Raw genomic sequence first — 53,395 nt, forward strand, 5'->3', positions numbered from 1 at the left:
CAGCACGTCGGTCACGGCACGGCTGGCCGTGATCGCCTTCGTGCTCGGGTCGTAGTCCGCCGCGACGACCATCGAGAAGGGCGCCGTGCCTGCCTGCTTGTAGAGGCCGGCGATGTTCTCGGCGAGGAAGTGGGCCACTCCCAGCGAGCCGACCGCGTGCACACCCGCCACGAGCAGGAACGTCCCCTGGCCGTCCGGCCGCGGCAACCTTCCGAGGTACGCGATGTCCGTCGGCGTGGGCGCCTCGGGACTGTCCGTGGGAGAGGTGTGTACGGTGCCGCCGTCCCGCTCGGTCAGGGCCCAGCGCCCGTCGGGCAGGGTGTCGAAGGACAGCCGCGGGTCCTTGCTCAGTGCCTCGGCGGTGACCGGCGACGACTTCGGACCGCAGACGACCAGGAGATCCTCGCGGTTGAGGTCGATCTCGCCGGAGGTCGGGATGTAGCCGAGGTCGCCCTCCAGCTGGAGCCGGTGCGCCAGGGCCAGGAGCTTCTGGCCGGTGGAGCTGTCCTCCAGGGCCACGAAGTCCCGCTCGCCCGCCCGCATGGGTACGAGCACCTGGGCGTGCTCGGTGCCGAGGAACGCGCGCTCCGGCGGGGGGCCGGCGTCCCGGAGCTGAGCCACGCGCGCTCGGCTGACGCCCATCATCTTGGCCACGTCCGCCATGGAGTGCCCGTGGTCACGCAGCCACGCGATGCTCTCCTTGCGCATGCGCGAGGTTTCCACCACGGCCGCCTGGAGGTCGTTCATCAGCTCCACAGCTGCCTTCACGCGGAGCGCGTGATCTTGCATCGCGGCGACCCGCCGCACCTCTTCAATCACGGCGAACACCTCGCGGAACCGGACAGTGGGCTGACTTCATAGCCACATGCTAAGGGGGGCTTGACACCTCGCACCAGTCGCGTGCATCTTGGGTGCTAAGCCCCCCTTAACAAGGCGGGCTCACAACAGCCGGGCTGTTAAGCCCCCCTTACCGGGAGAGTGGAATGCCGTCCTTCAAGATCGACCTTTCGACCGCCGTCGTGTTCGTCGCGACCGCTCCCACCCCGAAGCTCGTCAGCAAGCAGACCGGCGAGCGCGCCGTGGACCGCGAGACCGGCGCCGGACTCTCCACCATCGGCCTGCTGATCTCGGACGAGGGCGAGGGCAACCTCTACCAGGTGACCATCCCCGAGACCGGCCTCCCCGACGGGCTCACCCCCGGCATGCCGGTCTCGGTCATCGGCCTCAAGGCCCGCGACTGGGAGAACACGTTCAACGGCCAGACCCGCCACGGCATCTCGTTCCGCGCGGTCGCCGTCACGCCGCTGGGTGCCTGACCATGACCGACCTGTCGACGTTATGCGAGGTCGGCCTCCCGCTGGCCGGTGCGGCGGGTGGCCTCGGCTACGCCAAGCTGCGTGCGCCCCGCGCGTACTGGTCGCTGATCGGACTGCCGCTGACGCAGGCACGCATCGCCGTGACGTACCGCTCGACGATGGACGTGTGCGGGCTGACGGTGCAGCCGTCCCGCCTGCGGGCGTTCATGGTCCGTAGCATCGCCCGCGGTGACGTCCGGCCCGTGCCGCCGAAGATCCGCCGCGTGCGCTGGTCCTCGACCGGCCTGCGGGTCACGCTCCGCCTCGCGGCCGGTCTGGAGCCCGCCGACGTGATGGCGGCCTCCGAGCGGCTGCGCCACGCCTGGGGCGTCCACTCCGTCAACGTGGTGGAGATCAAGCCGGGGTACGTCGAGCTGCGGATGACCGGCTACGACGTGCTGCGGCGGGTAAGGATGCCGCGCCATGTGCCCGCCGAGCCGATGACGGTCGCGGTCGCGCTGAGGGAGGACGGCACTCCCTATGTACGGGACTACCGCAAGGTCCCGCACGCGCTGACGCTCGGCGCGAACCAGTCGGGCAAGTCCATGTACCAGCGAAACCTGGTCGCGGGCCTGGCACGGCTACCGGTCGCCCTGGTCGGGATCGACTGCAAGCGGGGCGTCGAGCAGCGCGGGTACGCGCCCCGGCTGTCCGCCTTCGCCATCACGCCTGAGGAAGCGGACGGCCTTCTCGATGGGCTGGTCGAGGAGATGGAGGAACGCTTCGACCTGCTCAGCGCCCATGGCGTCGCCGACATCTGGGCCCTGCCCGAAGAGGTCCGGCCAGTGCCGGTCGTCGTCCTGGTGGACGAGGTCGCGGAGCTGTTCCTCGTCGCGACCAGGAAGGACGAGGAACGCCGGGACCGGATGGTCACGCAGCTCATCCGCCTCGGCCAGATGGCCCGTGCGGCGGGCATCTTCCTGGAAGTCTGCGGCCAGCGCTTCGGCTCCGACCTCGGCAAGGGCGCCACCGCGCTCCGCGCCCAGCTCACCGGCCGGGTCGTCCATCGCGTCAACGACAAACAGACCGCCGAGATGGGCCTCGGGGACGTCGCCCCGGACGCGGTCGTGTCCGTCATGACGATTGCGCCCGACAGGCCCGGTGTGGCCGTGGCCGGAGACTCCTCCGGCGGCTGGTCCCGCATCCGTACGCCCGAGCTGACCGCGGCGAAAGTGGCCGCGATCTGTGCCGAGCACGCCCACCTCGCGCCGGACATTCCTCGGCTCGCGCCGTACCGGCCGACCGTCCGCGTGGAGACCGCTCCGGTCGAGTCCGTGCCTCTGCTGAAGCCGCTTCCGGCGACCGACTGACCCATCCTTCCCACCGGTTGGCGTGACCGTCTCACGCCAGGTCCCTACCCCACCCATGCCCGAAAGGGGGTGACCACGTGTTCCGCACCCCCCGCCTCGACGCCGTGCTCGTCCAGGCCGTCATCGCCGGGGCCCTGTCCTTCGCCCACCTGCACGACCTGGCAGCCGCGGCCGGTCAGGACGGATGGAAGGCGTGGGCCTACCCGGTCAGCGTCGACCTGCTGCTCGTCGCCGCGTGGCGCCGGATGCGTACGGACGCGGGCAACCGCGACGCCTGGCTGTGGTTCGCCATTGCCCTCACCGCCTCGCTCGGCGCCAACGTCGCCACCGCCGGACTCCTCGACATGAGCGACGTCCCGGACTGGCTGCGCATCCTCGTCGCCGGATGGCCCGCCCTCGCCTTCCTCGGCGGCACGCTCCTCGCCCACGCACCCGCTCCCGCGCGGGAGCCGGAGCCGGTTCCGGAACCAGTTCCCGAGCCTGTACCGGTCGACGAAACCCGTCCGGACCCCGTACCCGAGCTGGTCGTCGAGCGTGCTCCGGAACCCGCTCCCGAGCTGCCGCCGGCAGTCCAGGAGCCCGACGAACCGGCGCCCGAGGAACCCGAGGAAGTGGCCCCGCCGCCCGCCGCGCCCGCCGCGCCCGCTCAGCCCGTGCCCGTCCCGCCCGCCCTCCTCACGCACGCCCGCAAGGTCGCGGACGCCCACCACGCCCAGACCGGCCACCCGATCGACGCCGACACCCTGCGCGCCCGGCTCGGGGTCCCGGCCGCCCTGGCCGACTCGCTCGCACTGCAACTCGCCTGATCCGGAAGGACACAGACCCGTGCGCCCGAACCGCTTCTACGACATCGCCCGCATCGGCCCGGTGCAGGTCGGCACCCACCACGACGGCCGGGGCCGCACCAAGCACACCGCCGTGTGCACGGCCCCCGGCTGCGACTTCTCCGCCGACTACAACACCCGCGCCGCCGCCGAACTCGCCGCCCGTACCCACCGCTGCAACCCCCGCTGACCGCAAGGAGTTCCGCGTCATGGACGTCCCGCTCTGGCTCGCCCTGATCGTCGTCGGCGGCCTCGGCATCAAGCTCATCCGCCCGCCCTGGTGGCTCGTCGCCGTGATCCTCCTCGGCGGCTACCTCCTCGCCGACAGCGTCCTCGCCCCGCTCATCGACCACGCCATCCAGTAGGGAGCCCCGCCATGTTCCGACCGCGCGTCCCGGTCAACCCGCTTCCGACCGGCCTCGTCACCCCGCTCGTCCCGCCCGCCACGACGTCTGACGTCGTCCCCCTGCCCACGGCCCAGGCCGAGGCCCCGACGCCGGTCCCGGCCACGGCCTCGGTCCCGGCCGCGCCCCGCGCCCAGCTCCCGGCCGTCCGCCTCACCCCGACCGGCCTCGTTGCCGTCGCCGCCGGCGGTGCGGGTGTCGTCCTGGTCGTCGGCGCGGTCCTCGTCTCCATGCTCCTGGCCGTCGCCGTCACCGGCGCCTCGATCGCTGTCGTGGCCGTCGTCCTGCGGCTGCTGATCCGCGACATGCAGAAGGGCCGGTGACCGTCGTGGACACGCAGACGATCGCCGCCGCGGGCTTACCGGTCCTCGGCTGGGCCCTGCACGGCGGACTGCTCCAGTGGCGCCTGGCGGGCGCCCGCCGTGACCCCCTGACCGGCCTGCACACCCGTGCCGGATGGACCACCCGCGCCGAGCGCCTGATGGCCAAGCACCCGAACGCCCTCGTGCTCCTGGTCGACCTCGACGACTTCAAGGCCGTCAACGACACCCACGGCCACGCCGCCGGGGACGCGGTCCTCACCGCCACCGCCGAGCGGCTCGCCACCTGGTGCGGGCGCCACGGTCTCGCCGCCCGGCTCGGCGGGGACGAGTTCGCCGCCATCGTCACCGACCTCGGCGCCGTCAACCTCTTCGACCTCTGGACCGCGCTGGACCAGCCGGTCACGCACAACGGACACGTCCTGCCGGTCTCCGCGTCGGTCGGCTGCTGCCTCCGCGATCAGTTGCCGGTCCCGACCCTCACCGACGCCCTGTCCGCCGCCGACGCGGCGATGTACGCGGCCAAGGGCCACGGCAGGCGCAACCACACACGCTGAACGGGCCCCCGGAGCGGCCTCGGTCGCCAAACTTCCGCCGCCCCGGGCGCCTCGACCTCCTCCAGATCCAACGGACCCGAAAGGGACAGCTCATGATGCCCGAAACCACCCCCGCCCGGCGCGTGTGCCGGGACTGCGACGGCTTCGCCACCGCCACCGTCACCACCGGCCTCCCCACCGCCGACGGCACCCGGGACACCGCCCGCGTCCACTGCCCCACCTGCCGGGGCCTTGGCCACACCGTCGTGACCCCCGCCGTCCGCGCCGGGAAGTGACCTTGAACGACACCGCCCTCACCGCGGCGGGCCTGGACCCGGCCACCCTGAGCGACCTGCTCCGGGTGGCCGGGTCCCCCGGCTTCGACCGCCTCACCGACCAGATCCACCGGACCGGGGGATGCGCCGCCCCGATCCGCCTCTCCGGCGGCACCAAACTCCTCGACCCCGCCACCACGACCGTGCTCCACACCTACACGACCGACACCGAGCCGGGTGGCGTCCTGCGGGTCGCCTGCGGCAACCGGCGGGCCTCCCGCTGCCCCGCCTGTGCCTGGACCTACGCCGGGGACACGTACCACCTCATCCGCGCCGGACTCGTCGGCGCGCCGGACAAGGGCACCCCGGAGACCATCCGCGACCACCCCCGCGTCTTCGCGACCCTGACCGCCCCGTCCTTCGGCCCAGTCCACAACCGCCCCGGCACCCGCCCGTGCCACTGCGGGGAGAAGCACCAGGAGGACGCTCCCGAACTCGGGACCCCGCTCGACCCGGACACCTACGACTACGCCGCCTGCGTCCTCTGGAACAACCACGCCTCCGAGCTGTGGCGGTACTTCACCATCTACCTGCGCCGCGAGATCGCCCGCCGTGCCGGTCTCACGCAGAAGGCCGCCCGCGAGCAGTCCCGCGTCTCGTTCGGCAAGGTCGCCGAGTACCAGAAGCGCGGCGCCGTCCACTTCCACGCCGTGATCCGCTTCGACGGCCCCGCCGGTCCCGACACCCCGCCCCCGGCCTGGGCCACCCTCGACCTGCTCACCGACGCCATCCGGGCCGCCACCGCCCGCGTCCGCGTCGTCGTCCCCGCCGCCCCGGACCACGGCGTCGGCCAGGACCTCGTCCTCACCTGGGGCACCCAACTCGACGTCCAGCCCATCGGCGCCTTCGGCCAGGGCGAGGACCTCACCGAGCAGGCCGTCGCCGCCTACGTCGCCAAGTACGCCACCAAGGCCGCCGAGACCACCGGCACGGTCGACCACCCCGTCGGCAACAAGGAGGCGCTGATCCTCCTCGACGTCCCGGACCACCCGCGGCGCCTCATGGAAGCCTGCATGGACCTGGACCGCGCCTACCCGGACCGCCGCCTCCGCGCCTGGGCCCACATGCTCGGCTTCCGCGGCCACTTCTCCACCAAGTCCCGCCGCTACTCCACCACCCTCGGCGCCCTTCGCCAGGTCCGCGCCGACTACCGCGCCGCCCAGCAGCGCGCTGCCCTCGGCCTGCCCGACCCCGACGACCACCCGGAGTCCACCCTCCTCGTCGTCGCCCACTGGACGTACGCCGGACACGGCGCCACCCCCGGCGAGTCCTGGCTCGCCGCCAACGTCCGCCGCGACCTCCAGCACAACCGTGAACACGCCCGCGAACTCCGCGCCCAGCTCGAAGCACCCGCAGAAGAGGAGTGGTGACCATGCCCGCCCGCCTGCTCACCGTCGCCCAGGTCGCCGAACTCCTCGGCACCTCCGTCCGCTTCCCCCGGCGGCTGATCGAGGAACGACGCATCACCTTCGTCAAGGTCGGCCGCCACGTCCGCATCCCGGAGCCCGCCGTCACCGCGTACATCGAGACCCACACCGTCCGGCCCGTCGAGCGCCGCTACGGAAAGGCGGCCTGATGGCGAACCGCAAAGGCCAGCGCCGGCGCTTCGGCACCGTCCGCCAGCTCGCGTCCCGCCGCTGGCAGGCCCGCTACCGCGACCCCCTGTCGGGCGAGATGAAGTCCGCGCCGCACACCTTCGACACCAAGACCGACGCCGACGTCTGGCTGACCACGATCGAGGCGGAGATCATCCGTGGCACCTACCAAGCCCCCGACGCGGGCAAGGTCGTCTTCGGACCGTACGCCGACGAGTGGCTGAGGCACCGCAAGCTCGAAGACCGCACCCGGGAACGCAGTGAGAGCGTGCTCCGGCTGCACATCAAGCCGACCTTCGGCGCCGGGTCCCTCGCCGCGATCAGCACTGCCCGGGTCCGGGCCTGGCGTACCGCGCTGCTGGAAGCGGGCGTCGGCGAGCCGACCGTCGTCAAGGCGTACCAGCTCCTCCGCGCGATCCTGAACACGGCGGTCGACGACGAACTGATCCGCCGCAATCCCTGCCGCATCAAGGGCGCCGACCGCTACGACGTGCCGGAGCGGCCCGTCCTCACCGTCGCCGAGGTGTACGCCGTCGCCGACGCCATCCAGCAGCGCTACCGGTCGCTCGTGCTGCTCGCGGCCTTCACCACGCTCCGCTTCGGCGAGCTGGCCTCGCTCCGCCGCCGAGACCTCGACCTCACCCGGTGTGTGGTTCAGGTCCGCCGCGCCCAGGCCGAGCTGCAGAACGGCACGCTCGCCGACAAGGCGCCCAAGTCGGCCGCGGGCGTCCGCACCGTCGCCTTCCCGGCCGAACTCAGCCCCGAGCTCGCTCACCACCTGGAGCACTTCGCCGGAGCCGGACAGGACGGCCACCTCTTCCAGGGCCCCCGCGGCGGCTTGCTTCGGCGGAGCAACTTCCGCGACGACTGGACGACCGCACGCGCGGAGGCCGGCGTCTCCGAGCACGTCCACTTCCACGACCTCCGGCACACCGGGAACACCCTCGCCTCCAGCGCCGGGGCCAGCACCCGCGAGCTGATGACGCGGATGGGGCACAGCACCACCCGGGCCGCGCTGATCTACCAGCACATGACGAGCGACCGTGATCAGCACATCGCGGGGAAGCTCGGCGAGATGATCCGCCAGGCCCGTAGGGACGGGCCTTCTGGCACGTAAGTGGCACGGCCGTGATCATGCGAAAGGGCCAGCGCCGGGGAATCATGCCCCGGCGCTGGCCCTTTGCCATGAGCCCCCTGTCGGGTTCGAACCGACGACCCCCGCTTTACAAGAGCGGTGCTCTGGCCAGCTGAGCTAAGGAGGCAGCGAGTGCAGTGTAACCAACGACCCACCGGCGACGGTCGGAAATCTCACTGCCGGTGGGGTGCTGACAGATCCCGTCCCGCGGGGTAGCGTCACGGGGAGTTCACCCTGGTGGACTAGACCTGAATCCTTCCTTTACTCGGATCGTCCGGCACGTTCCTGCCGGTGAAGGGACACATCACCATGGCTTCCGTCACTTTCGACAAGGCCACCCGGGTCTACCCGGGCGCCACCAAGCCCTCCGTCGACCAGCTCGACATCGAGATCGCCGACGGCGAGTTCCTCGTCCTCGTCGGGCCCTCCGGCTGCGGCAAGTCGACCTCGCTGCGCATGCTCGCCGGTCTGGAGGACGTCAACGGCGGCTCCATCCGCATCGGTGACCGCGACGTCACCCACCTGCCGCCGAAGGACCGGGACATCGCCATGGTGTTCCAGAACTACGCGCTGTACCCGCACATGACCGTCGCCGACAACATGGGCTTCGCGCTCAAGATCGCCGGCGTCAACAAGGCCGAGATCCGCGCGAAGGTCGAGGAGGCCGCGAAGATCCTCGACCTCACCGAGTACCTGGACCGGAAGCCGAAGGCGCTCTCCGGTGGTCAGCGCCAGCGTGTCGCCATGGGTCGCGCCATCGTGCGCGAGCCGCAGGTGTTCCTCATGGACGAGCCCCTGTCGAACCTCGACGCGAAGCTGCGCGTCTCGACGCGTACGCAGATCGCGAGCCTCCAGCGCCGTCTGGGCATCACCACGGTGTACGTCACCCACGACCAGACCGAGGCCCTCACCATGGGCGACCGCGTCGCCGTGCTGAAGGACGGCCTGCTCCAGCAGGTCGACTCCCCGCGCAACATGTACGACCGGCCCGCCAACCTCTTCGTCGCCGGCTTCATCGGCTCCCCGGCCATGAACCTGGTCGAGGTCCCGATCACCGACGGCGGCGTGAAGTTCGGCAACAGCATCGTCCCCGTCTCCCGCGAGGCCATCGCCGCCGCGTCCGCCAAGGGCGACACCACGGTGACGGTCGGCGTCCGCCCCGAGCACTTCGACGTCTCGGGCGCGACGAGCAAGGACGGCCTGGCCGTGACGGTCAACGTCGTCGAGGAGCTCGGCTCGGACGGCTTCGTGTACGGCTCCACCCGCGTCGGCGGCGAGGACAAGGACCTGGTGGTCCGCGTCGGCGGCCGTGACGTGCCCGCGAAGGGCTCCACGCTGCACGTCGTCCCGCGCGCCGGCGAGCTGCACGTCTTCTCGACCTCCACGGGCGAGCGCCTCAGCGACTGACGCCCCGGAGCCGGAACCACGGCCCAGGCGCCCAGGCACCCGAAACGGTGGCCGAACGGCCCCGCATCCACGCCGGATGCGGGGCCGTTCGCCGTAGCGGCGCCGTACTCGTGGTTTACCCCGCGAAACCCCGGCATTCCGGGCCCGCCGCGCCCACCCGCGTCAACACGGGATTCGAAAAGCCGCCTCGAACCATCCCCCGCGAGAGTGACTAAATGTCGCCATATCACTACCGCCCGCTACGCTCGCCTGCGTGACGCACACTGCCCGCCGTATCGGCCGCTCTCTCGCCCTCGTCCTGCCCGTCGTCCTGGTGCTCTCGGGAACGCTCGCGGTGTCCGCCGTTCCGTGGGCCGGCCAGGACCCCACGACCCAGATGCTGACGGCTTCCTCCGCGGAGGTCTCGACGCCGGCCAAGTCCCGTGCCCCGCAGGACATTCTCCGCGACCAGCTCCTCGCAGAGCTTCAGGAGAAGGACCCCGGTGTCGCCCTCACCCACCTCCAGCGCGAGGTGGAGAACCGGCCGTCGCTCGCCAAGCACTGCATGTCGATCGCCCGCGCCCTCGGCCGCGCCGCCGTCGAGCACTACGGCCCCTCCCGCGCCCAGTCCTTCTCCCGCCCGGTCTGCGACACCTCGTACGCGACCGGCGTCATGCGCGCGAGCTGAACGCCGACCCGCAGGCGGGGAGCCTATGGTTCCCCGTATGCACTCCACTCCGACGCAGGCCGTGGTCCTGGCGGGCGGCCAGGGCTCCCGGCTGCGCCCCTACACCGATGACCGCCCCAAGCCGATGGTCGAGATCCCGGGTACCGGGACCCCGATCATCGGCCATCAGCTTTCCTGGCTGGCCGCCGAGGGCGTCACGGACGCCGTCGTCTCCTGCGGCCATCTCGCCGAGGTCCTCCAGGAGTGGCTGGCCGACGCCGATCTCCCGCTGAAGGTGACGACGGTCGTCGAGTCGGAGCCGCTGGGCCGTGGCGGCGGCCTCAAGTACGCCGCCGCGCACCTGCCCGCGCCCGACCAGCCCTGGTACGCGACGAACGGCGACATCTGGACCCGGTTCTCGCTGCGCGAGATGGCCGCCTTCCACGCCGAGCGGGACGCCACCGCCACCCTCGCCCTGGCCCGGCCGCGCATCCCGTGGGGCGCCGTCGAGACCGACACCTTCGGGCACATCACCGACTTCGTCGAGGCGCCGCCGTCGCCGTTCCTCATCAACGCCGGCGTGTACGTCTTCTCCGCCGCCTTCACCGAGCTGCTTCCGGACCTCGGCGACCACGAGCGGACCACCTTCCCCCGCCTCGCCCGCGAGCGCCGCCTGGCGGGCTTCCCGCTGCCCCAGGGGGCGTACTGGCGGGCCATCGACACCGCCAAGGACCTGACCGAGGCCGCGAAGGAGCTGTCCACCCAGGGCGGCTGAGCCCTCCCCGTACGCGTACGGGAAGGCCGTACACGTACGAGAAGGCCGTACGCGTACGAGGAGGGGCGGCACCCGATCCGCGGGTGCCGCCCCTCCTCGTCCTGCCGTCAGCCGAGCAGGCCGCCGATCGGGTTCCGGGCGCCGCCCGTGGTCGAGCTCTCCGTCGGGGTCTCCTCGCCCGTCGAGCCGGTGGAGCCGGTCGAACCGCCGCCGCCGGAGCCGCCGCTCGTCGAGCTCGGGGAGTCGCTGGTGGTCGGCGGGGGCGCCGGCCGGGACTCGGTGGGGGTACGGCTGCTGGTGCCGCCCGTGCTGCTGTCGGTCGAGGTGGGGCGCCGCTCCTCGGTGCGGGTGGCCTCCCGGGTCGTCTCGGACGGCTCGGTCGTCGTCTCCTCGGTCTCCGTGCGCTCCTCGGGGGCGTCCTCCGGGGTCGCGGAGGGCGTCGGCCGGGTGGTGGGCGTGGTGGACGGGGTGCCGCGCCGCGGCTCGGTGGGGAGCGGGCGGCCGGGCAGGTGGTTGATCGGGTCGTCGTTGGGGCCCGGGACGGTGACCATCTCCGTGGAGCGGACCGCGCCGCCGAGGACGGAGCCGACGAGGAGGGTGAGGCCGACGACGACGGAGGCGAGGAGCGTGCCGCGGCGCAGGACGCGGCGGCGCAGGTCCCAGAGTTCGGCGCGGGGGCCGAGGGTCCGCCAGGCCTCGCCGGCGAGGCGGCCGTCGAGGGAGTAGACGGGGGCGCCGGCGATGATCAGCGGGGACCAGGCGGCGAGGAAGATGATGTCGGCCGAGTCGTAGACCGGGACGCTCTTCCAGCTGACGGTGAGGATGAGCGCGGCGGAGAGCAGGGCGCCGACGACGCCCGCGACGCGCTGCCAGAGGCCGAAGACGGTGAGGACGCCGACGACGACCTGGAGGAAGGCGACGGTGAGTCCGGCGCCGACGGGGTGCTGGAGGGCGAAGTCGCGCAGCGGCTCGGCGAGCGCCCAGGGGTGCAGCGAGTTGAGCCACTTGACCATGGAGCCGCGCTCGCCGCCGTCGAAGTAGACGGGGTCGCAGAGCTTGCCCATGCCCGCGTAGATGGAGATGAAGCCGAGGAAGACGCGGAGCGGGAGGAGCACCACGCCGAGGTTCATCCGGCGGCCCGGGTAGTAGGCGTGGCGGACGGGGTCGGCGCCGTGGCGCTGTCCGGCGGCGGAGGCGCGGTCGCCCGTCTCGTCGTCGTACGGTTCCGGGGCCTCCGGCCGGAGTTCGTACAGCTCGTCGTAGGCGCCCTCGGCGCGCCGCATGGGCGGCAGGAGGGGCGCGGCGGCGTCGGCGGGCACGACCGGGGTGGGCATCGTGTCGTCGATCCGCGGGATCGCCTGGGTGGTCGGCTCCAGGGTGGTGACGGCGCCGGCCGTGGCGGAGGACTCGCGCACCGCCTGGAGGAGTCCGGTCGCGCCGGGCGAGGACTTGCCGGTCCAGACGACGGGACGACGGCGGGGGGCGCCGGCGCCGGCGGGTGCTCCGGACAGCGTGGCGGTGCGGGGGCCTGCGGCGAACTTCGGCTGTTGGGCCGGCGCGAGCCGCACACGGAAGCTGGCGTGGTTCACGATCACCTGGGCGGGATCGGAATCCACCTTGACCATGCTCAGCGCGGGCTGATCGTCGAACCCCGGCCGGGGCGTTCTGGTGTCCACACTCATCTAACCGAGTGATCTGGGTTTAGGACACTGCTTTGACGGCCGGTAAATGTCCGAGACCCGTCAAGATCACGCTACGGCCGGGGCCGGGTGGTGCGGAGTGGCCGAAGCCTGCCGGTGGGCCGCCCCCGCGGGGACGGCCCTTCAGAGGCCTCAGGCTCTGCGGAGCCTCAGGCCGCGCGGAGTCTCGAGCCGTGCGGCGTCAGGCCGTGCGGAGTCTCAGGCCGTGCGGAGTCTCAGGCCATGCGGCGGCGGGCCGCCTCGTAGAGGACGACACCGGCGGCGACACCGGCGTTCAGCGACTCGGCGCCGCCCGGCATCGGGATGCGGACGAGGAAGTCGCAGGTCTCGCCGACGAGGCGGGACAGGCCCTTGCCCTCGGAACCGACGACGATGACGACCGGGCCTTCGAGCGCCTCCAGCTCGTGGACCTCGGTGTCGCCGTCGGCGGAGAGGCCGACGACCGTCAGACCGGCCTTCTGGTACTGCTCCAGGCAGCGCGTCAGGTTGGTGGCGCGGGCGACCGGGGTGCGGGCGGCGGTGCCGGCCGAGGTCTTCCAGGCGCCGGCGGTCATGCCGGCGGCGCGGCGCTCGGGGACGACGACGCCGTGGCCGCCGAAGGCGGAGACGGACCGGACGACGGCGCCGAGGTTGCGCGGGTCGGTGACGCCGTCGAGGGCGACGATCAGCGGGTCCTCCTGGTCGTCGAAGGCGGCCGCGGCGAGGTCCTCGGGGTGCGCGTACTCGTACGGCGGGACCTGGAGGACGAGGCCCTGGTGGTTCAGGCCGTTCGTCATCCGGTCGAGCTCGGGGCGCGGCGCCTCCATGATGTGGATGTTGCCGCGGCCGGTGGCGAGGTTGAGGGCCTCGCGCACGCGCTCGTCGTTGTCGATGAACTGCTGGACGTAGAGGGTGGTCGCGGGCACGCCGTCGCGGAGCGCCTCGAAGACCGGGTTGCGGCCGACGACCATCTCGGACTGGCCCTTGCCGCCGCGGCGGACGACGGGCTTGCGCTTGGCCGCGTTCCTGGCCATCGCGTTGGAGACGCGGTACGCCTTGTGGCCCTTGCGGTCCTCGGCCTTGGGCGTCGGGCCCTTGCCTTCCAGGCCGCGGCGTCGCTTGCCACCGCTGCCGACCGTCGCGCCCTTCTTGTTGGACGTGCGGCGGTTCCTGCGCTGGCTGTTCCCGGCCATGACTCTTACCTGTTCCCTCTACCTGCGTGCGTACGGAAGTCTGTAACTGAAGTGTGCCGCCCGGGGTCCCGAGCGGCACGTCATCAGCGGTTGCCCAGCGTCCAGCGGGGGCCGTCGGGGCTGTCCTCGATGGCGAGGCCGGACTGGGTGAGCTGGTCGCGGATCGCGTCCGCGGTCGCCCAGTCCTTGCGCTCGCGCGCCGACTCGCGCTGCTGGAGCACGAGACGTACGAGGGTGTCGACGACGCCGTGGAGCTCGTCGCCGCCGCCGGACTCCTCGGCCCAGTGCGGGTCGAGCGGGTCCAGGCCGAGGACGCCGAGCATGGCGCGGACCTCGGCGAGGCGGGCGATGGCCTCGTCCTTGTCGTCCGCGGCGAGGGCGCTGTTGCCCTGGCGGACGGTGGTGTGGATGATCGCGAGCGCGTGCGGGACGCCCAGGTCGTCGTCCATGGCCTCGGCGAAGGCCGGCGGCACCTCGGTGGCGGGGGCGACGGTCCGCCCGGCCTTCTCGGTGGCGCGCTGGACGAAGCCCTCGATGCGGGCGAAGGCCGACTCGGCCTCGCGCAGGGACTCCTCGCTGTACTCGATCATCGAGCGGTAGTGCGGGGTGCCCAGGTAGTAGCGCAGGACGATGGGACGCCAGGCCTTGACCATCTCCGAGACGAGCACGCTGTTGCCGAGCGACTTCGACATCTTCTCGCCGCTCATGGTGACCCAGGCGTTGTGCACCCAGTACTGGGCGAAGTCGTCGCCGAAGGCCTTGGCCTGGGCGATCTCGTTCTCGTGGTGCGGGAAGATCAGGTCGAGGCCGCCGCCGTGGATGTCGAAGGCGGAGCCCAGGTACTTGTGGGCCATGGCCGAGCACTCCAGGTGCCAGCCGGGACGGCCGCGGCCCCAGGGGGTCTCCCAGTCCGGCTCGCCGGACTTGGTCGCCTTCCACATGGCGAAGTCGCGGGGGTCGCGCTTGCCGGAGACGCCCTCGTCGGGCTGGCGGAGGTCGTCGATGTCCTGGTTGGACAGCTCCAGGTAGCCCGGGAAGGAGCGCACGTCGAAGTAGACGCTGCCGTCGGCCTCGTAGGCGTGGCCGCGCTCGATGAGGCCGCGCATCATCTCGACCATCTCGGGGACGTGGCCGGTGGCGCGCGGCTCGTAGGTGGGCGGGAGGCAACCGAGGGCCTCGTAGCCGGAGTTGAAGGCGCGCTCGTTCTCGTAGCCGATGGACCACCAGGGGCGGTTCTGCTCGGCGCCCTTCCGGATGATCTTGTCGTCGATGTCGGTGACGTTGCGGACGAAGGTGACGTCGTAGCCGCGGTACTCGAACCAGCGGCGCATGATGTCGAAGTTCAGACCGGAGCGGATGTGCCCGATGTGCGGGGCCGCCTGGACGGTGGCGCCACAGAGGTAGATCGAGACGCAGCCCGGTGTGAGCGGGGTGAAGTCGCGGATCTGCCGGGCGCTGGTGTCGTACAGGCGAATAGTCACCACTCCAGGGTAGTGGGCGTGCGGTGGTGCCCCGCGACCGATTCCTTGTCGCGGGGCAGGATTTTCACCGGGTCCGGGGCGTCACGGGGTGGACGAGGGCGGTCTCACCGGGTAGACGAGGGCGGTCGCGAGGGCGGCGAGGCCCTCGGCGCGGCCGGTCAGGCCGAGCCCGTCGGTGGTGGTGCCGGAGACGGAGACGGGCGCGCCGGCCGCCGCGCTCAGCGCCTTCTGGGCCTCGTCGCGGCGCTTGCCGATCTTGGGGCGGACCCCGACGACCTGGACGGCGATGTTCCCGATCTCGTACCCCTCGGCGCGGACGATCCGGGCGGCCTCGGCGAGCAGGGTGACGCCGGCGGCGCCGGACCACTCGGGCCGGGAGGTGCCGAAGTGGGCGCCGAGGTCGCCGAGGCCGGCGGCGGAGAAGAGGGCGTCGCAGGCGGCGTGGGCGGCGACGTCACCGTCGGAGTGCCCGGCGAGCCCGTACTCCTCGTCCTCCCAGAGGAGCCCGGCGCACCAGAGCTCGCGGCCCTGCTCAAAGGCGTGGACGTCGGTGCCGATGCCGACGAGCGGGATCAGGGGCGGCTGGGGCTGGTGCTCCGGCTGGGGCTGCGGCTGGTCAGAAGCCATCGTTGGCCCTCCTGCGGGCGAGTACGGCCTCGGCGAGGACGAGGTCGAGGGGACGGGTCACCTTGAACGCCTCCTCGTGGCCGGGCACGACGGCGACGGGCGCGCCGAGCCGCTCGACCATGCCGGCGTCGTCGGTGGCGCCCTCACCGGTGAGGGCGATGGTGGCGTGGGCGTTGACGAGGGTGTCGCGGTCGAAGCCCTGGGGGGTCTGGACGGCGCGGAGCCGGGCCCGGACGGGGGTGGCGACGACCTGCTCGGGGTCGCCGGGCTTCTCGGCCGGCTCGACCTCCTTGACCGTGTCGGCGACGGGCAGCGCGGGGACGACGGCGACGGCCCCGTCCCGTACGGCCTCGATGACCGCGTCGACGGTGTCGACGGGGACGAGGGGGCGGGCCGCGTCGTGGACCAGGACGGTGTCGACGCCCTCGGGGAGCGCGTCGAGGCCGAGGCGGACGGACTCCTGGCGGGTGTCGCCGCCGGGGACGACGAGGTAGTCGGTCCGCTCGGGCAGGGCGTGGGCGTCGAGGAGGTTCTTGACCTCGGCGGCTCCGTCGGGGGGCGCGACCACGACGACGAGCGAGACCGCGCGGGAGGCGGCCATCGCGCGGACGGCGTGGACGAGCATGGGGGTGCCGCTCAGCGCGCGCAGCGCCTTGGGGGCGCCCGGACCGAGGCGTACGCCCCGTCCGGCGGCCGGGATCACCACGGCGGTACGACGGGGACGCGCTTCGTCTGTCATCGGTTGCACTCCGGCAGGTTTGTTTCCGCGGCCGACATGGGTATGGCACTCACCGTGCCGGACGCGACGCCTTGACCGGGCCCTTTCCGTGACGACGGTCGAGGCGTTGCCGCGTGGGCACAGGGGTTCGACGTGAAGCAGTGAGCAGTACAGGGGGTGCGGGTTTCTTCGGCGTACGCGCCACGCGCGCTGGACGACGTGCGTACGGCACGAGCGCGTTCCGCGGACATTCAGGCCGAACGCCAACATGCCGCAGTGCCCGCAACCGCGCTGTGTGGATCACAGCACGCCGACGGGCACCACGGCATCGCTTGGCATCACGTGGTCTCGCGTGGATCGGAGCCCGAGCCGGGGCTCAGGACGCGAGGACCTCGTCGAGGAGGGCCTCGGCCTTGTCCTCGTTGGTGTTCTCCGCGAGCGCCAGCTCGCTGACCAGGATCTGTCGCGCCTTGGCGAGCATGCGCTTCTCACCTGCGGAGAGACCGCGCTCCCGCTCCCGGCGCCACAGGTCGCGGACTACTTCGGCGACCTTGATGACATCGCCAGAGGCGAGCTTCTCGAGATTTGCCTTGTAGCGACGGGACCAGTTCGTCGGCTCTTCGGCGTACGGCGCACGCAGCACCTCGAAGACCCGGTCCAGCCCGTCCTGACCGACCACGTCGCGAACACCGACGAACTCCGCATTGTCCGCCGGCACACGAACCGTCAGGTCGCCCTGCGCGACCTTGAGCACCAAGTAGGTCTTGTCCACGCCTTTGATCTGGCGAGTTTCGATGGCCTCGATCAGCGCGGCCCCGTGATGGGGATAGACCACGGTGTCGCCAACCTTGAACGTCATGTGACAGGTACCCCTTCCGTGGCTATCCAGGGTAACACGGATACAGCTTCTTCTGAATGGCGTTTTCGCAGGTCAGGGCATATCTCGGGGCTTGACAAGTGCGTCGCCCGCATGCTGCGGAGGGCTTCCGGAAGGCGGTATTCGCAGGTGGGAGCGGCTGCGTGGACAGAGAGAAACGCACACGTTACAGGCACCGGGAGCCCTCGCACAGAGGGACGATGCCCCGGTTTGTCCCCTTCGGAGTGGCCTTCTTCACGTACTCCGTTCGAGGATCGTCCACCCGTACGGATGCACGTCGGCGCGATTCCCGAATTGATCAGCGGGTAACCGGCCGGTCTTTTTCGGTTGCGGCGGGGGCGGAATGCGCCGAGGGCCACCGAATTGATCAAGGCGGTTATGTGAACGGCAGGTCAATGCGGCGTGTTCCGGCCACGCGCGTCCGCGCACGACGACGCCGGGCGGGAAGGGGCGCCGACCCGGGCCCAGGCCCTCGCGGCCCGTTAGGGGCGGGTCGGGTGCGGGCGGGAGAGGGCGGCTCGGTAACCTAAGGCCGCTGACACACCTTTAGCTGGTCCTTAGTTCCACAGTTCCACAGTTCCTCAGCCCGTTCCGTACGTCCTAGGAGTTGCCGCCGCCGTGAGCCGCAGCCTTCGACGCGGCGCCCTCGCCGCCACCGCCATCGTGTTCTCGATCGCCGCGCTGTCCGCCTGTGGCGCGGGCAACGACGCCCAGACGCTCGGGATCCGGCCGGACAACGCCGCCGTCACGGTCGACGACGTCAAGATCCAGAACGCGCTCGTCATCACCCAGCCGACGCACGGCGTGAAGGGCCCGGCCGTCGTCTCGGCGACGGTCTTCAACAACGGCCGCGCCCCGCAGACCCTCGACGCGATCACCCTGCCGGGCACGACCGCGACCGTGACGCTCAAGGCGGCCTCGGGCAGCGGCCCGATCACCGTCCCCGCGGGCGGCTCCGTGGTCATCGGCGGCGAGGGCAACGCCACCGCCGTGATCGAGAACGGCCACGAGGCCGGCAAGAACGGCGACGCGCAGAAGGTCGTCTTCAAGCTCAGCAAGACCGGTGACGTCGCCCTGAGCGCCTTCGTCGTCCCGTCGACCAGCTACTACGAGGGCTTCGGCCCGAGCGAGGTCCCGGCCCCTCCGGGCGCCACGCCGTCCGCCTCCGCCTCGGCCCCCGAGGGCGGCGAGCACGGCGCGGACGCGGGCCACGGCGGCGACGCCTCCCCGTCGGGCGAGGCGAGCCACGCGTCGGGCCACTGACGCAGACGTACGTGAAGGGGCGCCCCCCGGCCGGGGGGCGCCCCTTCACGCGTACGGGCGCGGCGCACGAACGCGCACGGACGCCCACGGACGCGTACGACCGGCGGCAGCGCACGCGGCCTCGCGGTCGCGGTCCAGCCGACGGCGTCCGGCGTCGGCGTCCGGCTTACGGCCTACGGCTCGAACTTGTAGCCCAGGCCGCGGACCGTCACCAGGTAGCGCGGGGCGCCCGGGTCCGGCTCGATCTTGGCGCGCAGACGCTTGACGTGGACGTCGAGGGTCTTGGTGTCGCCGACGTAGTCCGCGCCCCAGACCCGGTCGATGAGCTGCATGCGGGTCAGGACCCGGCCCGCGTTGCGGAGCAGCATCTCCAGGAGGTCGAACTCCTTCAGCGGCAGGTCGACCTTGCCGCCGCCGACCGTCACCACGTGGCGGTCGACGTCCATGCGGACCGGGCCGGCCTCCAGGGCCGCCGGGGTGACCTCCTCCGGCTCGCCGCGGCGGCGCAGGACCGCGCGGATGCGGGCGACCAGCTCCCGCGAGGAGAAGGGCTTCGTGACGTAGTCGTCGGCTCCTATCTCCAGGCCGACGACCTTGTCGATCTCGCTGTCCTTGGCGGTCACCATGATGACCGGGACGTTGGAGCGGCCGCGCAGCTGGCGGCACACCTCGGTGCCGGGCAGCCCCGGAAGCATCAGGTCGAGGAGGACGAGGTCGGCTCCGTTGCGCTCGAACTCGTCGAGGCCGTCGGGCCCGGTCGCCGCGACGGCGACCTCGAAGCCCTCCTTGCGGAGCATGTACGACAGGGCGTCGCTGAAGGATTCCTCATCCTCGACGACAAGCACTCGGGTCACGGAAGGACCTCCGGGGCGGTGAGCGGTTCGGTCATGAGATCAGGGGTGGGGGAGGAGGCGGAGGACCGGCGGTCCCGGACGGCGCCCGCCTCGGGCAGCCGCAGGGTGAAGGTGGAGCCCTGACCCTCGGTGCTCCAGACGGTGACCTCGCCGCCGTGCGACGCGGCCACGTGCTTGACGATGGCCAGGCCGAGCCCCGTGCCGCCGGTGGCGCGGGAGCGGGCGGGGTCGACGCGGTAGAAGCGCTCGAAGATGCGCTCGCGGTCCTTCTCCGAGATGCCGATGCCCTGGTCGGTCACGGCGATCTCGATCAGGTCCCCGCCGGGTGCCGCGACGCGGCGGGCGGCGATGCCCACCCGCGTACGGGCCGGTGAGTAGTTGACGGCGTTCTCGACGAGGTTGCCGAGGGCGGCGGCCAGCTGGCCGCGGCTGCCCCAGACGTACAGGTCGGCGGCGCCGCCGGAGACCATCGTGATCTGCTTGGTGGAGGCGGGCTGCCGGGAGCGGTCGATCGCCTCGGCGACCAGCTCGTCCACGGAGACCGGCTCGGAGTCCTCCAGCGGGTCGTCGTTCTGCACCCGCGAGAGGTCGATGAGCTCCTGGACCAGGTTGGTCAGGCGGGTCGCCTCGATCTGCATGCGGCCGGCGAAACGGGTGACCGCCTCGGGGTCGTCCGAGGCGTCCATGACCGCCTCGGAGAGCAGGGAGAGCGCGCCGACGGGAGTCTTGAGCTCATGGCTCACGTTGGCGACGAAGTCGCGCCGTACCGCTTCGATGCGGCGGGCCTCGGTGAGGTCCTCGACCAGGAGCAGCACGAGCCGCGAGCCCAGCGGGGCGACCCGGGCCGAGACCGCGAGGGCCTCGGCGCGTCCGCTGCCGCGCCGGGGCAGGTCCAGCTCGACCTGGCGTATCTCGCCGTCGCGGCGGGTGTCGCGGGCCATGTTGAGCATGGGCTCGACGGCCAGCTTCCCGCCCCGGACGAGGCCGAGGGCGTACGCGGCCGAGCTGGCCTTGACCACCGAGTCGCTCTCGTCGAGAACGACCGCGGAGGAGCGCAGCACGGAGAGCACGGTGTCGACGCCGGGCGGGAGCACGGCGTCGGTGTGCAGGGAGGTTCGGGTGGGCCGCGCCTGGTCGCGCTCGCTCCAGCGGAACGCCAGCATGGCGATCACGCCGGTGCACACTCCGGCGATCGCTGCCAATGCGGCGACCGCCGCGTTCACGTCCATGCCATCCAGGTTATGCGGCCGTACGGACACTCTCCCAGCCGTCCGAGTGGCTGCTCGAACACTCGTCGCTCAGAGTTCACCGTGGGGACCGTGCGGGTTCACTTGCCCCGTCGGGGGCCGCCCGCCGGGTCGCCCAGAGTTCACCTCGGCGAAAGTGCGGGTTCATGTCAGCGGGTGGAGCCCGACGCACAGGGGGCCGAACGTGGGAGCGTGGGGGTCCGAGCCCCACCCGGACCCCGAACCGTTTGTGAGAGAGGGACATCGATGCGGGACGCGTACCACGAGGAACTTGACTCGATCGGCGAGGGCCTGGTCGAGATGGCCCGACTCGTCGGGTCGGCGATCGGGCGCGCCACGACCGCGATGCTCGACGCGGACCTGAAGCTCGCGGAGAGCGTGATCGCCGCGGACCAGAAGGTCGACGACCTCCAGCACGACCTGGAGGCGCGGGCGATAGCTCTGCTCGCCCGGCAGCAGCCGGTGGCGACGGACCTGCGGATCGTGGTCACCTCGCTGCGCATGAGCGCCGACCTGGAGCGCTCCGGCGACCTGGCGCAGCACGTGGCGAAGCTGGCGCGGCTGCGGTTCCCGGACCGGGCCGTGCCGAACGACCTGCACGCCACCATCCTGCAGATGGGTCAGCTGGCGCAGCGCCTGATGGCGAAGGCGGCGGAGGTCATCATCACGAAGGACGTCGACCTGGCGCTCCAGCTGGAGCAGGACGACGACGAGATGGACCTGCTGCACCGGACGCTGTTCCAGCACCTGATGGACGACCGCTGGCGGCACGGCATCGAGACGGCGGTCGACGTGACGCTGCTGGGCCGTTACTACGAGCGGTTCGCGGACCACGCGGTGTCGGTGGCGAAGCGTGTGGTGTACCTGGTGACGGGTGAGCACGCGGACGAGCTCCAGCAGTCGGACACCCCGGTGGAGGGCGCGTAGCCACCGCGTCGCGTCGGCCGTTGGATCCGTCGGCGCGTCACCGCACACCGGTGCGCCGTTGATGCGCCGGTCCGTCGGGGCATGCAATGGGGGGAGGCGATCCGCGCCTCGAAAGGGAGGGACCCCATGGCCGAATCCCCGATGACGACCGACCCGGCGCAGGAGGTTCCGCGCGACGCGGAGTTCCTGCCCGTCCTCGGCGCCTGCGGCTGCGGCTCGGGCTGCGGCTGCGGCTGCCAGTCGGGCGCGCCGTGCCAGTGCGGGGGCTGCTCGGGCTGACCCGTTGGGAGGAAGGGGCGCGTCACCCGCGCCCCTCCCTCCTGTCGTCTCGGAGGCCGAGTCGGCTCAGAGGTCGAGTCGTCCAGAGGTCGAGTGCTCAGAGCTTCGGCCCGGAGGCGGCACGAAGAAGCCCCCTCCCGGCGTTGCAACCGCGGGCAGGGGGCTCTTTCGTGGGTAAGAGTTACTTCTTGCCCTGGTTCTTCACGGCCTCGATGGCCGCCGCCGCGGCCTCCGGGTCGAGGTAGGTGCCGCCGGGCTTGAGGGGCTTGAAGTTCTCGTCCAGCTCGTAGGCCAGAGGGATGCCCGTCGGGATGTTGAGGCCCGCGATGTCGGCGTCCGAGATGCCGTCCAGGTGCTTGACCAGGGCGCGCAGGCTGTTGCCGTGGGCGGCGACGAGGACCGTGCGGCCGGCGAGGAGGTCCGGGACGATGCCGTCGTACCAGTAGGGGAGCATCCGCTGGACGACGTCCTTGAGGCACTCGGTCCGCGGGCGCAGCTCCGGCGGGATCGTCTGGTAGCGGGCGTCGTTGGCCTGCGAGTACTCGCTGTCGTCCGAGAGCGCCGGCGGCGGGGTGTCGTACGAGCGGCGCCACAGCATGAACTGCTCCTCGCCGAACTCGGCGAGGGTCTGGGCCTTGTCCTTGCCCTGGAGGGCGCCGTAGTGGCGCTCGTTGAGGCGCCAGGAGCGGTGGACCGGGATCCAGTGGCGGTCGGCGGACTCCAGGGCCAGCTGCGCGGTGCGGATGGCGCGCTTCTGGAGGGAGGTGTGCAGGACGTCGGGGAGCAGGCCGGCGTCCTTGAGCAGCTCGCCGCCCCGCGTCGCCTCCTTCTCGCCCTTGGCGGTGAGGTTCACGTCCACCCATCCGGTGAACAGGTTCTTCTCGTTCCACTCGCTCTCGCCGTGGCGGAGCAGGATCAGCTTGTACGGTGCGTCGGCCATGCGGACGAGCCTAATAGACCGCTGACGATTGACGCGCGTCGTCAATTGGCTGGCGTCCGACATGAGAGATACGTAAGTTACGGTCACCGCCTGAGGGACTTACGCATATCGAGGGGCCGCCACACATGACCATCGCATCGCTCAGACGATCGGCCCGCGCGACGGTCTCGGGACTCCCCCAGGGGTTCTGGTGGCTCTGGCTGTCGACCCTCGTCAACCGCACCGGTGCCTTCGTCCTCACCTTCCTCTCCCTCTACCTCACCGTCGAGCTCGGCCACTCCGCATGGTTCGCCGGCCTCGTCGTCGCCCTCCACGGGCTCGGCGGCATCGTCGGTTCGCCGCTCGGCGGGGCGCTCACCGACCGCTGGGGCCGGCGGCCCACCATGGTCACGACCCATCTGGTGGCCGCCGCGAGCGCCGGCGCCCTCGCCGTCGTCACCAGCGCCTGGGGCGTCGCGCTCGTCGTCCTCGTCATGGGCGTCGCGATGCAGGCGGTGCGGCCGTCCATCAACGCCACCATCGCCGACATGGTCCCCCCGCACGACCTGCGCCGGGCGTACGCCCTCAACTACTGGGCCCTCAACCTCGGCTTCGCCATCGCCGCCATCGGCGGCGGCGCGGCGGCCGTCCTCGGCTACCGCACGCTCTTCGTCGTCGACGCCGTCGCCACCGTCCTCTGCGCCCTGATCGTCTTCCTCCGCATGCCGGAGACCCGCCCGGAGGCCGACCGGCGTGCCGCGAAGCGGAGCGGCGAGGACGAGGGCGAGGACGCGGACGTGTCCATGCTCGCCGTGCTCCGCGACGCGCCCTTCCGCACCCTCGTCCTCCTCAACCTCCTCGTCTCGTTCGTCTTCACGGTCCCGTGGATCGGCCTCCCGCTGACCATGGCCGGGCAGGGCCTCGCCCCCTCCGCGTACGGTGTGGTGATCGCCGTCAACGGCATCGTGATCGTCGGTTTCCAGCTGCTCGTCAACAAGCTGACCGACAAGCGCTCGCCGGTGGTGCTGCTGGTCCTCTCCGCGCTGCTCTTCGCCTTCGGCACGGGCGCCACCGCGCTCGCCGGGTCCTCCGCCGCCTTCGCCGCGACCGTCGTCGTCTGGACGATCGGCGAGATGGTCCACGTCCCGACGAACGCCGCCGCCACCGCCCGCATGGCCCCCGCGCACGCCCGCGGCCGCTACCAGGGCGTCATGGGCATGTCCTGGGCGGTCGCCGGTTTCGCCGCCCCGGTCCTGGCCGGTGCGATCGTCGACGGGCCCGGACCCGACGTCCTCTGGGCGGGCACGTTCGCGATCGGCCTCCTCGCCGCCCTCGGTTACACCCTCCTCCGTACGGTCCTCCGCGAGGACGAGGCGGCGGAGGAGGCCGCAACGGACGAGGCCGCAGCGGAGGCCGGGAGCGGCGGCGCCCTGAGCGAGGGGGCTCCCGCCCCGTCCCCCGCCGTCAGCGCCTGACCGTCACCGCGAACCCCGCTCCCTCACGGCGCACTTCGGCCACGCCCGTCCCGCCGAAGTGCGCCGGTACGACGAGTTCGCGCTCGTCCGCGGCCCGTTCGAGGATGCGGCGGCGGCTCGCGGCCGCCGCTGCCGCGTCCAGGCAGAAGCAGCTGTTGTGCGCCGGGTCGAGGATCTGTACGGGGCTGTGCAGCAGGTCCCCGACGAAGACCGCCCTCTCGTCGCCCGACGCCAGCCGCAGGACCGCCGAGCCCGGCGTGTGCCCGGGGGCGGACTCCAGGGTGAGGTGCTCGTCGATGCGGTGGACGCCGTCCCAGAGCACGGCCTGCCCCGCGCGGTGGACGGGCGCGACGCTGTCCTCGTACAGGTACCGGTCGTCCTCGCTCAGACCGCCGCCGTACGCGTTGCCCGGCCCGTAGTGGGCGTCGTCGGCCGCCGGGAGGAGGTAGCGGGCGTTCGGGAACGTCGGCACCCACTCCCCCGGCTCGCCGTCGGCGGCGCGCGTGTTCCAGCCGACGTGGTCGGCGTGCAGGTGGGTGTTGACGACGACGTCCACGTCCTCGGGGCGGACCCCGGCCCGCTCCAGAAGGCCGAGGAAGTCCCCCTGCCAGTGGTGGTATTCGGGCGCGCCCGGCCGCTCGCGCCCGTTGCCCACGCCGGTGTCCACGAGCACCGTGCGGCCCGCGCTGCGCAGCACCCACGTCTGCAGCGCCATCACCGTCCGGTCGGTCGCCGGCTCCCAGTGGTCGGGGGCGAGCCACTCCTCGTTCTCCTTCCAGGTCTCCGCCGCCACCGAGGGGACGAGGTCGCGGGCGGTCCTGAACGCCCCCTGCCACTCGACGACCCGGAGGATCTCGACGTCTCCCAGGACCATGCGCTGTGCGCTCTCATGCGTCATGTGACCGACCCTAGGAAGGGCCGGTGAGCCTCCCAATGTCCTCGGGGCTCCGTTCCATACGCGTGCGTCTCACCTACGCTGACGGGATGGACGTGGTGAGCGACGCGATCTCCGCCGTACGGATCGGCCGGCCCTTCTCCCAGCGGGTACGGATCGGGGGCACCTGGTGCACCCGGCTCGCGCCGTACGAGGGCGCCGGCTTCCACGTCGTCCTGGAGGGGCGCTGCTGGCTGCTGCCGGACGGCGGCGAGCCGCTCGTGCTCGGCGCGGGCGACGCCGTCCTGCTGCCGCACGGCACCGGGCACGTCCTCGCGGACGCGCCCGTCGACGCGGCCGGGCTCGCGCGGGCCGTGCCGTTCGAGCGGTGGAGCGACGGGACCGTGGCGCGTCCGCTCCTGACGGCCGATCACGAGGGCGGCCCCGTGGTGGAGATGCTCTGCGGCAAGTACCGGCTCGACCGCAGCCACGTCCACCCGCTCCTGGCGGAGCTGCCGCCGCTCGTCCACCTGCCGCACGACGCGGACGGGCAGCCCGGGCTCCGGTCCGCCATCGAGCTCCTCGGCCACGAGGTCGGCGGGCGGCGGCCCGGCCACGCGATCGCGCTGCCGGGGCTGCTCGACCTGCTCCTCGTCTACATGATCCGAGCCTGGGCCGGGGCCACGGCCGGGACGAGGGCAGGGGCAGGGGCAGGGGCAGGGGCAGGGGCAGGATCGTGGCCGGCGGCGCTGGGCGACCCGGTGACCGCCGCCGCCCTGCGGGCGCTGCACTCCGCTCCGGCCGCCCCCTGGACCGTCGAGCTGCTCGCCGCCGAGGCCGGTGTCTCCCGCCCCACGCTCGCCCGCCGCTTCACCGCGCTCGTCGGCCGGCCCCCGATGGCGTACCTGACGTGGTGGCGGCTGACCCGCGCCGCCGCACTGCTCCGGGACGGCCGCGATCCCCTGGCGACCGTGGCCCGCAGGGTCGGGTACAGCACCCCGTACGCGCTCTCGCACGCCTTCCGCCGCGAGTTCGGTACGACCCCCGGGCAGTACCGCGCGGCAGCGGCCGCCGCCACCGCCACCGCCGGGCCCGATGGTGCTCGTACGCCCGACGGTGCTCGTACGGGCCCGGTCAGTCCGCCGACTTGGCGATCAGGTTCCTGAACGCGTCGAGGTTCCGGGTCGACTCGCCGCGCGAGACCCGCCACTCGTACTCGCGCCGGATCGCCGTCGCGAAGCCCAGCTCAAGGAGCGTGTTGAAGTCGCCGTCCGCCGTCTCCAGGACCGAGCCGAGCAGCCGGTCCAGCTCCTCGGGCGTCACGGCGGCCAGCGGCAGCTTGCCGGTGAGGTAGACGTCGCCGAGGCCGTCGATCGCGTAACTCACCCCGTACAGCCTGAGGTTGCGTTCGAGCAGCCAGCGGTGGACGCCCGCGTCGTTCTCGTCGGGGTGGCGGACGACGAAGGCGTTGAGGGAGAGCGAGTGCCGGCCCACCTTCAGCGACAGGGTGGTGAACAGCTTGCGCGTGCCCGGCAGTTTGACGACGTACGAGCCGGGCTCGGGGGACTCCCACTCCAGCTCGGCGTCGTCGAAGGTGGACTCGATGATCCGTCGGGCGTTCTCGGTCACGTCCTCAGCCATGGTGGGAGCGTACGCGACGACGCTGCTCGCGCAGCCGGTGGTCGTGCATGGCGGCCGTGTACACGTCGGCCGTGCCCGACGCCGCCGTGTCCCAGCCGAACGACCCGGCGTGCCGCGCCGCCGCCGCGCCCATCCGGACCGTCAGCTCCGGGTCCTCGACGAAGCGCCCGAGCGCGCGGGCGTAGTCCGCCGGGTCGTGGCCCTGGACGAGGAAGCCGGTCACCTCGTCGCGCACCGCGACCGGCAGTCCGCCGACCGCCGCCGCGACGACCGGGGTGCCGGCCGCCTGGGCCTCGATGGCGACCAGGCCGAACGACTCGCTGTACGAGGGCATGACGAGGACGCTCGCCGCCCGGAACCAGTCGGCGAGCCGCTCCTGGCCCACCGGCGGGTGGAACCGCATGAGGTCCGTGATGCCCAGCTCGGCGGCGAGCTTCTGCAGGCCCTTCGGCTTGGCCAGGCCGTTGCCGCTCGGGCCGCCGATCACGGGGACGACCATGCGCGAGCGCAGCGAGGGGTCGTGCTCCAGGAGCCGCGCGGCGGCGCGCAGCAGGATGTCCGGGGCCTTCAGGGGCTGTATGCGGCCGGCGAAGACCGGCACGAAGGCGTCCTGCGGGAGGCCGAGCCGGGCGCGGGCGGCGGCGCGGCCGTCGGCGGGCCGGAAGTGGTCGAGGTTCACGCCCGGGTGCACGACGGCGACCTTGCCGGGGTCCGCGTCGTAGAAGCGGGCCAGCTCGTCCGCCTCCTCCGTGGTGTTGGCGATCAGCCGGTCGGCGGCGGCGACGATCTGCGTCTCGCCGATCACCCGGGCCGCGGGCTCGGGCGTGTCGCCCTGGGCGAGCGCCGCGTTCTTGACCTTCGCCATGGTGTGCATGGCGTGGACGAGCGGCACGCCCCAGCGCTCGGCGGCGAGCCAGCCGACGTGGCCGGAGAGCCAGTAGTGGGAGTGGACGAGGTCGTAGTGGCCGGGGCGGTGGCCCGCCCACGCCTGCATCACGCCGTGCGTGAAGGCGCAGAGCTGCGCGGGCAGCTCCTCCTTGGCCAGGCCCTCGTACGGACCGGCGTCCACGTGCCGGACGAGGACGCCGGGGGCGAGCTCGACGACCGGCGGGAGGTCGCCGGTGGTGGCGCGGGTGAAGATCTCCACCTCGATGTCGATGGCGGCGAGCCGCCTGGCCAGCTCGACGATGTAGACGTTCATGCCGCCCGCGTCGCCCGTGCCCGGCTGGTGCAGGGGGGAGGTGTGGACGCTGAGCATCGCGACACGGCGCGGCGTGCGCGGTCGGCCGGGGAGCCGGAGCCGGGTGGCGGGCGCCTGGTGCCGGTGCCGTACACCGGTGAACCGGGACACGTACTGGCTCACGTCGGCGGTCCTTCCGCTCGGGGGCTGAGCTGGTTGCTGGTCCGAACTCGGCTTTCGGGTGGAGACGCAGCACGCCCTCCGGCCCGCACAACACCGGAACGAGTCCTTTCATTTCCACCGGCGAGGGCGTTTTGCCAAGTCATTACCGAGGGGGCGCGGGCGGGGTGGCCCCGGGGGCGGGCCGAGGGGGCCCGGGGCCGACCGCCGCCGCCCGGCCAGGGGCCCTGGGCCGACCGCCGCCGCCCGGCCAGGGGCCCTGGGCCGACCCCGTAGGCTCGTGGCATGGCCCCGCGCACCACCCGCCCCGTCGGCACGCCGACCCGCGGGACCACCAACCCCAACCGGCTGCGCCGCATGGACCGCTGGATCGCCGCCGTCCACGGCCCCGCCCTGCGCCGCTCCCCCGCGCCGCCGGTCGCCGTCGACCTCGGTTACGGGGCCGCCCCCTGGACCGCCGTCGAGCTGCTCGCCCGGCTGCGGCGCACGGCCGACCCCCGCACCCTCCTGTACGGCATCGAGATCGAGCCCGCCCGCGTCGAGGCCGCCAGGCCGTACGAGGCGGAGCACGAGGGCCTCTGGTTCGTGCACGGCGGCTTCGAGGTGCCGGTCCCCGGCGAGGTCGCGCTGATCCGGGCGGCGAACGTGCTGCGCCAGTACGACGAGGAGCAGGTCGCGGCCGTGTGGGCCCGGCTCCGCGGGCGGCTCGCGCCCGGCGGGCTGCTCGTGGAGGGCACCTGCGACGAGATCGGGCGCCGTCACGTGTGGGTGGCGCTCGACCGGAGCGGGCCGCGCACGGTGACGTTCGCCACCCGGCTCGGCTCGCTGGAGCGCCCGTCGGACCTGGCGGAACGGCTGCCGAAGGCGCTGATCCACCGCAACGTGCCGGGCGAGCCGGTCCACGCCTTCCTGCGGGACTTCGACCGGGCGTGGGCGGCGGCCGCCCCGTACGCCTCGCTCGGCGCGCGCCAGCGCTGGATCCGCTCCGTGCGGGACCTGTCGGCCGACTGGCCGCTGGCGGACGGGCCGCGGCGGTGGCGCCAGGGCGAGGTGACGGTGCGGTGGGACGCGCTCGCACCGGTCCGTTCCCCCCACTTCCACTGAATTCCCGCGCGTCGGGAACGCCCCGCCCGCATCACTCGTCCCCCCGTGGGGGGAGACGGCCCGACGGGCCCCGCATTCCCCTGTCGCTTTCGGGTTCCGCATGGCACTATCGCCAAGGCCACCTGCAAGTTACTGACGGTAAATCAGATGGTGGGCCACGATGTCGGTCCTTGAGGGGGAGCTTGTGAACCGCCGCCGCCACGCCACCGCCGCGATCACGGTGATCTGCGCCCTGACCGTGCTGGCCTCGCCCGCGCTGACCCTCCAGGCCTCCGCCGCGCCCCTGCCCCCGCCGCGCCCCACGATCTCGGCGGTCCCGGCGGCTCCGCAGGCACCGAAGAAGACCCTGGAGGAGGTGCGCAGGGAGATCGACGGGCTGTACCGGCAGGCCGCGCGCGCCACCGACGCGTACAACCTCGCCGAGGAGCAGACCGAGGCCCAGTCGGCGGAGATCGCCCGGGTCGCCCAGCTGATCGCCGCCGGGCGGGCGAAGATCGCGGACCTGAAGGCCCGGGCGGGCGCCGCCGCCCGCGCCCAGTACCGCAACGGCGGACTCCCCGACGGCGCGCAGCTCGTCCTCACCGACGACCCCCAGCTCTTCCTCGACAACGCGGGCCGGCTCAAGGACGGCGCCAAGGCGACCAAGGACCTCATCGGCGAACTGAACCGCGCCCAGGCGGACTTGGACACGTACGCCCAGGACGCCGACGCCAACTGGACCCGCCTGGAGACCCAGCGCGTCAAGCAGGCCGCGGCGAAGAAGGAGATCACCGAGAAGATCGCCGCCGCGAAGAAGCTGGAGTCCGACCTGGAGGCCGAGGAGCGCGAGCGCCTGCGGCTACTGGAGGAGGCGGCGCAGAACCGCGCCCAGACGACCTGGCTCAACTCCACGGGCCTCCCCGACCCGAAGGCCGGGGCGACGCCGGAGGGGCGGCGGGCGGTCGCCTTCGCGACGGCGCAGATCGGCAAGCCGTACGTGTGGGGGGCGGAGGGGCCGGGCTCGTTCGACTGCTCGGGGCTCACCCAGAGCGCCTGGGCGGCGGCCGGGCTGCCGATCCCGCGCACCTCGCAGGAACAGTGGCGGCTGCTGCCGCGCGTGGACATCGAGGACATGCGGCCGGGCGACCTGATCGTCTACTACAAGGACGCGAGCCACATCGGCATGTACGTCGGGAACGGAACGATGGTGCACGCGCCGCGGCCCGGCCGGAACGTGACGCTGGCGGGCGCCGGCTCGATGGAGATCCTCGGGGTCGTCCGCCCGCAGTGAGCCGAGGCCGAGCGCGGTCAGAGCGAGGGGCGGCGGCCGCCTCACCCCGACGTGACGTTTCTCATTGCCCGGGGGCGCCGCACGGCGGGCCGAGGCGACAACTACCTCCCCATCCGCGGCATATGCCAAGCTGCCTCGCCCCGCTCACAGGGTGATCGCCATTCCGCTGCGCGCCGCCCTACCGCTATGGTCCGGGACGGGCGGGACGCCACCCGGCACCGCCTCCGCACCCTCGGGGGGAGGGAAGGAAGACCGGACCGATGCCCGCATCCGTACCGCGCCAGAGAGGCCTGACCGGCCAGAGAATCGTCTCTGCTGCGGAGACCGGCGACGCCACCCCTATGACAGACACAGGTACAGGCACAGGAACCGACCCCGATCGCACCGATCGGGCGGAGCGCACCGATCTCACCCTCCTGGTCGTCGAGGACGACCCGGCGGGTGTCCTCGCCGTACCCGAACTGCTCGACGCGGCGGACGCCGCCGGCACCCGGATCCGCATCCGGACCGCCCGCAACCTCACCGAGGCCGAGCGGCTCCTCACCGACGACGTGCACTGCGTCCTCGTCGACCTCTCGCTCCCCGCGCCGCGCGCCGCCGCGGGGGACGACCCGCTCGCCCCGCTCCGGCACATCCTGCGCCTCGCGCCGCGCCACGCCGTCCTGGCGCTCGCGGCCTCCGCGGACGCGGAGCTGGCCGCCGAGGCCGTACGGGTCGGGGCGCAGGACCACCTCTTCCGCGAGGAGCTCGACGGGCGGCTGCTCAGCCGGGCCATCCGCTACGCCGTGGAGCGCAAGCGCGCCGACGCGGTCCAGGTGAAGCTGGCCGAGTCCCGCCTGCGGGCCCAGGAGAACGCCCGCCTGGAGCGCGGCCTGCTCCCCACACCCCTCCTGGAGGGCTCCGACCTGCGGTTCGCCGCCCGCTACCGGCCCGGCCGGTCGCGCGCGCTGCTCGGCGGCGACTTCTACGACACCGTGCGCACGCCCGACGGCACCGTCCACGCCATGATCGGCGACGTCTGCGGGCACGGCCCCGACGAGGCGGCGCTCGGCGTCGAGCTGCGGATCGCCTGGCGGGCCCTGACCTTCGCCGGGCTCTGCGGGGACGAGCTGCTCTCCACGCTCCAGCGCGTCCTGGAGCACGAGCGGGAGAGCGAGGAGATCTTCGCGACCCTCTGCACGGTCGACATCGCGCCGGACGGGCGCCGCGCCGGGCTGTGCCTGGCCGGGCACCCCTCGCCCCTGATCGCCCGGCACGGCCGGGCCGCGCGCCTCCTCCCGTACGAGGACGGGGGCCCCGCCCTGGGGCTGCTGCCGCGCGCCCGCTGGCCGCGCCGGCAGGTGGAGCTGGGCGGGGCGTGGAGCCTGCTCATGTACACGGACGGGCTGATCGAGGGCCGCTCGGCAGGACCGGGGTCACCGAGGCTCGGTCAGGACGGGATGGTCGAGATGATCAACCGGCAGCTGACGGCCGGCCTGCGCGGCGAGGAGCTGCTGGAGGCGGCGGTGGCGGAGGTGCGCTCGCTGAACGGCGGGGAGCTGACGGACGATGTCGCCGTCCTGGCCCTGGAACGGGACAGGACCCGGGGATAGCCCCGGGCCCTGTCGCCTGCGCTTCTGCCGTTCCTCGGCCGCGCTGCCGTTCCTCGGCCGCGCTCCGGCCGTCACCGGCCGCCGTTGTAGGGACCGTACGGCCCGTCGCTGCTCGAACCGCCGCCGCGGCCCCGGCCGCCGCCCGACACCTGCGCGAGCGCCGGCCGCACGTCGACCATGAAGACGATGGCGGCGATGAGGCCCGCGATCTGCAGGAAAAGCATGGGCAGGAGCAGGTTCAGGGCGAGGTTGATCGCCAGGATGATCAGCCAGAACTTCTTGGTCTGCTTCCCGGCGGCGCGGTAGGCGTCCTCGCGAGCCATGGCGGCGAAGACGAGCGCGGCGACGGCGAACCCGGTGAAGATCAGGAAGGTCACCAGAAAGAGGAGGTTGTCGAATCCCGCGCGCAACATGGTGAGCACCGCCTAGTGGTGTGGAGAGAGCGCCTCGCGGTCAAGGTACCCGGTACAACGCCCCGGCTACCCGGATTGGTGCCCGCCACTACTCCTTCTCGGCTGCCACGGCCTTCTTCGCGGGGGTCTTGCGGGCCGTCGCGGGCTTCCTGGCGGGCGCGGCCCCCTCGGCCGTGACGTCCTCCGCCGCGGGCTCGGCGACCTTGATCTGCTCGGCCTTGATCTGCTCGGCCTTGGTCTCCTCGGCCTTCGGCTCCGGGTCGGGCTCGACGACGACGGCGATCTCGGTGATCTCCTCGGCCATCTCGCCCCGCCAGGCCCGCACGGCCTCCTCGCCGTGGGCGGCGACCTCCTCGTACTTCTCGCGCGCCTTCACCGCGTACTCGGCGGCGACGCCGACGCCGCGCATCGCGAGGTCTTGAGCCGTCTCGCCGAGCTTCTTCAGGTCGGTGTCGAAACCGCCGACGACCTCGGCGAACTTCGACTGGACGGTGGCCTGGGCCTCCTTGGCCTGCGCGGTCACCTTCTCCTGGACGGCCTTGGGGTCGGTCTTGCGCACGGCCTCGATCCGGGCGGGCGCCTCGGCGGCGAGCTGCTCGATCAGGCCGGGCACCTTGCGGGCCTGCTGCACGGCGAGGTCGGCGGTGCCGGCGGCGAAGTAGAGGGGGGTACGCAGTTCGTCGATGATGGCCATGCTGAGGGTCCTCCCGAAGATGACGTACAGGGTCGTACGAGGTCGTACTGGGCCGTGCGGGGTGGAACTAGCTCGCCGTCGTCGGCTCGGCGCCGGACGGCACGGCATCGGCCGGCACGGGGCCCTCCGCCGCGCTCTCCGCCGCGTTCTCCTTGCGGAAGGAGTCGTAGATCTGCAGCAGCACCTGCTTCTGCCGCTCGTTGATCGAGGGATCGGCCAGGATGACGGCGCGCGTCTCCAGCTCCTCCCGCTCCTTCTCGTCGAGGATCCCGGCCCGCACGTAGAGCGTCTCGGCCGAGATCCGCAGCGCCTTCGCGACCTGCTGCAACACCTCGGCGCTGGGCTTGCGCAGCCCCCGCTCGATCTGGCTGAGGTACGGGTTCGACACCCCGGCCGCCTCGGCGAGCTGCCGCAGGGACAGCTGCGCGGTCCGCCGCTGCTCGCGGAGGTAGTCACCGAGGTTGCCGACGTTGAGCGATGCCATGCCCTCGACCATGCCATCCTCCGCTAACTATTGCAAGCAGCGCCATACACCCCCGCTAGCGCGCGCCCCGCCCCGGCACCCGGGAAGGTCGTCTGGTTTTGGATAATCCGTGACGGATCGAGTGTCGCTACCCTGGCAGGCATGACCGCCATGGCACCCACCCGCACCGAGCCCGACCTCTCCTTCCTGCTCGACCACACGAGCCACGTCCTGCGCACGCGCATGGCCGCCGCGCTCGACGCGATCGGCCTCACCCCCCGCATGCACTGCGTCCTCGTCCACGCCCTCGAAGAGGAGCGCACGCAGGCACAGCTCGCCGAGATCGGGGACATGGACAAGACCACGATGGTGGTGACCGTCGACGCCCTGGAGAGGGCGGGGCTCGCCGAGCGGCGGCCGTCCAGTACGGACCGGCGGGCGCGGATCATCGCCGTCACCGAGGCCGGCGCGAAGGTCGCCGCACAGAGCCAGAAGATCGTGGACGGCGTCCACGAGGGCGCCCTCTCCTCGCTGCCCGAGGACGAGCGCGAGGTCCTGCTGCGGGCCCTGAACCGGCTGGTCAGCGGCCATCTGGAGACCCCCGCCGAGAGCCCCAGGTCCGCCCGGCGCGCCCGCCAGAAGATCTGAGGCGGGCCGACGGCCCGCCGTCGGCACCCGAACTTCGATCCGTAAAAAATAGTCTGCAACAAAACCTTCTGCTAGCGTCTCTCCTGTCGCCTCCGACGAACAGGAGAGATCCCCATGTCCTCGCGCCCCCTCGCCCTAGGCGTTCTCGCCACCGGCATGCTCATGACCGTCCTCGACGGCAGCATCGTCACCGTCGCCATGCCCGCCATCCAGAACGACCTCGGCTTCACCCCCGTCGGCCTCAGCTGGGTCGTCAACGCCTACCTCATCGCCTTCGGCGCCCTGCTCCTCCTCGCCGGCCGCCTCGGCGACCTCATCGGCCGCAAGCGGATGTCCCTCCTCGGCACCGGCCTCTTCACCGCCGCCTCGCTCCTCGCCGGCTTCGCCGCCTCCCCCGGCGTCCTCGTCGCCGCCCGCTTCCTCCAGGGCGTCGGCAGCGCCATGGCCTCCGCCGTCGGCCTCGGCATCCTCGTCACGCTCTACACCGAGCCGCGCGAACGCGCCCGCGCCATCGCCGTGTTCAGCTTCACCGGCGCCGCCGGAGCCTCCCTCGGCCAGGTCCTCGGCGGAGTCCTCACCGACGCCCTCGCCTGGAACTGGATCTTCTTCATCAACCTCCCCATCGGCGCCGCCACCCTCCTCCTCGCCGCCCGCGCCCTGCCCGCCGACCGCGGCCTCGGCCTGCGCGCCGGCGCGGACGCCCTCGGCGCGCTCCTCGTCACCTCCGGCCTGACCACCGGCATCTACGCGGTCGTCACGATCGAGGAGTACGGGGCCGCCTCGGCCCACACCCTCGGCCTCGGGACCCTCGCCCTCGCCCTCCTCGCCGGCTTCCTCGTCCGTCAGGCCACCGCCGCGAACCCGCTCATGCCGCTGCGCGTCCTGCGCTCCCGCAGCGTCGCCGGGGCCAACCTCGTCCAGATGCTGATGGTCGCCGCGCTGTTCTCCTTCCAGATCCTCGTCGCCCTCTACCTCCAGAAGGTCCTCGGCTACGGCGCCGCCGCCACCGGGCTCGCGATGCTGCCCGCCGCCCTCGTCATCGGCGCCGTCTCGCTCGGCGTGTCGGCCCGCCTGATCGCCCGCTTCGGCGAGCGCGCCGTGCTCCTCACCGGGCTCGCGCTCCTGGTCGGCGTCCTCGGCCTGCTGACCCGCCTCCCCGTCCACGCCTCGTACGTGACGGACCTGCTCCCCGTGATGCTCCTCGCCGCGGGCTTCGGCCTCGCCCTCCCCGCGCTCACCGCGCTCGGCATGTCCGGCGCCGACGAGGCCGACGCGGGCCTCGCCTCCGGCCTCTTCAACACCACGCAGCAGATCGGGATGGCCCTCGGCGTCGCGGTCCTCTCCACGCTCGCCGCCTCCCGCACCGAGTCCCTCACCGCGGCGGGCCGCCCCGCCGCCGAGGCCCTGACCGGCGGCTACCACCTGGCCTTCGCCGTCGGCACCGGGCTGCTGATCGCCGCCCTGGCCGTCGCCGCCACCGTCCTGCGCCCCGCCCGCACCGGCCAGGTCGCCAAGGACCTGACAATGGCGGCATGAGAGCCGATCGCCTCGTCGCCACCCTCCTCTTCCTCCAGACCCGGCAGCGCGTCACCGCCGCCGAACTCGCCGCCGAACTCGGCGTCTCCGAACGCACCGCCCGCCGGGACCTCGAAGCGCTCGCCGCCTCCGGGGTCCCGGTCTACTCCCAGGCCGGAAAGGGCGGCGGCTGGCGGCTCGTCGGCGGAGCCCGTACCGATCTGACCGGCCTCACGGCCCCCGAGGCACGCGCGCTCTTCCTCCTCGCCGGCCCCGAGGGCACGGCCGGCGACCGGCAGACCCGCACCGCCCTGCGCAAGCTGCTCCGCGCCCTGCCCGCACCCCTCAGGGACGGCGCCGAGGCCGCCGCCCGCGCCGGGGTCGCCGACGGCACCGACTGGTCGGGCGCGGACACCGAGCCGGACGCCCATCTCGCCGCGCTCCAGCGGGCGGTGGTCGACGGCCGGGAGATACGGATCGGGTACGCGCCCCCCGGCCGCGCACCCCGCGAGCGCACCGTCCGGCCGCTCGGCATCGCCGCGAAGGCCGGCGTCCGCTACCTCGTCGCCGCCACCGAGCCCGGCCCGAGCACCGCCGCCCCCGACACCCAGCCCGGCCCGAGCACCGCCGCCCCCGACGCTCTCGGTGCCCCCGCGGCCCTCGACACCCTCCGCACCTTCCGGGTCGGCCGCGTCACCTCCGTCACCGAGACCGGCGCCCCCGCCGTACGCCCCGAGGGCTTCGACCTCGCCGCCACCTGGCGCGCGCTCGCCGCCCGCATGGAGGGCCGGATGGTCGCCGCGACGGTACGGGGCAGGGCCGCCCCCGGCACCGAACCCGTCCTGGAGGACCTGTTCCGCGGGCGCGTACGGTACGGGAAGCGGGCCCCGGACGGCTGGACCGCCGTCGAACTCGACGGCCCCTCGCCCGAGGCCGTCGCCGCCCGGCTCGCGGGCCTCGGCGCCCGCGTCGAACTCCTCGCCCCGCCCGAGGCGCGCACCGCCCTCGCCCGCGTCGCCGCCGAACTCACGGAGCTGTACGGCACAGGGGACCCGGCAGCGGCTCCCGGTGCACCAGGTCGAGCCGCGACACCGCCCGCGTGAGCACCACGTACAGCCGGTGCAGGCCGCGCGGTTCGGCGGCCACGATCGCGGCGGGCTCGACGACGACGACGTGGTCGTACTCCAGGCCCTTGGCGAGCGTCGCGGGGACGACCGAGACGCGCGTGGCGGGGTGGGTGGGGCCGGTCGCCTCCGTCACCGCCGCCACCGCCTCCGCCACCGCCTCCGTCATGCGCTCCGTCATCGCGTCCGGGGCGATCACGCCCACCGAGCCCTCCTCCTCCAGTGCCTCGCGCACCGCGGCGGCGACGCCCTCCGGCAGGTCCGATCCGTCCGGCACCCGACGGACCGTCACGATGCCGCCCGCGCGCAGTGAACGGCCGGGCGGGACGCCCGCGCCGAGGTCGGGCAGGAGCCGGTTCGCGAGGTCGACGACCGCGGCGGGGACGCGGTAACCGGTCGTCAGGGGCACGATCTCGGCGTCCGGCCTGCCCAGGTGCACGAGGTGCTCGCGCCAGTCCCGCGCCGCCCACGGGGTCGTTCCCTGCGCGAGGTCGCCGAGGACGGTGAGCGAGCCGAACCCGACGCGCCGGGCGACGGCCCGGCACTCCATCGGCGAGAGGTCCTGGGCCTCGTCGACGACGACGTGCCCGTACCCCTCGGGGCGCTCGATCAGGCCGGCCAGCTCGTCGAGGAGGACGAGGTCGGCGGCGGTCCAGCGGGCGCCGCGGTACGAACGCGGGGGCTTCGCCCAGCGGATCGCGGCCCGCTCGGCCTCGGTGAGCAGCGGCGACTCGCCGGACGGGCCATCGGACGGGTCACGAAGCGGGCCGCCCGACGGGGCACCTGCCGTCGCGCCGGTCGGATCGGTGAGGAGTTCGGTCAGGACCTCCTCGGGCGTGACCCGCGGCCAGCACGCGTCGACGCACGCCGACACGGGCCGGGACCGTTCGACGCGCCGCAGCCAGGCGGCGCCGAGGACCCCGGCCCGCCGTTCCGCGCGCAGCTGCAGGGCGCGGCCGATGCGGGCGCGGACCCGTTCGCGGCCGGTCGCGTAGGGCGGGGCCTCCTCCCGTACGGCCGCGACGATCGCGGCGAGTTCGGCGGCCGGGACCCGCCAGCGGTACGAGCCGTCCGGCACGGCCAGGTCCTCGGCGGGCGCGGGGTCCACGCGCGCGTAGAGGGCCCGCCGCAGCACCTCGGCCATCCGGGCGTCGTGCTTGACCTGGGCCGCCGCCTCGCCGTCCTCGGCGCGTACCGCGTGACCGGCGCCCGACCGGGCGATCTCGTCGGCGACGGTGGACTGGCGCACCCCGGTCTCGCCGAGCGCGGGCAGCACCTCGGAGATGTAGGAGAGGAAGGTGCGGTTCGGCCCGAGGACGAGGAGTCCGGAGCGCTGGAGGCGCTGCGGATGGCTGTAGAGGAGGTACGCGGCACGGTGGAGGCCGACGGCGGTCTTGCCGGTGCCGGGGGCGCCCTGCACGCAGATCGAGTGCGCGGGCCCGGAGCGCACGAGGTCGTCCTGCTCGGGCTGGAGGGTGGCGGCGATGTCCCGCATGGGGCCGACGCGGGGGCGCTCGATCTCCCCGGCGAGCAGGGCGCTCACGCCCGCGCGCCCACCCCCGTCCGGCTGCCCGCCGTCCACCGGCCGCCCGGCCGCCGGCCGCCCATCCACCAGCCGCTCGTCCTCCAGGGCGGTCAGGTCCTCCGACGCCCCGAGGCTGCCCGGCGCCCAGCCGAACCTGCGCCGCCGGACGACGCCCTGCGGGTCCTGGGGTCCGGCCTGGTAGTACGCGCGGGAGACCGGGGCACGCCAGTCGACGACGAGCGGCGGGGCGGCCGGGTGCTCGGCGACCCGGCGGCGGCCGATGTGGTGGACCTGGCCGTCCTCGCGGTCGAGGCGGCCGAAGAAGAGCGGGCCCGGCGGCAGCTCGCGGAAGGCCTTGGCGCGGGAGCGCAGGTGGAACCCGAGGGCCTCGGCGTCGGCTCCGGAGGCGGCGGTGTCCTCGCCGGTGACGACCTGCTCCGCCGCGTCCTCGGTCATCCGGTCGAGGGCGGCGCGGCAGGCCTCGTGATGGGCCCGCTCACGGGCGAGTTCGGCGGCGATGTCCTCGCCGGGGGCAGCGTCGGGTGTCGTCATCCGGCCCAGGATAGACGTTTGCTTTACTCGGTTACATTTTTTACCGTGGATCAGTAAGAGAGACCGTCCCGCAGCCCCCGGAACGCACCCCGCGCCGCCGCGACGGCCCCCTCGTACAGCGCGTCGGCGCTCTCGCCCGCCGCGACCCGGCGGACGTTCTCCTCCGCGAGGATCCGCAACACGGCGGCGATCTGCCCGCCGGCCAGCCGGGCCCGCAGCGGGTCGCCAGGCAGCGCCGCCTCAAGGGCGGCACCCAGGGCCGCCTCGGACCTGCCGACATAGCCGTAGAGCCGGGCCTGGAGCGCCGGGGTGCCGAAGACCAGCCGCTGGAAGGCGAGGACGGCCGGCACGTCGCACAGGCCGGTGAACGGGTCACGGCGTTCGAGGCCGTCGAGGAAGTACGCCTGGAGGGCGTCGAGCGGTGACGACCCCGCCGGACGGGCGGCGACGACCCGGGCGGCCTCGTCCTCGTGGTCGGCGAACCGGTAGAGGACCAAGTCCTCCTTGGCCGGGAAGTAGCGGAACAGGGTGGGCTTGGAGACCTCGGCCGCGGCCGCGACCTCGGCGACGGACACGGCGTCGAAGCCCTTCTCCAGGAAGAGCCCGATGGCCGCCTCCGACAGCGCCCGCCGGGTCCGTTCCTTCTTCCGCTCCCGCAGCCCGGGCTCCCGCGCCGCCCCGGCCGCCCTCACGCCCCCCGCTTCCCCCGCGCCCGTGCCCACGCCCCGCCCGCCCGGCTCTCGCGCTCCCGGCTCCCCGTTCACGAGGCGCGCCCTTCCACCAGGGCCTCGACGCCGTCCAGGATCCTCGCGAGCCCGAACCGGAACTCGTAGTCGGACTCGTCGGCGACGTCCATCACGCCCGAGTCGAGCATCCGCGCCACCGCCGGGTACTTCTCGGGGTCGGCCAGCCTGCGCAGGGTGCGGCCGTAACGGGAGAGGACCTGACCCGGGTCCTCCCCGCTCGCGGCGATGGTGTCCGCCAGGTCCGCGAACACCATCGCGTCGCTCTTGACGAAGCCGCCGACCAGCATGGTCACCGAGGTCTTGGTGCCCTCGTCGAGGCCCGCGCCCTCCAGGGCGACGAGGGCCTTCTCCCACCAGGCGACCATGTTCGGTGTGGCGGGCGGCCCGAAGACCGGGACCCGCAGCATCCAGAGGTTGCGGTGGTACACCTCGCGCATCCCCTCGGCCCAGCGCTCCAGCGCCTCGCGCCAGGGGGTGCCGGGCGGGAAGAGCGCGGGCGGGGCGCCGGTCGCGGCCTCCTGCATCAGGACGTACAGCTCGCTCTTGGCGGAGACGTACCGGTAGAGCGACATCGGCGAGACGCCGAGCTCCTTGGCGACGCGCCCCATGGAGACGGCCGCGAGCCCCTCGGTCGCGGCGAGGGAGACGGCCGCGTCGACGATCCGGTCCAGGCTCAGTCCGGGTTTCGGCCCCTTCGAGGGGCGCTCGCGCAGTCCCCAGGCCGCTTCGATGCTTGGCGGCAGGAAGGTCCCGCCCCCGTCCTTCGGGTCACCGTCCGCCACCACTCGCCGCCTCCGCCGCCTCGCACGCTTGACGCCCATCCTAGTAATGCGTAACCCTTACACAGTAACGCGTAAGGCATACGCAGTAGATGGGCGTGGGCCTTGCACGCCGTCGCGTCCGCCCAGGGACAGGGACCCAAGGAGTACACCCATGCCTCCGGCCATCGAGACCACCGGTCTGACCAAGAGCTACGGCGACGTCCGCGTCCTCGACGCGCTCGACCTCCGCGTCGAGCGCGGCACCGTCTTCGCCCTCCTCGGGCCCAACGGCGCCGGGAAGACCACCACCGTCCGCATCCTCACCACCCTCACCACCCCCGACGCGGGCCACGCGCGCGTGGCGGGCCACGACGTCGTCACCGCACGCGCCCGGGTCCGCCGGGCGATCAGCCTCACCGGCCAGTACGCCGCCCTCGACGAGGCCCAGACCGGCGCCGAGAACCTCCGCACGGCCGCCCGCCTCTCGGGCCTCTCCCGCCGGGACGCGGCCCTCCGCGCCGACCGGCTCCTCGCCCGCTTCGGCCTCACCGAGGCGGGCGACCGGCTGGTGAGGACGTACTCCGGCGGGATGCGCCGCCGGCTCGACCTCGCGGCCGGCCTCGTCCGCGACACCGCGCACCACGACCTGCCACCCGCCCGCCTCCGCCCCCGGCGCTCGGGAAGCCCCCGCCCCGAAGGCACCGACGGCCCGCAGGTCGTCTTCCTCGACGAGCCGACCACCGGACTCGACCCCCGCAGCCGCCAGGACCTCTGGGACGCCGTCCGCGAGTTGGCCGCCGACGGCACGACCGTCTTCCTCACCACCCAGTACCTGGAGGAGGCCGACCGGCTCGCCGACCGCGTCGCCGTCCTCGGCGCGGGCCGCGTCGTCGCCGAGGGCACCCCCGCCGAGCTGAAGGAGCGCTACGCGGGCCACCGCCTCGACCTCGTCCTGCGCGACCGGCAGAGCTATCTGCGCCTCACCGGCCGGGCGACCACCCACGACCCCGACGCCCTCACCCTCGGCATCCCCACCGACGGCAGCGCCGCCCACGTCCGCGCCCTGCTCGACGAACTCGACCCCGAGCGCCGCGACATCAGCCGCTTCACCCTGCACACCGCCACGCTCGACGACGTCTTCCTGTCCCTCACCGACACCCTCACCGACACCCGCGCCCACACCACCGCCGGCACCCCCGCCGCGAACACCCGGGCGCCGCACCACGAGGAGACCACCCGTGCCTGACACCCTGACCGCCACGAGAACCCTGACCGCCACGAGCACCCTCGCCGGGCGCGGCATCCGCCTCAGCCGCCGCAACCTCGACGCCGTCGTCACCGCGATGATGCTGCCGGTCATGCTGATGCTGGTCTTCGTCTACTTCTTCGGCGGAGCCATCGACACGGGCGTCGCCCACGTCACGTACGTCACGTACGTCGTCCCCGGCGTCCTCGTCCTCTGCGCCGGGTTCGGCGCGGCGAGCACCGCCGTCGCCGTCAGCGAGGACATGAGGAGCGGGATCGTGGACCGCTTCCGCACCCTCGACATCGGCGGCGTACCGATCCTGGCCGGGCACGTCACCGCCTCCGTCGCCCGCAACGCCTGCTCCACCACCCTGGTGTTCGGGGTCGCGTTCGTCATCGGTTTCCGGCCCGCCGCCACCCCGGCCGGCTGGCTCGCCGCGATCGGCCTGCTGCTCGCCTGGATCACCGCCGTGTCCTGGCTCTCGGCCGCCGCGGGGCTGCTGACCAGGACCCCGGAGGCGGCCGGCGCGGTCACCTTCTTCATGATGTTCCTGCCGTACCCGAGCAGCGCGTTCGTGCCCATCGACACCATGCCCGGCTGGCTGCACGGCTTCGCCGAGCACCAGCCCGTCACCCCGCTCATCGAGTCGATGCGCGGCCTGCTGCTCGACCGGCCGGTCGGCGCCGCACCCTGGACGGCCCTGGCCTGGTGCGCCGGGCTGCTGCTCCTCGCGGTCGCCTCCTCCGGCGCCCTGTTCCGCCGCCGCACCTCGTAAGGGTCCACGCGGTGGCGGCGTACGGAATCCGGCTCCGCCTCAGAAGATGTCCGGCGAGAACGGCCGCAGCGCCGAACGGAACAGCAGCTCGGCGCGGGCCGCCGCCCCCGGCACCCGCTCCTCGATCCGCCCCAGCCGCGCGAGCCGTACGGCGGACTCGTCACCCCACGCCAGACACGCCACCTCGGCGATGTCGAGGGCCAGTTCGGCGGAGTCCGCGGTACGCACACAGGCTGCGCCCTCCGGCGACGCGTCGAGCCGGAACCGGCCGCCCGCGAGCCCGCCCCCGTCCCGCACCTCCAGGACGAGGCTCCCGGCCACCGGGTACGTCCGGCCCTCCAGGACCCGGGCCACGTCGAGGACCCGCACCCACATCATGTCCGCGTACGTCACCAGCCTCGCCGCCCGCGGGTCCGGCAGCAGCAGCGGCAGCACGTCGTCGGGCGCCCGGTAGCCGGAGCGGACCGTCGTCACCCAGTCGACGGAGCAGAGGAACATCCACAGGGCCCGCTCGGCCGCCGGGGTCACGGCGATCAGGTCCCGTACGGTCGCCGTGTTCTCCGGCTGCTTGGCGTCGTCCCACTTGTCGTCCGCGTGGTACGCCGCGAAACCCTCGGCCGCACCGGACTCCGCGCGGTACACCGCGTAGAACGGCTCCTTCCACGGCTCCAGGCGCACCCCGAGCCCGGTGGCGGCGTCCCAGCCGCGCGCCGTCCGGTCGGTGACCCCGGCCCGCACCCCCGCGAGCCGGCGGTGCAGCTCGGGCCCCAGCTTGCGGATCTCCGCGCCGTCCACCAGGTCGATGCGGCCCCCGTCCTCCGGGCGGCCCGTGCGGCGCGGGTCGAGCCCGGCGCGGCGCAGGTCCACGCTCCACTCGCTGCACCAGCTCGCCGGGCCGAAGCCGTACCGCCCGTAGATCGGGTACTCGGCGGCGATCAGGGTCGCGATCGCGTCGCCCCGCTCCTTCGCCGCCACCAGGTCGGCGGTCATCATCCGGCTCAGCAGACCACGCCGCCGGTGCGTCGGCGCGACGGTGACCTGGGTGATCGCGTCGGCGGTGAGCGCACCCCCGCCGACCGTGCTGACCTCCTGACGGAAGGACCGCAGGGTGCCGACGATCCGGTCCCCGTCGAACGCGCCGAGCGTCCGCGCGAGGTCCATGTGCGGCAGCCGGTCCTCGACCAGCCCGTCGGGGAGGACGGGCGGCTTGAGGAACCCCGTCACCAGGCTCCGCTGCCAGTCGGGGACCTCGGACTCCGTCACCGCGCGCACGTCGAGACTCATCCCCCGACCCTACGCACGGCCGTTCGGCCCCCGCATCCGACTTTTCCCGGCGGGGACCGGGCCCGCCTCAGGCCAGCAGGTCGTCGACCTGCGCCTCACCCTCCCGGTAGCGGCGGGCGATCTCGGCGCCGCAGTCGTCGGCCGTCCGCTGCAACGACTGCCGGCGCCGCGAGATCTGCTGCTCGTACCCCGCGAGCCGCCCCATCGCCGTGTGCAGCTCGTCGTCGGTCCGGGCGGTCAGGTCCGACAGCTCGACCTCCGACAGCATCTCGCTCGCCAGCCGCCGGTACTCGTCCCCGCGCGGCGTCGACATCGTCACGTGCCGGGCCGAACTGCGGTGCCGCGACGGCACGTCCGCCAGGATCTCGGAGAGCCGGTCGAGCACCGGGGCCTCCGGGTCGGTCCGGCGCGCCAGCTCGGCCCGCAGGATGTCGATGCGGCCCTGCAGCATCCTCCGTACGTAGCTCAGATCGGCCTCGGCGCTCTGCGCGTCGCGCCGCAGGGCGCGCAGCTCGGGCAGCCGGAGCGTGCCGAGGTCCGGCTGCGGCCCGTCCGCGAGGGCCGCCTCCCCGGACCGCTGCGCCGGCGGGCGCCCGACGGAGGAACCGCCGCGGGAGGAACCGCCGACGCGCGTCAGCGGTACGGGACCGGACGGCGTCGGCCCGGTGCCAGGTGCACTCATGAGAATCGTCCCCTCGACCGGTGCGGAGCCGCACCGCCTGACAGGCATGGTGCCACTGGTACCCGGGCCGACGCAGTCGGTCTGCACCCGTTCGGCCCCCGATGGGTCAGTCGGTAGGTTGGTCCGTATGAGAGCAGTCGTGCAGCGGGTCGACGGCGCGAGCGTCGTCGTCGCAGGAGAGACCGTCGGTGAGATCGTCGGCGAGGGCCTGTGCGTCCTGGTCGGGGTGACCCACGACGACACCCCGGAGAAGGCCGCCCAATTGGCCAGAAAGCTCTGGTCCGTCCGGGTACTGGAGGGCGAGAAGTCCTGCTCCGACGTGAACGCGCCGCTCCTCGTCATCTCCCAGTTCACCCTGTACGGAGACGCCCGCAAGGGCCGCCGCCCCACCTGGAACGCCGCCGCGCCCGGCCCGGTCGCCGAACCCCTCGTCGACGAGGTCGTCGCACAGCTGCGGCAGCTGGGCGCGGACGTGGAGACGGGCCGGTTCGGGGCGGACATGCGCGTCTCGCTCACCAACCACGGCCCGTTCACGGTCCTGATCGAGGTCTGACCCGAAGGCCGAGGAGCGAGGCCCCCGTCCAGGACCCCGCCTCCGCCCCCTACGGCTCGACGACGGTCTCCTGCGCCGCGGCCGTGTTCCCGGCGATCAGCGGCGCGTCCACCGGCACGTTCCGCTTCAGCAGCCCCAGCGCGATCGGCCCCAGCTCGTGGTGGCGCACCGCGCTCGTCACGAAACCGAGCTGCCGCCCCTCCGGCCCGTCCGACGCCAGCCGCAGCGGCGCCCCGTGCGCGGGCAGCAGCACCTCGCTGCCGTCCAGGTGCAGGAAGACGAGCCGACGCGGCGGCTTCCCCAGGTTCTGCACGCGGGCGACGGTCTCCTGCCCCCGGTAGCAGCCCTTCTGGAGGTGCACCGCGCTGCCGATGAGGCCGATCTCGTGCGGGATCGTCCGGTGGTCGGTCTCGAAGCCGAGCCGCGGCCGGTGCGCCTCCACGCGCAGCGCCTCGTACGCGAGCAGGCCGGCGGCCGGCCCGTGGTCCGCGGCGAACGGCTCCAGGTCCGCGCGCGGCAGGAACAGGTCGCGGCCGTACGCCGTCTCCCGTACGACCACGCCCTCGGGCGCCTCCGCGACGGAACCGGCCGGCAGGTGGACCACGGCGAACTCGTCCGTGCGGTCGGCGACCTCCACCCGGTAGAAGAACCTCATCGACTCCAGGTACGCGAGGAGCTCCTCCCGCGTGCCCGGCTCGACGTGCGCCCAGACCGTCTCGCCGTCGTCGACGAGGTACAGGGCGTGCTCGATGTGCCCGTTCGCGGAGAGGATCAGCGCCTCGGTCGCCTGCCCCGGCGGCAGCGCGCTCACGTGCTGCGTCAGGAGCAGGTGCAGCCAGTTCAGCCGGTCGTCGCCGGAGACGGTGAGGACGCCCCGGTGCGAGAGGTCGACGAACCCGCGGCCGTCGGCGAGGGCGCGCTGCTCGCGGAAGAGGTCGCCGTAGTGCGCGGCGACGCCTTCGTCACGGCCTTCGGCGGCCACGGCACCGGGCAGGGACAACAGGGGGCTGTGCGGAGAAGGTCGCTGCATGAAGCCAGCCTACGACTCGCCTACGACTCGGCGGCCGCGTCCTTGTTCGAACAGTCCGCGCACCGCCCGAAGATCGCGAAGTGCTTCAGGTCGGTGTCGAAGCCGAAGGTCTTCCGGAGCTTCCCGGTGAACTCGGCCGCCACCTCCACGTCCGCCTCGATGACCTCGGTGCAGTCCCGGCAGACCAGGTGCAGGTGGTGGTGCCGGTCGGCGAGGTGGTACGTCGGCGCACCGTGACCGAGATGGGCGTGACTGACGAGCCCCAGCTCCTCCAGGAGCTCCAGCGTCCGGTACACGGTGGAGATGTTCACGCCGGAGGCCGTCTTGCGGACCTCGCAGAGGATGTCGTCGGGCGTCGCGTGCTCCAGCGCGTCGACGGCCTCCAGGACCAGCTGGCGCTGCGGCGTCAGCCGGTAGCCGCGCCGCCGCAGGTCGCTCTTCCAGTCGGTGCTCACCACGCCCTCCAGTGTAGGAGGACGCGGCGCGCCACCCCGGGTCGTCCAGGAACCGGACCGTGCGGGACCGGACCGTGCGGCCCGGTCCGACGGGATCGGCCTAGCGGAAGAAGGCGATGCCGTCGTCCGGCATGTCGGGCAGGTTGCGGGCCATCTCCGCGACCTCCTCCGGCGTGACGACCTTCTTCAGGTGCGCCGACATGTACGGCCGGAGCGGAACCTCGGGGGTCGCCTTCTCGCCCACCCACATGAGGTCGCTCTTCACGTAGCCGTACAGGCGCTTGCCACCGCTGTAGGGGCCGGAGGCCGCGGTACGGGCCACGGCGTCCGTCGCCAGGTCGATCTGCGGCTTCTGGTCGGCGAGCTCGCCGTACCAGATCTCGACGACGCCCTGGTCACGGACCATGACGACCTCGACCTTGCGGTCCTTGTCGATCCGCCAGTAGCCGCTCTCGCTCTCCAGCGGGCGGACCTTGTTGCCGTCGTTGTCCAGCACCCAGGAGTGCGAGTGGTACTCGATGAAGTCCCGGCCGTCGTGGCTGAACGTCACGGACTGGCCGAAGTTGCACTTCTCGGCGCCCGGGAAGTCGGAGACGCCCGCGCCCTCCCACGTACCGAGGAGGAACGCGAGGGGGACGAGGTCCGGGTTGAGGTCGGACGGGATCTCGATCATGAGCAGCTCTGGCGTTCTCTAGAGGTGGTTAGCGCTGGCCCTGGTACAGCTTCTTCACGGCCAGTCCGGTGAAGGCGAGCACGCCGACGCAGACCAGGACCAGGAGAGCTTCGAAGAAAATGATCACGGGGTGCTCCTCGACGAGCGGTGAAGGCGGAACGGGCCGGACCCCAGCTTAGTGGGCGGGGGCCCGGCCCACGCGGTGAGGTGGGTCTCGCCGACGATCACCGCCGGACCGTCAGCCGAGCAGCTGCGCCTGGAGGACGACCGTCTGCTGGAAGGGGACGGTGAGCGTCCCGCCCTTCCGCGTCTGGGTGATCACGCCGAACGTGTCCCCGGCCTGGATGTACGCCCAGCGGGTCTGCTCGGCGCCGTACGGCTGCTCCTCCGCGTACGCGTAGACGGAGAGGTACGGCACCGCGACGTCCTGGACGGACATGTCGATCTTCGACGCCTCGACCCCGAGCGGCAGCCGGCTGCTCTGCGAGATGTCCCGCATGGTCTCGTCCTTGAACGCCTCCGCGAACGCCACCGACGTGAACCGCAGGAGGTGGATCCGGGTGGTGGTGCCGTCGGGCGTGGTCCAGCCGCGCGCGGCGACGTGCCGGAGCGCGGAGTCGGCCAGGTACCGCTCCACCGGGCCGCGGTCCTGCTCCTTCAGCAGCGCGAGGTAGGAGTCGAGTCCGGCCCAGCCGCCCTTCAGCTTCGGGTCGGGCGTGGCGCCCGCCGGGGCGGGCAGCAGCAGCTGCCTGAGGTCGGCGTGGTGGATCTCGCCGGCGTTGCCCCGGGTGTACGGACGGGGGACGCCCTCCGGCAGCGCCGGGAGGGCGAGCTTCGGGTACGCCCAGCGGCCGTCGGACTCGGTCGCGAGCCCCGGCACCTCGTGCCGGTCCATGGCGGTGATGCCCAGGGCCGTGCCGGCTCCGATCCCCCCGCACACGAGCACGGCGGCGGTCCAGCGGACGACGCCCCACAGGAGGGGCCGCCGGGACGACCGGGCCTTCGGGGGCGCGGGCGGCTCGGGAGCGGCCTCCGTCGGCGGCGGCGTCGGCACCGGCACCGACGCGGGCGCCGGTTCGGTCTGCTCGGTCAGCTGCTCGGTCATACGTACTCCCCCGGGGACGCGATGTGGTCGAGCTGCTGCTTCAGCAGCTCCGCCACGCGGGCCTTGTCGAACGGCTTGGCCCCGGCCGCCTTCATCGTGAGGAAGACCTCGGCGTCGTGGGCGAGGCAGATCATCTCCTCCAGCGCCGTCCTGCGCTCCTCCTCGTCCAGCGACTCGTTCACGGGAGCCAGGTAGCAGACGGCGTTCCGGTGGCCCTTCACCGCGGGGCCCTTCGGAAGCTCCAGGAAGTCCATGACCTCCTTGCGGAGCCGGTAGGTGTCCTTGATGCGCTTCTTGTCCTTCATGCGCGCGACCTCGAAGGTGACGACGACGTCGTTGTTCACGTCGGCGAAGGAACGGACGCCGATGCCCTCGACGCCGAGCTTGTCGATCTCCTTCTCGAAGGAGCGGCGCTTCTTGCCGGAGAGCCCCTCGCCCGCCTGCTTCATCAGCGCGACGGCCTCCGCGGCGCCGAGCTCGCCGTCGTTCCCGTACAGCTCCTCGTCGGGGCCGAACTCGTACCCCTCCGGCAGCGGCAGCAGCAGCCTGCTCAGGGGCGTGTCGGCCCGGCCGCGCGTGAGGTCCCCGGCGGGGTCCTTGTCCTGCGCCGTCTTCTCCGTACGGCCCCACAGCCGGGTCGGCGCGGAACGGTCGGCGGAGTCCACGGTGACGGCGGTGTACGTGACGCCGCCGCCGATCAGGCCGAGGACGAGCACGGACGGCAGGACGACGCGCAGCAGCACGCGCGCCACCCCCCGCTTCCCCTTCTTCGCTCCGGCCTCGGGTGCCTCGGCCACGGTCACGTCGTTGCGGTCCTCACTCACAGGCGCCCCAGCTGTCGCTCGGCCAGCGAACGGATCTCGCTCGCGGAGATCTTCTTCGTGTCGGTGACGAAGATTTCCACCGCGACGTCACCGCGGTGGAAGTAGGCCCTGGCCTCGTACAGGTCCAGGTAGCCCGCCTTCCGGCTCACCGGGAAGACGTAGTAGCGGCCGTTGGACGAGCCCTTGAGGGCGGTGCCCTCGCTCTCGGCGAAGTCCTCGTCCGGCATGTAGTCCTGCTGGCTCTCGATGTGCTCCTGCGCGCCCAGGACGTCGCCCGCCCGGTACTGGACCAGCCGGATCTCGGTCCGCTTGTGCTCGCCCGCGTCCCAGGACGTGGCCGCGATCCGCCGGATGCCCCGGTCGAGCTGGGTGTCGAGGGCACCGCCGGGATCGTTGAACTCCGCCACGTACTGGGAGACGGCGAGCCAGTTGTCCCGTCCCCCCACCTCGCCCTTCTTCGTCCCCTCGGGCTTCGGCAGCAGCAGCTTGCGCAGGTCGCCCTGCGCCTTCGCCTGACGGTCCTCCGACGCGGGGAGCGGCACCGGCTTCTGCCCCTTGGGCAGCGGCTGCGCCGGATGGGCGAGGTCCGGCTGGTTCAGCGGCGGCAGCGGGGTGGGCTCGCGCTGCGCCTGGACGCCGTAGCCGACGGCGGTGCCGCCGACGAGGCCGACGACCGCGGCGACGGCGAGGAGGCCGAGCGTGCGGGCGGTCCTGCGGCGCGGGCGCGCGGCCGGAGCGTCGGGTCCCGGGGCGGGCTCCGGAAGCGGCTCAGCTGGTGTATCCGTATTTTGGATACTTTCTTCGATACTCAAGAGTCCCCCCACGAGACAGGAGGCGCGGATTCCGAATACACCGCGCACCCCCCTGACACGCGAGGGACGCCCGGGGTTGCAGGGCCGCGCATTACAGTTCGGCATATGGCGAAGAAGCTCGTGATCAAGGTGACCGCAGGGGCCGACGCCCCCGAACGCTGCTCCCAGGCCTTCACGGTGGCGGCCGTCGCCGTCGCCAGCGGCGTGGACGTCTCGCTCTGGCTGACCGGCGAGTCCGCCTGGTTCGCCCTCCCGGGCCGGGCGGCGGAGTTCGACCTCCCGCACGCCGCCCCGCTCCCGGACCTGCTGGACTCGATCCTCGCGGCCGGCCGGGTGACGCTCTGCACCCAGTGCGCGGCGCGCCGCGAGATCACGGAACAGGACGTCCTGAAGGGCGTCCGCATCGCGGGCGCCCAGGTCTTCGTCCAGGAGTCCCTCGCGGACGACACCCAGGCCCTCGTCTACTGACGCCTACCGCTCACGGCGCTTCCTGCCGTCGAGCTCGTCCCACCACTCGTCCGACGTGGGGTCACCCGACGGATCGTCCCACCAGCGGTCGTCGGGACCCCGGCGGTTCGCGACCATCGCGGCGACCGGCGGGATGACCATGGCGACGACGCACATGCCGACGGCGACCGGCATGGAAAAGAGCCGCACGACGGCCCAGGCGCCCACGAAAAGCACCAGGCAGGCGCCCATCATCCAGAAGTAGACGCGCCGACGTCGTGCGATCACACCCCCAGCGTACGACCGGAACGGCCGAGACCGGAGGGCCGTGCCCCGAGTCCTGGTGATGGCGTCCAACCGTCCCTCACCACCGGAACAGCCATGTCCCCGGCGGGCAGCCCCGAACGGTCCTGGGCGGCCTGGACCGCTGTCGGCGTCCGTCGGCGGGACGCATCCCGTGCGCCGTCCTCCGGACGATCGGCGGTCCTCTGTGCGCGGCGGAAACCGGGTCCACTCCGGTGCGCGGGCGGGCGATGGGTCTCCGTGTCAGCCGGGCTGCGCACCTTCCCGCGCGCTCGCCCGACCGCTTCCGTCTGCCTGCGGGACACGGTCTTCTCTGCCCTGCGCCGCGCGCCCAGCCCCTGGCCGCGCCTCCCGATCACGACAGCCGAAGCCTCGTGCCGGGATGTCTTCGCTCGTGCCGTACTCGTACTCCGCTGCCAGTGCTGGGCACCCCATCGGCTGGAGTACGCGGGATCCACCAGGATCACCATGAGGCCCGCCCGGTGTGCCATCGCCACCAGCCGCGCCGTGAAACGTGCGTACGGCATGCCGGCGACTACTCCGCGGAACCGACGTCCCGACCGTCCGGGCCAGCCACACCGCTCACGCCCCGTGGCGAAGTGCAGGTCCTCGATGACAAGGGCCGTCGCGCCGGACTCCCTGGCCGTCCGGATCAGCGTGCTGCAGGCGTGCCGCACTTGAGCGTCCCGGCGGGAGACCGGACCGCCGTAGCCCGGGTCGATGCGCCTGGGGCGCCCCGTCGGGTTTCCATGGGGGTCCAGACGCCACACCGCCAGGTGGTCGGCGTTCTGGTCGATCCCCAGCACTCCGCCCGTCAACCCCGAGGCCATCAGCGTCCCGTCGTCGGCGCTCGAGCGGAGGTCGTCCGTCGCCACGGAGAACGACGCGGTCAGGCGGCAGCGATCCCCTTCGAACCGCACGGAGTAGGCGACCGCCCGGTGCGCCTCGACGTGGGCGCGCCATTCCTCTGTCCGGTACGCGAACCGACAGCGCGCGTCCAGGGTGTAGCGGCCGAAGCGGTCGCAGTGCTCCCGGTGCCGCTCGGCGAGCACCGGCGGAAGTTTGACCACGACGACGCCGTCGGGGCCGACCCGCAGGGACTGGTTCCCGTACGTCTTCCCGGCCTCGCCGTCCGCCTCGATCCGGTTCCGCGCCTCCCACCAGCGTGCCCGCCACTCCTCCAACGACCGGCTCGACCGGTTCAGGTGCAGTCGCTCGCGCAGAGCGTCCTTGCCACCGCGGACCACGCGAACTCGCCCCGCCGCCGCGTCGGCGGCGACCCGGGCGGCCCGCGCCCGGAGCCCCTGGAGGCGCTGCTGCTTGGCCGCACGCACACGGCGCGTCGGATATCCCTTGATGCGCGAGGACTCGTCACGTTCGGCGACCGGGACGGCGAGCCGCCGCTCGATCGCCTCGATCTCCGCGAGGAGGCCCTTGAGGTGAGCCGCCTGGGCGCGTCGAGCCAGTTGCCACTGGTCGTTCGAGCCACGGGTGATCGTCCCCGCCCAGCGGGAGGAGGTGAGGGCCGTGAGTTCGCGCTTCCTCCGGGCGAAGTCCGCGGCGGTGTGACGGGTTCCCAGAGCCACCCGCTCGGCGAGGTCGCGGGACGCGAGGTGGGACAGGAACTCGGCCAGCTCGCGACGAGCCGGACGCGCCGAGGTCACCCGGTCGGCCGAACCCTCGGATCCGAGCGGCGTCGGATCGGAACGGCACGAAGGGCCGCACCCAAGAGCGTCCAACCCCAGGAGGTGCGGCCCTTCGGCCAGTGGGTGAGGCTTCACGCCGCGTCGGCTCCGGTGGGCGGAGTCGGCGCGGCGTGTCGGTGAGCCGTGCGGTCAGACCGCGATGGCGACGTCCGTCAGGCTGCCCGCCTCGGTGACGACGACCTTCTGGTCGGCCTGGGCGCCCGGGACCAGGGCGCGCAGGGTCCATTCGCCGGTGGCCGCGTAGAAGCGGAACTGGCCGGTGGCCGAGGTCGGGACCTCGGCGGTGAACTCGCCGGTGCCGTCGAGGAGGCGGACGTAACCGGAGACGGGCTCGCCGTCCTTGGTCACCTGGCCCTGGATGGCCGTCTCACCGGGCTTGAGCGTGCTGACGTCGGGGCCGCCGACCTGAGCTCCACACATGTTCGCTGTCCTGTCCTGGAGGAGAAGAAGGGGTTACTTGTTGGCGCCGAGCTCGATCGGCACGCCGACGAGGGAGCCGTACTCGGTCCAGGAGCCGTCGTAGTTCTTGACGTTCGGGACCTCGAGGAGCTCGTGCAGCACGAACCACGTGAGCGCGGAGCGCTCGCCGATGCGGCAGTACGCGATGGTGTCCTTCGCCAGGTCGACCTGCTCGTCCTCGTAGAGGGCCTTGAGCTCCTCGTCGGACTTGAAGGTGCCGTCGTCGTTGGCGTTCTTCGACCACGGGATGTTGCGGGCGCTCGGCACGTGGCCGGGGCGCTGCGACTGCTCCTGCGGGAGGTGCGCCGGGGCGAGCAGCTTGCCGGAGAACTCGTCGGGCGAGCGGACGTCGACCAGGTTCTGGGCGCCGATCGCGGCCACGACATCGTCGCGGAAGGCGCGGATCGAGGCGTCCTGGGCCTTGGCCTTGTACTCGGTGGCCGGACGGACCGGGACCTCGGCGACGAGGTCGCGGGAGTCGAGCTCCCACTTCTTGCGGCCGCCGTCGAGGAGCTTCACGTCCTGGTGGCCGTAGAGCTTGAAGTACCAGTAGGCGTAGGAGGCGAACCAGTTGTTGT

The 53,395-nt window shown here is 72.9% G+C and carries 60 protein-coding genes and 1 tRNA gene (2 of these 61 cut by a window edge); 29 read left to right on the top strand and 32 right to left on the bottom strand.

Features of this window, described 5'->3' with window-relative positions; genetic code table 11:
* Nucleotides 1–819: the 5' portion of a sigma-70 family RNA polymerase sigma factor gene (locus tag ACWDVG_RS04215; protein WP_451695975.1), read on the bottom strand. Its footprint begins 18 nt before the window's first position; the window shows 819 of its 837 coding nt (coding positions 1–819); its start codon is at nt 817–819; the stop codon falls past the left edge of the window.
* 164 nt (nt 820–983) lie between these two features.
* Here ACWDVG_RS04215 and ACWDVG_RS04220 point away from each other — a divergent pair, with 164 nt between their 5' ends.
* The 11 genes from ACWDVG_RS04220 to ACWDVG_RS04270 all read left to right on the top strand — a co-directional run bounded on the left by ACWDVG_RS04220 (nt 984) and on the right by ACWDVG_RS04270 (nt 7,796).
* A complete protein-coding gene (locus ACWDVG_RS04220; RefSeq protein ID WP_451695977.1) occupies nt 984–1,316 on the top strand; it encodes an SCO3933 family regulatory protein in 333 nt (110 codons plus the stop codon).
* 2 nt (nt 1,317–1,318) lie between these two features.
* Nucleotides 1,319–2,665, top strand: a complete 1,347-nt coding sequence (locus ACWDVG_RS04225; RefSeq protein ID WP_451695979.1) for an FtsK/SpoIIIE domain-containing protein — start codon at nt 1,319–1,321, stop codon at nt 2,663–2,665.
* Between the two features lie 77 nt (nt 2,666–2,742).
* Entirely contained in the window at nt 2,743–3,471 is a 729-nt protein-coding gene (locus tag ACWDVG_RS04230) for a DUF2637 domain-containing protein (RefSeq protein WP_451695981.1), read from the top strand.
* 19 nt (nt 3,472–3,490) lie between these two features.
* Nucleotides 3,491–3,679 carry a mobile element transfer protein gene (locus tag ACWDVG_RS04235; protein ID WP_451695983.1) on the top strand — a complete coding sequence of 63 codons (189 nt, stop codon included), beginning with the start codon at nt 3,491–3,493 and terminating at the stop codon, nt 3,677–3,679.
* Nucleotides 3,680–3,698: 19 nt separating this feature from the next.
* Nucleotides 3,699–3,854, top strand: a complete 156-nt coding sequence (locus tag ACWDVG_RS04240; protein ID WP_451695985.1) for a hypothetical protein — start codon at nt 3,699–3,701, stop codon at nt 3,852–3,854.
* Nucleotides 3,855–3,865: 11 nt separating this feature from the next.
* Complete coding sequence (locus tag ACWDVG_RS04245) at nt 3,866–4,216, top strand: SpdD-like protein (RefSeq protein WP_451695987.1); 351 nt, start codon at nt 3,866–3,868, stop codon at nt 4,214–4,216.
* A 5-nt stretch (nt 4,217–4,221) separates the two neighbouring features.
* Nucleotides 4,222–4,770, top strand: coding sequence for a GGDEF domain-containing protein (locus ACWDVG_RS04250; protein WP_451696183.1), 549 nt, complete (start codon nt 4,222–4,224; stop codon nt 4,768–4,770).
* Between the two features lie 92 nt (nt 4,771–4,862).
* Nucleotides 4,863–5,045 carry a hypothetical protein gene (locus tag ACWDVG_RS04255; RefSeq protein WP_451695988.1) on the top strand — a complete coding sequence of 61 codons (183 nt, stop codon included), beginning with the start codon at nt 4,863–4,865 and terminating at the stop codon, nt 5,043–5,045.
* Nucleotides 5,046–5,047: 2 nt separating this feature from the next.
* Complete coding sequence (repSA, locus tag ACWDVG_RS04260; RefSeq protein WP_451695990.1) at nt 5,048–6,454, top strand: replication initiator protein RepSA; 1,407 nt, start codon at nt 5,048–5,050, stop codon at nt 6,452–6,454.
* A 2-nt stretch (nt 6,455–6,456) separates the two neighbouring features.
* Complete coding sequence (locus tag ACWDVG_RS04265; RefSeq protein ID WP_451695992.1) at nt 6,457–6,660, top strand: excisionase family DNA-binding protein; 204 nt, start codon at nt 6,457–6,459, stop codon at nt 6,658–6,660.
* Nucleotides 6,660–7,796 (top strand): tyrosine-type recombinase/integrase, encoded by a 1,137-nt coding sequence (locus ACWDVG_RS04270; protein ID WP_451695994.1) that lies wholly within the window; start codon nt 6,660–6,662, stop codon nt 7,794–7,796. Before ACWDVG_RS04265 ends, ACWDVG_RS04270 begins: the two co-directional genes overlap by 1 nt.
* 71 nt (nt 7,797–7,867) lie before the next feature.
* Here ACWDVG_RS04270 and ACWDVG_RS04275 read toward each other — a convergent pair.
* Nucleotides 7,868–7,941, bottom strand: a tRNA-Thr gene (locus ACWDVG_RS04275).
* 182 nt (nt 7,942–8,123) lie between these two features.
* On the opposite strand from ACWDVG_RS04275, the gene ACWDVG_RS04280 reads away from it, so the two are divergent.
* The 3 genes from ACWDVG_RS04280 (at nt 8,124) to ACWDVG_RS04290 (ending at nt 10,642) form a co-directional block, all read left to right on the top strand.
* Nucleotides 8,124–9,221 carry an ABC transporter ATP-binding protein gene (locus ACWDVG_RS04280; RefSeq protein WP_451695996.1) on the top strand — a complete coding sequence of 366 codons (1,098 nt, stop codon included), beginning with the start codon at nt 8,124–8,126 and terminating at the stop codon, nt 9,219–9,221.
* A gap of 253 nt (nt 9,222–9,474) precedes the next feature.
* Nucleotides 9,475–9,888 carry a hypothetical protein gene (locus ACWDVG_RS04285; RefSeq protein WP_451695998.1) on the top strand — a complete coding sequence of 138 codons (414 nt, stop codon included), beginning with the start codon at nt 9,475–9,477 and terminating at the stop codon, nt 9,886–9,888.
* Nucleotides 9,889–9,925: 37 nt separating this feature from the next.
* Nucleotides 9,926–10,642, top strand: coding sequence for a nucleotidyltransferase family protein (locus tag ACWDVG_RS04290; protein WP_451696000.1), 717 nt, complete (start codon nt 9,926–9,928; stop codon nt 10,640–10,642).
* Between the two features lie 107 nt (nt 10,643–10,749).
* On the opposite strand, the gene ACWDVG_RS04295 is transcribed toward ACWDVG_RS04290, so the two are convergent.
* The 6 genes from ACWDVG_RS04295 to ACWDVG_RS04320 form a co-directional block, all read right to left on the bottom strand.
* Nucleotides 10,750–12,324 (bottom strand): DoxX family membrane protein, encoded by a 1,575-nt coding sequence (locus ACWDVG_RS04295; protein WP_451696002.1) that lies wholly within the window; start codon nt 12,322–12,324, stop codon nt 10,750–10,752.
* Between the two features lie 233 nt (nt 12,325–12,557).
* Nucleotides 12,558–13,514 carry a 23S rRNA (guanosine(2251)-2'-O)-methyltransferase RlmB gene (rlmB, locus tag ACWDVG_RS04300; protein ID WP_451696004.1) on the bottom strand — a complete coding sequence of 319 codons (957 nt, stop codon included), beginning with the start codon at nt 13,512–13,514 and terminating at the stop codon, nt 12,558–12,560.
* Nucleotides 13,515–13,597: 83 nt separating this feature from the next.
* Nucleotides 13,598–14,995: a cysteine--tRNA ligase gene (cysS, locus tag ACWDVG_RS04305; protein WP_451696006.1), complete on the bottom strand. Its 1,398-nt coding sequence runs from the start codon at nt 14,993–14,995 to the stop codon at nt 13,598–13,600.
* 81 nt (nt 14,996–15,076) lie between these two features.
* Entirely contained in the window at nt 15,077–15,622 is a 546-nt protein-coding gene (ispF, locus tag ACWDVG_RS04310; protein ID WP_451696008.1) for a 2-C-methyl-D-erythritol 2,4-cyclodiphosphate synthase, read from the bottom strand.
* Complete coding sequence (gene ispD / locus ACWDVG_RS04315; RefSeq protein WP_451696010.1) at nt 15,612–16,361, bottom strand: 2-C-methyl-D-erythritol 4-phosphate cytidylyltransferase; 750 nt, start codon at nt 16,359–16,361, stop codon at nt 15,612–15,614. The genes ispF and ispD overlap by 11 nt, the downstream gene beginning before the upstream one ends.
* A gap of 355 nt (nt 16,362–16,716) precedes the next feature.
* Nucleotides 16,717–17,199: a CarD family transcriptional regulator gene (locus tag ACWDVG_RS04320; RefSeq protein WP_003953493.1), complete on the bottom strand. Its 483-nt coding sequence runs from the start codon at nt 17,197–17,199 to the stop codon at nt 16,717–16,719.
* Nucleotides 17,200–17,835: 636 nt separating this feature from the next.
* On the opposite strand from ACWDVG_RS04320, the gene ACWDVG_RS04325 reads away from it, so the two are divergent.
* A complete protein-coding gene (locus tag ACWDVG_RS04325) occupies nt 17,836–18,480 on the top strand; it encodes a DUF461 domain-containing protein (protein ID WP_451696012.1) in 645 nt (214 codons plus the stop codon).
* 173 nt (nt 18,481–18,653) lie between these two features.
* Here the strand turns inward: ACWDVG_RS04325 and ACWDVG_RS04330 are convergent, their stop codons facing one another.
* Nucleotides 18,654–19,334 (bottom strand): response regulator transcription factor, encoded by a 681-nt coding sequence (locus ACWDVG_RS04330; RefSeq protein WP_188271409.1) that lies wholly within the window; start codon nt 19,332–19,334, stop codon nt 18,654–18,656.
* A complete protein-coding gene (locus ACWDVG_RS04335; protein WP_451696015.1) occupies nt 19,331–20,563 on the bottom strand; it encodes a sensor histidine kinase in 1,233 nt (410 codons plus the stop codon). The genes ACWDVG_RS04330 and ACWDVG_RS04335 overlap by 4 nt, the downstream gene beginning before the upstream one ends.
* Before the next feature lie 264 nt (nt 20,564–20,827).
* On the opposite strand from ACWDVG_RS04335, the gene phoU reads away from it, so the two are divergent.
* A complete protein-coding gene (phoU, locus tag ACWDVG_RS04340; RefSeq protein WP_451696018.1) occupies nt 20,828–21,508 on the top strand; it encodes a phosphate signaling complex protein PhoU in 681 nt (226 codons plus the stop codon).
* Between the two features lie 126 nt (nt 21,509–21,634).
* A complete protein-coding gene (locus tag ACWDVG_RS04345) occupies nt 21,635–21,787 on the top strand; it encodes a hypothetical protein (RefSeq protein ID WP_451696019.1) in 153 nt (50 codons plus the stop codon).
* Between the two features lie 181 nt (nt 21,788–21,968).
* On the opposite strand, the gene ACWDVG_RS04350 is transcribed toward ACWDVG_RS04345, so the two are convergent.
* The gene (locus ACWDVG_RS04350) at nt 21,969–22,727 is read right to left on the bottom strand and encodes a phosphoglyceromutase (protein ID WP_451696021.1); all 759 of its coding nucleotides are present in this window, start codon (nt 22,725–22,727) and stop codon (nt 21,969–21,971) included.
* Between the two features lie 125 nt (nt 22,728–22,852).
* On the opposite strand from ACWDVG_RS04350, the gene ACWDVG_RS04355 reads away from it, so the two are divergent.
* Entirely contained in the window at nt 22,853–24,181 is a 1,329-nt protein-coding gene (locus ACWDVG_RS04355; protein WP_451696023.1) for an MDR family MFS transporter, read from the top strand.
* Here ACWDVG_RS04355 and ACWDVG_RS04360 read toward each other — a convergent pair.
* The gene (locus ACWDVG_RS04360) at nt 24,171–25,079 is read right to left on the bottom strand and encodes an MBL fold metallo-hydrolase (RefSeq protein ID WP_451696024.1); all 909 of its coding nucleotides are present in this window, start codon (nt 25,077–25,079) and stop codon (nt 24,171–24,173) included. The genes ACWDVG_RS04355 and ACWDVG_RS04360 overlap by 11 nt on opposite strands.
* A gap of 86 nt (nt 25,080–25,165) precedes the next feature.
* Between ACWDVG_RS04360 and ACWDVG_RS04365 the strand changes: the two genes are divergently transcribed.
* Entirely contained in the window at nt 25,166–26,221 is a 1,056-nt protein-coding gene (locus ACWDVG_RS04365; protein ID WP_451696026.1) for an AraC family transcriptional regulator, read from the top strand.
* On the opposite strand, the gene ACWDVG_RS04370 is transcribed toward ACWDVG_RS04365, so the two are convergent.
* Entirely contained in the window at nt 26,190–26,696 is a 507-nt protein-coding gene (locus ACWDVG_RS04370) for a YbjN domain-containing protein (RefSeq protein WP_451696028.1), read from the bottom strand. The genes ACWDVG_RS04365 and ACWDVG_RS04370 overlap by 32 nt on opposite strands.
* Nucleotides 26,689–28,059 (bottom strand): D-inositol-3-phosphate glycosyltransferase, encoded by a 1,371-nt coding sequence (mshA, locus tag ACWDVG_RS04375; protein WP_451696029.1) that lies wholly within the window; start codon nt 28,057–28,059, stop codon nt 26,689–26,691. The genes ACWDVG_RS04370 and mshA overlap by 8 nt, the downstream gene beginning before the upstream one ends.
* A 282-nt stretch (nt 28,060–28,341) precedes the next feature.
* Here mshA and ACWDVG_RS04380 point away from each other — a divergent pair, with 282 nt between their 5' ends.
* From ACWDVG_RS04380 to ACWDVG_RS04390, 3 genes are all read left to right on the top strand, one after another.
* Nucleotides 28,342–29,160 (top strand): class I SAM-dependent methyltransferase, encoded by an 819-nt coding sequence (locus ACWDVG_RS04380; RefSeq protein ID WP_451696031.1) that lies wholly within the window; start codon nt 28,342–28,344, stop codon nt 29,158–29,160.
* Between the two features lie 184 nt (nt 29,161–29,344).
* Entirely contained in the window at nt 29,345–30,430 is a 1,086-nt protein-coding gene (locus ACWDVG_RS04385) for an NlpC/P60 family protein (RefSeq protein ID WP_451696185.1), read from the top strand.
* Nucleotides 30,431–30,771: 341 nt separating this feature from the next.
* Nucleotides 30,772–32,022 carry a PP2C family protein-serine/threonine phosphatase gene (locus ACWDVG_RS04390; RefSeq protein WP_451696032.1) on the top strand — a complete coding sequence of 417 codons (1,251 nt, stop codon included), beginning with the start codon at nt 30,772–30,774 and terminating at the stop codon, nt 32,020–32,022.
* A gap of 71 nt (nt 32,023–32,093) precedes the next feature.
* Here ACWDVG_RS04390 and ACWDVG_RS04395 read toward each other — a convergent pair whose 3' ends face one another.
* The 3 genes from ACWDVG_RS04395 to ACWDVG_RS04405 form a co-directional block, all read right to left on the bottom strand.
* Nucleotides 32,094–32,435 carry a DUF2516 family protein gene (locus ACWDVG_RS04395; protein WP_451696187.1) on the bottom strand — a complete coding sequence of 114 codons (342 nt, stop codon included), beginning with the start codon at nt 32,433–32,435 and terminating at the stop codon, nt 32,094–32,096.
* Nucleotides 32,436–32,523: 88 nt separating this feature from the next.
* On the bottom strand, nt 32,524–33,129 hold the full coding sequence (locus ACWDVG_RS04400) for a hypothetical protein (protein ID WP_451696034.1): 606 nt from the start codon (nt 33,127–33,129) through the stop codon (nt 32,524–32,526).
* Nucleotides 33,130–33,196: 67 nt separating this feature from the next.
* Entirely contained in the window at nt 33,197–33,613 is a 417-nt protein-coding gene (locus ACWDVG_RS04405; protein WP_451696036.1) for a helix-turn-helix domain-containing protein, read from the bottom strand.
* 141 nt (nt 33,614–33,754) lie between these two features.
* On the opposite strand from ACWDVG_RS04405, the gene ACWDVG_RS04410 reads away from it, so the two are divergent.
* From ACWDVG_RS04410 to ACWDVG_RS04420, 3 genes are all read left to right on the top strand, one after another.
* Nucleotides 33,755–34,240, top strand: coding sequence for a MarR family winged helix-turn-helix transcriptional regulator (locus ACWDVG_RS04410; protein ID WP_451696038.1), 486 nt, complete (start codon nt 33,755–33,757; stop codon nt 34,238–34,240).
* Nucleotides 34,241–34,354: 114 nt separating this feature from the next.
* A complete protein-coding gene (locus ACWDVG_RS04415; protein WP_451696040.1) occupies nt 34,355–35,776 on the top strand; it encodes an MFS transporter in 1,422 nt (473 codons plus the stop codon).
* Entirely contained in the window at nt 35,773–36,858 is a 1,086-nt protein-coding gene (locus tag ACWDVG_RS04420) for a helix-turn-helix transcriptional regulator (RefSeq protein ID WP_451696042.1), read from the top strand. Before ACWDVG_RS04415 ends, ACWDVG_RS04420 begins: the two co-directional genes overlap by 4 nt.
* On the opposite strand, the gene ACWDVG_RS04425 is transcribed toward ACWDVG_RS04420, so the two are convergent.
* The 3 genes from ACWDVG_RS04425 to ACWDVG_RS04435 all read right to left on the bottom strand — a co-directional run bounded on the left by ACWDVG_RS04425 (nt 36,782) and on the right by ACWDVG_RS04435 (nt 40,484).
* Nucleotides 36,782–38,956, bottom strand: coding sequence for a HelD family protein (locus tag ACWDVG_RS04425; RefSeq protein ID WP_451696044.1), 2,175 nt, complete (start codon nt 38,954–38,956; stop codon nt 36,782–36,784). The genes ACWDVG_RS04420 and ACWDVG_RS04425 overlap by 77 nt on opposite strands.
* 50 nt (nt 38,957–39,006) lie before the next feature.
* Nucleotides 39,007–39,648: a TetR family transcriptional regulator gene (locus tag ACWDVG_RS04430; protein WP_451696046.1), complete on the bottom strand. Its 642-nt coding sequence runs from the start codon at nt 39,646–39,648 to the stop codon at nt 39,007–39,009.
* 68 nt (nt 39,649–39,716) lie between these two features.
* Complete coding sequence (locus tag ACWDVG_RS04435) at nt 39,717–40,484, bottom strand: TetR/AcrR family transcriptional regulator (protein ID WP_451696048.1); 768 nt, start codon at nt 40,482–40,484, stop codon at nt 39,717–39,719.
* A 151-nt stretch (nt 40,485–40,635) separates the two neighbouring features.
* Between ACWDVG_RS04435 and ACWDVG_RS04440 the strand changes: the two genes are divergently transcribed.
* On the top strand, nt 40,636–41,709 hold the full coding sequence (locus ACWDVG_RS04440) for an ABC transporter ATP-binding protein (RefSeq protein WP_451696050.1): 1,074 nt from the start codon (nt 40,636–40,638) through the stop codon (nt 41,707–41,709).
* Entirely contained in the window at nt 41,702–42,484 is a 783-nt protein-coding gene (locus tag ACWDVG_RS04445; RefSeq protein WP_451696052.1) for an ABC transporter permease, read from the top strand. Before ACWDVG_RS04440 ends, ACWDVG_RS04445 begins: the two co-directional genes overlap by 8 nt.
* Before the next feature lie 39 nt (nt 42,485–42,523).
* Here the strand turns inward: ACWDVG_RS04445 and ACWDVG_RS04450 are convergent, their stop codons facing one another.
* On the bottom strand, nt 42,524–43,768 hold the full coding sequence (locus ACWDVG_RS04450) for a GNAT family N-acetyltransferase (protein WP_451696054.1): 1,245 nt from the start codon (nt 43,766–43,768) through the stop codon (nt 42,524–42,526).
* Nucleotides 43,769–43,835: 67 nt separating this feature from the next.
* Nucleotides 43,836–44,450, bottom strand: coding sequence for an RsiG family protein (locus tag ACWDVG_RS04455; RefSeq protein WP_451696056.1), 615 nt, complete (start codon nt 44,448–44,450; stop codon nt 43,836–43,838).
* 127 nt (nt 44,451–44,577) lie between these two features.
* Here ACWDVG_RS04455 and dtd point away from each other — a divergent pair, with 127 nt between their 5' ends.
* Nucleotides 44,578–45,003: a D-aminoacyl-tRNA deacylase gene (gene dtd, locus ACWDVG_RS04460; RefSeq protein WP_451696058.1), complete on the top strand. Its 426-nt coding sequence runs from the start codon at nt 44,578–44,580 to the stop codon at nt 45,001–45,003.
* A 49-nt stretch (nt 45,004–45,052) separates the two neighbouring features.
* Here dtd and ygfZ read toward each other — a convergent pair whose 3' ends face one another.
* From ygfZ to ACWDVG_RS04490, 6 genes are all read right to left on the bottom strand, one after another.
* A complete protein-coding gene (gene ygfZ / locus ACWDVG_RS04465) occupies nt 45,053–46,033 on the bottom strand; it encodes a CAF17-like 4Fe-4S cluster assembly/insertion protein YgfZ (protein ID WP_451696060.1) in 981 nt (326 codons plus the stop codon).
* A gap of 20 nt (nt 46,034–46,053) precedes the next feature.
* Complete coding sequence (locus ACWDVG_RS04470; RefSeq protein ID WP_451696062.1) at nt 46,054–46,491, bottom strand: Fur family transcriptional regulator; 438 nt, start codon at nt 46,489–46,491, stop codon at nt 46,054–46,056.
* 97 nt (nt 46,492–46,588) lie between these two features.
* A complete protein-coding gene (locus ACWDVG_RS04475; protein WP_451696064.1) occupies nt 46,589–47,161 on the bottom strand; it encodes an FABP family protein in 573 nt (190 codons plus the stop codon).
* Between the two features lie 238 nt (nt 47,162–47,399).
* A complete protein-coding gene (locus ACWDVG_RS04480; protein ID WP_451696066.1) occupies nt 47,400–48,266 on the bottom strand; it encodes a hypothetical protein in 867 nt (288 codons plus the stop codon).
* On the bottom strand, nt 48,263–49,090 hold the full coding sequence (locus tag ACWDVG_RS04485) for a hypothetical protein (RefSeq protein ID WP_451696068.1): 828 nt from the start codon (nt 49,088–49,090) through the stop codon (nt 48,263–48,265). Before ACWDVG_RS04485 ends, ACWDVG_RS04480 begins: the two co-directional genes overlap by 4 nt.
* Nucleotides 49,087–49,902 (bottom strand): hypothetical protein, encoded by an 816-nt coding sequence (locus tag ACWDVG_RS04490; protein ID WP_451696070.1) that lies wholly within the window; start codon nt 49,900–49,902, stop codon nt 49,087–49,089. Before ACWDVG_RS04490 ends, ACWDVG_RS04485 begins: the two co-directional genes overlap by 4 nt.
* Nucleotides 49,903–50,007: 105 nt before the next feature.
* On the opposite strand from ACWDVG_RS04490, the gene ACWDVG_RS04495 reads away from it, so the two are divergent.
* The gene (locus ACWDVG_RS04495; RefSeq protein ID WP_451696072.1) at nt 50,008–50,370 is read left to right on the top strand and encodes a DsrE family protein; all 363 of its coding nucleotides are present in this window, start codon (nt 50,008–50,010) and stop codon (nt 50,368–50,370) included.
* Between the two features lie 3 nt (nt 50,371–50,373).
* On the opposite strand, the gene ACWDVG_RS04500 is transcribed toward ACWDVG_RS04495, so the two are convergent.
* From ACWDVG_RS04500 to ACWDVG_RS04515, 4 genes are all read right to left on the bottom strand, one after another.
* A complete protein-coding gene (locus tag ACWDVG_RS04500) occupies nt 50,374–50,637 on the bottom strand; it encodes a DUF3099 domain-containing protein (protein ID WP_451696074.1) in 264 nt (87 codons plus the stop codon).
* Entirely contained in the window at nt 50,634–52,316 is a 1,683-nt protein-coding gene (locus ACWDVG_RS04505) for an IS200/IS605 family accessory protein TnpB-related protein (protein WP_451696075.1), read from the bottom strand. The genes ACWDVG_RS04500 and ACWDVG_RS04505 overlap by 4 nt, the downstream gene beginning before the upstream one ends.
* 171 nt (nt 52,317–52,487) lie before the next feature.
* Nucleotides 52,488–52,778 (bottom strand): DUF1416 domain-containing protein, encoded by a 291-nt coding sequence (locus ACWDVG_RS04510; RefSeq protein WP_451696077.1) that lies wholly within the window; start codon nt 52,776–52,778, stop codon nt 52,488–52,490.
* 33 nt (nt 52,779–52,811) lie between these two features.
* Nucleotides 52,812–53,395: the 3' portion of a sulfurtransferase gene (locus ACWDVG_RS04515; protein WP_451696079.1), read on the bottom strand. The gene runs 256 nt beyond the window's last position; only the last 584 of its 840 coding nucleotides appear in the window; its start codon lies off the right edge, out of view; its stop codon occupies nt 52,812–52,814.

This window comes from Streptomyces sp. NPDC003327 (genome assembly GCF_053589515.1).

Coding starts and splice junctions, on each gene's coding strand:
- ACWDVG_RS04510 (WP_451696077.1), bottom strand. CDS start 52,778: ATGTGTGGAGCTCAGGTCGGCGGCCCCGACGTCAGCACGCTCAAGCCC.
- ACWDVG_RS04390 (WP_451696032.1), top strand. CDS start 30,772: ATGACAGACACAGGTACAGGCACAGGAACCGACCCCGATCGCACCGAT.
- ACWDVG_RS04410 (WP_451696038.1), top strand. CDS start 33,755: ATGACCGCCATGGCACCCACCCGCACCGAGCCCGACCTCTCCTTCCTG.
- ACWDVG_RS04455 (WP_451696056.1), bottom strand. CDS start 44,450: ATGAGTGCACCTGGCACCGGGCCGACGCCGTCCGGTCCCGTACCGCTG.
- ACWDVG_RS04265 (WP_451695992.1), top strand. CDS start 6,457: ATGCCCGCCCGCCTGCTCACCGTCGCCCAGGTCGCCGAACTCCTCGGC.
- ACWDVG_RS04290 (WP_451696000.1), top strand. CDS start 9,926: ATGCACTCCACTCCGACGCAGGCCGTGGTCCTGGCGGGCGGCCAGGGC.
- ACWDVG_RS04225 (WP_451695979.1), top strand. CDS start 1,319: ATGACCGACCTGTCGACGTTATGCGAGGTCGGCCTCCCGCTGGCCGGT.
- ACWDVG_RS04355 (WP_451696023.1), top strand. CDS start 22,853: ATGACCATCGCATCGCTCAGACGATCGGCCCGCGCGACGGTCTCGGGA.
- ACWDVG_RS04370 (WP_451696028.1), bottom strand. CDS start 26,696: ATGGCTGAGGACGTGACCGAGAACGCCCGACGGATCATCGAGTCCACC.
- ACWDVG_RS04365 (WP_451696026.1), top strand. CDS start 25,166: ATGGACGTGGTGAGCGACGCGATCTCCGCCGTACGGATCGGCCGGCCC.
- ACWDVG_RS04320 (WP_003953493.1), bottom strand. CDS start 17,199: ATGACGTTCAAGGTTGGCGACACCGTGGTCTATCCCCATCACGGGGCC.
- ACWDVG_RS04440 (WP_451696050.1), top strand. CDS start 40,636: ATGCCTCCGGCCATCGAGACCACCGGTCTGACCAAGAGCTACGGCGAC.
- ACWDVG_RS04400 (WP_451696034.1), bottom strand. CDS start 33,129: ATGGCCATCATCGACGAACTGCGTACCCCCCTCTACTTCGCCGCCGGC.
- ACWDVG_RS04240 (WP_451695985.1), top strand. CDS start 3,699: ATGGACGTCCCGCTCTGGCTCGCCCTGATCGTCGTCGGCGGCCTCGGC.
- ispF (WP_451696008.1), bottom strand. CDS start 15,622: ATGGCTTCTGACCAGCCGCAGCCCCAGCCGGAGCACCAGCCCCAGCCG.
- ACWDVG_RS04360 (WP_451696024.1), bottom strand. CDS start 25,079: ATGACGCATGAGAGCGCACAGCGCATGGTCCTGGGAGACGTCGAGATC.
- ACWDVG_RS04295 (WP_451696002.1), bottom strand. CDS start 12,324: ATGAGTGTGGACACCAGAACGCCCCGGCCGGGGTTCGACGATCAGCCC.
- ACWDVG_RS04270 (WP_451695994.1), top strand. CDS start 6,660: ATGGCGAACCGCAAAGGCCAGCGCCGGCGCTTCGGCACCGTCCGCCAG.
- ACWDVG_RS04245 (WP_451695987.1), top strand. CDS start 3,866: ATGTTCCGACCGCGCGTCCCGGTCAACCCGCTTCCGACCGGCCTCGTC.
- ACWDVG_RS04415 (WP_451696040.1), top strand. CDS start 34,355: ATGTCCTCGCGCCCCCTCGCCCTAGGCGTTCTCGCCACCGGCATGCTC.
- ACWDVG_RS04335 (WP_451696015.1), bottom strand. CDS start 20,563: ATGGACGTGAACGCGGCGGTCGCCGCATTGGCAGCGATCGCCGGAGTG.
- ACWDVG_RS04220 (WP_451695977.1), top strand. CDS start 984: ATGCCGTCCTTCAAGATCGACCTTTCGACCGCCGTCGTGTTCGTCGCG.
- ACWDVG_RS04450 (WP_451696054.1), bottom strand. CDS start 43,768: ATGAGTCTCGACGTGCGCGCGGTGACGGAGTCCGAGGTCCCCGACTGG.
- ACWDVG_RS04480 (WP_451696066.1), bottom strand. CDS start 48,266: ATGACCGAGCAGCTGACCGAGCAGACCGAACCGGCGCCCGCGTCGGTG.
- ACWDVG_RS04380 (WP_451696031.1), top strand. CDS start 28,342: ATGGCCCCGCGCACCACCCGCCCCGTCGGCACGCCGACCCGCGGGACC.
- ACWDVG_RS04280 (WP_451695996.1), top strand. CDS start 8,124: ATGGCTTCCGTCACTTTCGACAAGGCCACCCGGGTCTACCCGGGCGCC.
- ACWDVG_RS04495 (WP_451696072.1), top strand. CDS start 50,008: ATGGCGAAGAAGCTCGTGATCAAGGTGACCGCAGGGGCCGACGCCCCC.
- ACWDVG_RS04420 (WP_451696042.1), top strand. CDS start 35,773: ATGAGAGCCGATCGCCTCGTCGCCACCCTCCTCTTCCTCCAGACCCGG.
- ACWDVG_RS04255 (WP_451695988.1), top strand. CDS start 4,863: ATGATGCCCGAAACCACCCCCGCCCGGCGCGTGTGCCGGGACTGCGAC.
- ACWDVG_RS04425 (WP_451696044.1), bottom strand. CDS start 38,956: ATGACGACACCCGACGCTGCCCCCGGCGAGGACATCGCCGCCGAACTC.
- dtd (WP_451696058.1), top strand. CDS start 44,578: ATGAGAGCAGTCGTGCAGCGGGTCGACGGCGCGAGCGTCGTCGTCGCA.
- ACWDVG_RS04405 (WP_451696036.1), bottom strand. CDS start 33,613: ATGGCATCGCTCAACGTCGGCAACCTCGGTGACTACCTCCGCGAGCAG.
- ACWDVG_RS04475 (WP_451696064.1), bottom strand. CDS start 47,161: ATGATCGAGATCCCGTCCGACCTCAACCCGGACCTCGTCCCCCTCGCG.
- rlmB (WP_451696004.1), bottom strand. CDS start 13,514: ATGGCCGGGAACAGCCAGCGCAGGAACCGCCGCACGTCCAACAAGAAG.
- ACWDVG_RS04350 (WP_451696021.1), bottom strand. CDS start 22,727: ATGGCCGACGCACCGTACAAGCTGATCCTGCTCCGCCACGGCGAGAGC.
- ACWDVG_RS04345 (WP_451696019.1), top strand. CDS start 21,635: ATGGCCGAATCCCCGATGACGACCGACCCGGCGCAGGAGGTTCCGCGC.
- ACWDVG_RS04395 (WP_451696187.1), bottom strand. CDS start 32,435: ATGTTGCGCGCGGGATTCGACAACCTCCTCTTTCTGGTGACCTTCCTG.
- ispD (WP_451696010.1), bottom strand. CDS start 16,361: ATGACAGACGAAGCGCGTCCCCGTCGTACCGCCGTGGTGATCCCGGCC.
- ygfZ (WP_451696060.1), bottom strand. CDS start 46,033: ATGCAGCGACCTTCTCCGCACAGCCCCCTGTTGTCCCTGCCCGGTGCC.
- phoU (WP_451696018.1), top strand. CDS start 20,828: ATGCGGGACGCGTACCACGAGGAACTTGACTCGATCGGCGAGGGCCTG.